The following is a 56572-nucleotide window of genomic DNA, read 5'->3' as shown; positions in this document are numbered from 1 at the left end:
CAAGTCGACCGTGCAGTACCGACCGCCCTTCCGCGCGACGCCGTCCTTCCGTGATCTGACGCCCTCCCAGAGCGTATTCGCGGCAGTTCGCGCACCGGAAGAGCCCCTCGTTTTTGCCTGTCTGTAGCGAACGCCGTCATCGCGCACGCGTGGTGCCGCCCGCTTTGCGGACGTGAGCGCACGTCCCCGTTCCGGGCTGTTCCACGCCCCGCCGACGGCCCTCCGTGAAGGAGCCAGCCATGTCGATGATCCGCGACCTGCGCGCCGCCGTGCGCCCGTCCCTGCGCAAGAGCAGCATCCCGTACAACAGCTACGACACCACCCGTGACCCGACCGTCTCCAGCGCCGTCGTCGACTGCGCGGTCTACCGGGACGGGAGCCGGCTCGCGGCCGACGCCTGCCAGACCCCGCACGAGGCGATGCTGCGCGTGCGCGAGGACGGCGGCTTCGCCTGGATCGGCCTGCACGAGCCGACCGAGGAGGAATTCGCCGGTATCGCAAGGGAGTTCGGCCTCCACCCACTCGCCGTCGAGGACGCCGTCCACGCCCACCAGCGGCCCAAGCTGGAGCGGTACGACGACACGCTGTTCACCGTCTTCAAGACGATCCACTACGTCGAGCACACCGAGCTGACCGCCACCAGCGAGGTGGTGGAGACGGGTGAGGTGATGTGCTTCACCGGACGGGACTTCGTCATCACCGTCCGGCACGGCGGGCAGGGCTCGCTCCGCGCCCTGCGCCACCGGCTCCAGGACGACCCCGAACTGCTCGCCAAGGGGCCCTCCGCCGTACTGCACTCGATCGCCGACCATGTCGTCGACGGCTACATCGCGGTGGCGGCCTCCGTGCAGGACGACATCGACGAGGTGGAGATCGATGTGTTCTCCACCCCGGCGAAGGGCAGTCCGCGCGGTTCGGACGCGGGGCGGATCTACCAGCTGAAGCGCGAGGTGCTGCAGTTCAAGCGCGCCGTCTCACCGCTGCTGCGGCCGATGCAGCTGCTGAGCGAGCGCCCCATGCGGCTGATCGACCCCGACATCCAGAAGTACTTCCGTGATGTGGCCGACCACCTGGCCCGGGTGCACGAAGAGGTCATCGGATTCGACGAGTTGCTGAACTCGATTCTCCAGGCCAACCTGGCGCAGGCGACCGTCACGCAGAACGAGGACATGCGCAAGATCACGTCCTGGGCAGCCATCATCGCCGTGCCGACGATGATCTGCGGCGTCTACGGCATGAACTTCAGGCACATGCCGGAGCTGCGGTGGACCTACGGCTATCCGATGGTGCTGGGCGTCATCGGCGTCGTCTGTTTCTCCATCCACCGCATTCTCAAGCGCAACGGCTGGCTCTAATAGAGTGCGGACATGACTGCTGCTGACGTGTCGCTGGGCCGGGCTCTCGTCGAGGAGGCCACCAAGAAGTCCGGCCTGATCTGGGTGCGGGGCTCCGGCCCGGCGCGGGCGCTGTGGCACGTGTGGCACGAGGGCGCCGCCCTGCTCGTCGGCGACGGCCCCGGGGAGCAGCCGCTGTCCGCCGGGCTGGACGCGGGCGGCACCGCCGAGGTGACGGTGCGCAGCAAGGACAAGGGCGGCCGGCTCGTCGCCTGGACCGCCGCCGTCGCCGTCCTGGAGCCGCACTCCGCGGAGTGGGAGGCCGCCGTCGCCGAGCTCAGGGGCAAGCGGCTGAACGCACCGGACGCCGAGCGGATGACCGAGCGCTGGGCACGTGAGTGCCGGGTCGTACGGCTGACGCCCGGCACGTCCCGTACGGAGCTGCCGGAGACCTCGCTGGCCGCGGCGCCGCTGCCCACCGGGGCGACCACGCGCCGCCCCGCGCCCGCCGCGCTCCCCCGGCTGCTGTGGAAGCGCCGCGGGAAGAAGTGACGGGCTCTTCCGTCAGCCGGAGGACTTGGGCAGCTGGCCGCCGTAGTCGACGGTGTCGTCCTCGGGCGGCGGCTCCAGCGTGAAGGCCTCGCCCCAGTCGGCGAGGGTGACGGTGCCGCCTCCCCCGCCGCGGGCCACCCGCAGAGGGTAGGGCGTGCCCTTCAGGGAGACGTCGAGTGCGCCGCCCTCACCCTTTCCACCCATGATCTGCACGGTGCGGACCCCGCCGATCGTGTCCCGGTCACCCTTGTTGATCTTGCCGTGCAGGGTCAGCATCCCGTCGAGCAGAGTCTTCTTCTCGGTGAAGCCGCGCAGCTGCTTGTAGGTGGGGTCGTCCTCGGGGACCTTCACGTACTTGCCCTGGAGCTTGTCGGCGGCGGCCCGGTCGCTCTCGTCGCCCCCGCCGGCCGTGCCCTCCGCGTCGTCCGCGTCATGGCTCCAGAAGCCCGCGTCGGCCTTGAGGAAGAGCTCGTCACCGATCCGCAGCAGCTCGAACGTGCTCTGCTCCGAGGTGACCGATCCGGTGCCGCCATCGACGCTGAGCTGCATGTTCAGGGTGTACGTGCCGCCCTTGCCGACCAGTTTGCCCGTCAGTCGCACCGCGTCGGAGGCGTCCGCGGCGGCCCGTGCCTTCTTGTCGATCTGCGCCGCGGTCAGCTTGCCGACGCCATTGGTCCCCTTGTCCGGGTCCTCCTCGGCACAGGCCGTGAGCGCGACGGTCAGCCCCGCGCAGAGCACGACGGCGAGAGCGGTCCGGCGACGGGCGCGGACGGCCGGGGCGGAAGAGGTCACGGGCGCACTGCCTCTCGTCTGTGTGTCGGGGGGTGGCAGACGGCAGCGTACCCGTGCCGCGTACGCCTTTCGGCAGAGCACTGTACGGACGGACCGCCGGGGCGGCACGGAGCGGTACGGGCTAGCCTGATCTCGGCGAAGGAGGATGTCCTGGGACAAGGGAGGCGCACGGAATGGCAGCAGGCGCACCCAGGGTCTTCGTCTCACATCTGTCCGGCGTACCGGTGTTCGACCCCAATGGTGACCAGGTCGGCCGGGTCCGCGATTTCGTGGCGATGCTCCGGGTCGGCGGCAAGCCGCCGAGGCTGCTCGGCATGGTCGTCGAGGTGGTCAGCCGGCGACGGATCTTCCTGCCCATGATCAGGGTGACCGGGGTCGAGTCGGGCCAGGTCATCACGACCGGGGTCGTCAACATGCGGCGCTTCGAGCAGCGCCCGACCGAGCGACTCCTCCTGGGCGAGATCCTTGACCGGCGGGTGCGCCTCGTGGAGACCGGCGAGGAGGTCACCGTCCTCGATGTGGCCATCCATCAGCTCCCCGCCCGCCGTGACTGGGAGATCGACAAGTGCTTCGTGCGCAAGGGGCGGGGCGGCGCCCTGCGGCGCAAGGGCGAGACGCTGACGGTGGACTGGTCGGCGGTCAGCGGCTTCTCCCTGGAGGAGCACGGGCAGGGTACCGAGAGCCTGGTCGCCACCTTCGAGCGGCTGCGCCCCACCGATGTCGCCAACGCCCTGCACCATCTGTCGCCCAAGCGCCGGGCCGAGGTGGCCGCGGCGCTGGACGACGACCGGCTCGCGGACGTCCTGGAGGAGCTCCCCGAGGACGATCAGGTGGAGATCATCGGCAAGCTCCAGGAGGACCGTGCGGCGGACGTCCTGGAGGCGATGGACCCGGACGACGCGGCCGACCTGCTGTCGGAGCTGCCGGAAGCGGACAAGGAGCGGCTGCTGGCGCTGATGCGGCCCGACGACGCCGCCGACGTACGGCGCCTGATGTCGTACGAGGAGCGGACCGCGGGCGGGCTGATGACGACCGAACCGATCATCCTGCGGCCGGACGCGACGGTGGCGGACGCGCTGGCCCGCGTCCGTCAGCAGGACCTCTCGCCGGCGCTGGCCGCCCAGGTGTACGTCTGCCGGTCGCCCGACGAGACCCCGACCGGCAGGTACCTGGGCACCGTGCACTTCCAGCGGCTGCTGCGCGATCCCCCGTTCACCCTGGTCAGCTCGCTCGTCGACAGCGATCTCGTACCGCTGACGCCGGACACCCCGCTGCCCGCCGTGACCAGCTACCTGGCCGCGTACAACATGGTCTCGGTGCCCGTGGTGGACGAGAGCGGCTCACTGCTCGGCGCGGTGACCGTCGACGACGTGCTGGACCACCTGCTCCCCGAGGACTGGCGCGAGACCGACTTCCAGGGCGAGGAGGGGATCGACGATGGCCGGTGAGGACCGTACGAAGGCGGCGTCGACCGGCTCCTCGGGCATCGTGCGCCCCCCGCGGCCGCGGCTCGACCAGCCGAAGGACCCCCGGCGCCGGCTGCTGCCGGAGTACGACCCCGAGGCGTTCGGCCGGTTCTCCGAGCGCATCGCCCGGTTCCTGGGCACGGGACGGTTCATCGTCTGGATGACGCTGATCATCATCCTGTGGGTGGTGTGGAACATCTTCGCGCCGGAGGAGTTCCGGTTCGACCAGTACCCCTTCATCTTCCTGACGCTGATGCTGTCCCTCCAGGCCTCGTACGCCGCTCCGCTGATCCTGCTCGCGCAGAACCGCCAGGACGACCGCGACAGGGTCACCCACGAGCAGGACCGCAAGCAGAACGAGCGCTCGATCGCGGACACCGAGTACCTCACCCGGGAGATCGCCGCCCTGCGGATGGGCCTCGGCGAGGTCGCCACCCGGGACTGGATCCGCTCGGAGCTGGAGGCCATGGTCAAGGACATGGAGGAGCGCCAGGTGCTCATCCAGGTCGAGAGTGACGAAGGCGACCGCTGAGGGGCTACCCGCGCGTAGGCACCGGCGCCGTACCATCGTCGGTATGGCTACGGAAGACGCGGTGCGTGAAGCACTGGCGACAGTGAACGACCCGGAGATCCACCGACCGATCACCGAGCTGGGCATGGTGAAATCGGTTGGGATCGATCCTGACGGTGTAGTCGCTGTCACCGTGTACCTCACGGTTTCCGGCTGCCCGATGCGCGAGACGATCACCAAGAACGTGACCGACGCGGTGGCGCGCGTCGAAGGCGTGTCGCGGGTCGAGGTCACCCTCGACGTGATGAGCGACGAGCAGCGCAAGGAGCTCGCCTCCTCGCTCCGCGGCGGCACGGCGGAGCGCGAGGTGCCGTTCGCCAAGCCCGGCTCGCTGACCCGGGTCTACGCGGTCGCGTCCGGCAAGGGCGGCGTCGGCAAGTCCTCGGTGACGGTGAACCTCGCGGCGGCGATGGCGGCCGACGGGCTCAAGGTCGGTGTCGTGGACGCGGACATCTACGGGCACAGCGTGCCCCGGATGCTCGGGGCGGACGGCAAGCCCACCCAGGTCGAGAACATGATCATGCCACCGTCCGCGCACGGTGTGAAGGTGATCTCCATCGGCATGTTCACCCCGGGCAACGCCCCGGTGGTGTGGCGCGGGCCGATGCTGCACCGCGCGCTGCAGCAGTTCCTCGCCGATGTGTACTGGGGCGACCTGGACGTCCTGCTGCTCGACCTGCCGCCCGGCACCGGTGACATCGCGATCTCCGTGGCACAGCTCGTGCCGAATGCCGAGATCCTGGTCGTCACGACCCCTCAGCAGGCCGCGGCCGAGGTGGCCGAGCGGGCCGGTTCCATCGCCGTGCAGACCCACCAGAAGATCGTCGGCGTCGTCGAGAACATGTCGGGCATGCCGTGCCCGCACTGCGACGAGATGGTCGACGTGTTCGGCTCGGGCGGCGGTCGGCGGGTCGCCGAGGGGCTGACGAAGACGGTCGGTGCCGAGGTGCCGGTCCTGGGTTCCATCCCGATCGACGTACGGCTGCGCGAGGGCGGCGACGAGGGCAAGCCCGTCGTCCTGTCCGACCCGGACTCCCCGGCGGGCACGGCCCTGCGGTCCATCGCGGAGCAGCTGGGCGGCCGCCGGCGCGGCCTGTCCGGCATGTCGCTGGGACTCACCCCGCGCAACAAGTTCTGAGTGCTCGCACGCAAGGGGCGGCCTCCGCGGAGGCCGCCCCTTCCTCATGCGTGCTCAGGCCTCGTACGCCCTGATGTCGCCGATCACCGCGAAGCCCAGTCCGTAGGCGCTCATCCCGCGCCCGTACGCGCCGATGTGCACGCCGTCCGGCGCCGACCCCGCGAGGACCCAGCCGAACTCGGACTCGCGGTAGTGGAATTCCACCGGCACGCCGTCCACCGGGAGGGACAGCGTCGACCAGGGAGCCCGGCCGAGGTCGTCGGCCAGCTCGAACGCGGTCTCCGTCTGCTGGTTCAGCCATTCGCCGCGCAGCGTGTGGTCCATCTGCGGAGGCCACGTGTACGCCAGCAGGCCGGAGCCCGCCAGCCAGGCCGCCGAGGAGACCGTGGTGGCGTCCAGGACGCCCGTACCGTCGCCGGTGTGCCGTACCGGGCTGCTGGCCACCGTCACGACCACCGCGAAGCGCGCCTTCTCCGCGCCCGCCTCGGTCCGCACCACGGGTTCCTCACCGTGCCCCGTGGAACCGTGCTGCACCGTGCCGTCGGCGGCTGCGGCCACCTGCATCAGCCAGCGCGGACCCGTGAACGCCTCGTCCAGCCCGTACCAGGGGAACGGTGCCTTGAGATAGCCGTCGACAGTACGCCGGGCCGTCGGCACCCCCTCTGCGGTGCCCTTGCCGGGTGCACCGTCCGCCCCTACCCGACTCGTCGTCTCCATCTGCCCGGCCGCCTCCTCGATCCTTCAGATCCGGAGCGGCCCTCCCCCCTCGGGCATGGGCAACCTCGCAACCGGACAGATGGAGAATAGCCATACCGTCCGGACGAGTCGGGATTGGCGGGTCTCAGGTGGCGTCCGCGTCGAAGGGCGGGCGCTCGTCCTTGGCGGGCTGAGCGGGCTTCTTGAGGAGGTCGGGCGTGCCGGCCGCGGCCGGTGCGGCGGCGGCCGTGCCGGTGGAGGGCGTGGTCTCGCGGCCGTTCACCGCGTCGGTGACCTCCGCCATCTCCTTGCGCAGATCGAAGCTCTCCCGGATGTCCTTGAGCCCCAGGTCGTCGTTGCCGTCCATGAGCTGCTTGCGGACGAACGTCTTGGGGTTGAGGTCCTCGAACTCGAAGTCCTTGAACTGCGGGCCGAGCTCCGAACGGATGTCGTCCTTCGCGCTGTCCGAGAACTCACGGATCTTCCGGATGGTGCGCGTGACGTCCTGAATGACCTTCGGCAGCTTCTCCGGGCCGAATACGAGCACGGCGAGAACCACCAGCGTCACCAGCTCGAGTGCGCCTATGTCATTGAACACCTTGCTGCTCCTCGTGTTCTCCGCGTGTTCTCCGCCACCAGGGCCGTCGGGGCCGGACCGGCTCCACGGTACCCGTCGAAGCTGTCCGGGCGGTACCTGCCGGTGGCCGTCAGGTGCCGCTCGCCGAACCCAGGGTCAACGTCACGGGCAGGTCCTTGCCGTCGCGTGTCACCTGGAGGTCGAGGCGGTCTCCCGGCCGGTGGGCGCGGATCTTGACGATCAGCTCCTCGCCGCTGTGCACCCGCTGGCCGTCGACCTCGGTGATGATGTCGCCCGCTTCGATGCCCGCCTCGTCGGCCGGACCGTCCGCGGTGACCGCGGACCCGCCGCCGGCGCCCTTGCCGCCGACCTTGGCCCCGTCGCCGGTGAACTCCATGTCCAGCGTGACGCCGATCACCGGGTGGGTGGCCTTGCCGGTGCTGATCAGCTCCTCGGCGACCCGCTTGCCCTGGTTGATCGGTATCGCGAAGCCCAGGCCGATGGAGCCGGACTGCCCGCCGTCCGGGCCAGAGCCGCTGCCGGCGGCCCGGATGGCGCTGTTGATACCGATGACCCGGGCCTCGGCGTCGACCAGCGGGCCGCCGGAGTTGCCCGGGTTGATCGGGGCGTCGGTCTGCAGGGCGTCGACGTAGCTGACGTCGGTGCCGTCGCCCTTCTCGCCGCCCGCGGTGATGGGCCGCTGCTTGGCGCTGATGATGCCGGAGGTGACCGTGTTGGACAGGTCGAAGGGGGCGCCGATGGCCACCACCGGGTCGCCGACCTGCACGTTGTCGGAATTGCCGAGCGCCAGGGGCTTGAGGCCCGAGACGCCGGTGACCTTGACGACCGCCAGGTCGTAGCCGCTGTCCTTGCCGACGATCTCGGCGGGCGCGGTCTCGCCGCCGCTGAAGGTGACGGTGATGTCGCCGGTGGAGCCGGCGGGGGCGACCACGTGGTTGTTGGTGAGGATGTGGCCCTTGCCGTCGAGGACGAAGCCGGTGCCGGTGCCGGACTCGGCGGAGCCGCTGACGTGCAGGGTGACCACGCTGGGCAGAGCGCTGGCGGCGATGCCCGCGACGCTGTCGGGGGCGCGGCCGCCGCTGTCCCGGCCGGCCTGGGGCAGCTCGAGCGTGGTCAGGCCGCCGTTGCGCTCGACGTAGGCGCCGACACCGCCGCCGATACCGCCCGCGACGAGGGCGAGCAGTGCGGCTCCGACGAGGACGGATCCCCGGCGGCGCCTGCGCGGCCCCGCGTCGGGCCCGTGGACCGGTCCGGGGTGGCTCAGGGGCTGTTGGGGCGCGCCCCACGGGTCGTAGCGCAGCCACTGCGAGGTCTGCTGCGGGACGAGGGGCGGGCTCCCTGGCTGCGGGTGTGCGCCGTGCTGGTGCGGCACCAGGGGCGGCTGGGGCACAGGCGCGTACGCCTCGGCGGGGGCCGGGGGCTGGGCGGGCGCCGCGACGGCACTCCCGTGGCCGTTCGTCCCCTCGTAGGGCGGGGGCATGGGAGTGCCGTGGGCGGGGGTCGGCTGCGGGCGCTGGACGGGCGGTGCGGGCGCCCACGGCCCCGGGCCGCCGTAGGGCGGGGTGCTGTACTCGTCGGGCGCGTGCAGCGGCCGCGTCCGGGGTACGGGCGTGAACGGCTCGGGCGCCGGGGCCGGTACGCCTTCACCGGGCGTGAACGGCTCTGCCGCCCGGCCCGGTGCGCCTTCGTCGGCGGGCGCTCCGGGCTCCGCCGGCGGCGCCCCGTCGTGGGACACGATGACCTCGGCCCCGGCCGCGACGGGCGTCGAATCCTCCGGCTCGGCAGGGCCGGTACGTCCCGTCGTGGGACGGCTCCACCACTTCGCCTTCGGCCCGCTGCTGGGCTTCCCGTCGTCCATGCTCTCCCCGCTACTGGCCCTTGCACGCCCCCACAGAGGCGTCCCTCCCGGAATTCAACCAGGTTTGCGAATCCGCGCGCAGAGTCCGGGTCGGCGCAGCGGAGAAATCAGCGCAGTGGAGAAAGGGGCATCGCGCGGTCGCGCAGCGTCGGTGAGGCGGACGCCGTCGCCGAAGGCAGGGCCTGCTTCGGCTTCTGCTCGCCCCCCAGCGCGGCCGACAGGAGCGGGCCCGCGTCGGTCGGACGTATCAGCGGCGGAACGGACACGTTCAGCACCGGGAACGCGAACGTGTGCCCGGTGAGTGCCGTGGTGCTGATCAGTGAAGGCGCGGCGGCTACGGCCGGCTGCGCGGACGAGGACGGTACGGCGGTCGGTGCCACGGACGGCGTGCGGGGGCGTCCCTCCACGGAGAGCGCGCCGCCGCCGCCGCGGCTGGCCGCGGCGCCCGCACCGCCGGTCCGTGCCTCGGCATCGAGCGGCGTCCCGCTGCTGCCGGCGCCCTCGGCGCTGAGCGGAGCGTCGGGACCGTACTCCAGGGGCAGTGCGCCGCCGAGCGCGATGGCCGCGAGCGAGACGGCACTGGCCGCGGCGAACGCGAAGCGCCGGGCACGCCAGGGCGAGCGCTCGGCCTCACGGCCCACTCCGTGGATACGGAAGGCGGACGGAGGTCCGCCGGGCAGAACAGCGGCCGGTCCGTGCACGGTGTGCAGATAACCGAAGCCGTCCAGTGGCGACGAACCGGTAGTCGCCTCCGTGCCGCCGGGGGGCGTCAGCGCGGGGAAGAGTCCCTCCCCGAAGCGCCGGCCGCCGGAGCTGTCGCCGTCGCTCCCATGGCCCCCGGGAAGGCCCTGCAGGCGGGCCAGGAACCCCTCGGAGGGCGAGGGAGGGGTGGCGGTGGCGAAGGCGCTCTTCAGGCGCCGCTGGGCGTCGGCCTCGGCCTTGCACCTGGCGCAGGTCGCCAGGTGGGCGAGGACCCGCTCCCGGGCGTCGTGTTTGAGCTCACCGTCGACGAGCGCGGCGAGACGGTCCCCCAGATGGTGTTCCGCGGGGGTCGGACCTGTGCCACTCACGCCGTTCCGCCCTCCCCTGCCAGGACCGCGTCCGCGAGGGAACGCTGCTCGGCGCGGGCCTCGGGCGAACGGTGCTGCAGGGCCTTGCGCAGGTGCGAGCGGCCGCGGTGGATGCGGCTGCGCACGGTACCGAGCTTCACGCCGAGCGTGGCCGCGATCTCCTCGTACGAGAGCCCCTCGATGTCGCAGAGCACGACGGCGGCACGGAATTCGGGCGCAAGGGTGTCCAGCGCCTGCTGCACGTCCGCGTCGAAGTGCGTGTCGTTGAAGACCTGCTGCGGGGACGGCTCACGGCTCGGCAGCCGCTCGGCGGCGTCGTCACCGAGGGAGTCGAAGCGGATCCGCTGCTTGCGGCGGACCATGTCCAGGAAGAGATTCGTCGTGATCCTGTGCAGCCAGCCCTCGAACGTGCCGGGCGTGTAGGTCGACAGCGAGCGGAAGACCCGCACGAAGACTTCCTGCGTGAGGTCCTCGGCGTCGTGCTGATTACCTGTCAGCCGGTAGGCGAGGCGGTACACGCGACCGCTGTGCGTGCTGACGATCTCTTCCCATGAGGGCGGGGTCCACGCCTGAGAATCCGCGTCTGAGGCGAAGGTCGCGGTCGGTGCGGAGTCGTTGGAAGAACGGTCAGCGGTGTCGGTCACGGATTTCGGCTCACCCGCCGACCTGAGAAAGCGCCGCAGCACTCCTCCCCGATCCACAGGCGCAGCCGCACCTCCCCTATCGGCTCTGGTGGTGTCCAGCGGAGCCCCTACCATAGCCACCTCGCCCGTTAGCTCCGGATAAGCCTTTTCCCTGCCTGCCCCGGGTGTCCCCGGGGCAGGGGGCACGTTCCGGGCCCGGTGAGAGGGCCCGATCCATGCGTTTTCCCCTGCCCCCTCCTAACGCCCGGTCCCATCTGCGGGTTCCCGGGTTCAGCGGATACAGTCACCGTTGCGCCAACTACGGGGACAGGAGAGGGTCATTACCGCCAACCGGCAGACGAGCTGGGCGTTCGCCGACGCCTTTGTCGCCGAGGAAGAAGCTCTGCTCTGGGCCCGGGACCGGGCCCACGAGACGGGGCTCCGCTCGGTGTCACCCGGCACCGGCGCCGCGCTGCGCCTGCTCGCTGCCACCGCGGACGCCAAAGCGGTGGCCGAGATCGGCACCGGCACCGGCGTGTCCGGGATCTATCTGCTGCAGGGAATGCGCCCCGACGGCGTACTGACCACCGTGGACCCCGAACCGGAGCGCCAGCAGTTCGCCCGCGAGGCGTTCCGCGCGGCGGGCTTCGCCACCAACCGGTCGCGGTTCATCCCCGGGCGCGCACTCGACGTGCTGCCGCGGCTCGCGGACGGCGGATACGACCTCGTCTTCTGCGACGGCGACCGGCTCGAGAGCATGGACTGCCTCGCTGAATCGTTGCGCCTGCTGCGGCCCGGCGGCCTCGTCTGCTTCGAGGGCGTCTTCGCGGACGGCCGCACGATCGACTCCGCGGCCCAGCCGGCCGAGGTGCTGCGTCTGCGTGAGCTGCTCCGGGCCGCGCGGGAGAGCCAGGAGCTCATGGCGACGCTGCTGCCCGTGGGCGACGGGCTGCTGTGCGCCGTGCGGCGCGGCTGACCCCGGTCCCCGACGCACGACTGCCCCGGCACGGAGTCCGTGCCGGGGCAGTCGTGAAGTGTGGGCGCCTCCGCCTCAGCCGACGACCTTCTTCAGCGCGTCGCCGAGTGCATCGGCCTCGTCCGGAGTCAGCTCGACGACAAGCCGACCGCCGCCTTCGAGCGGAACGCGCATGACGATGCCCCGCCCCTCCTTTGTCACCTCGAGCGGGCCGTCGCCCGTCCGCGGCTTCATGGCCGCCATGCTCGTTCCCCTTCCTGAAACCAGCTCATCGCAACCGGCGGCTCCATGACAGGCGCTGCCTCACCGGCGTCGAACACAATGCTTCCTGGTCATTATCCCGCATGGGAGACCCCGATGACCAACATCGCTCGGCATCGCTTGCGCAACGCGCTCTCTCAAAACTACCCAATTCGGCGATCCGGCTGCGATACTGCGCCGCCATCGGCCCTCGGCCGAGAGCCAATTGTTAGACGCAGGTCACATATCCGCCCCGCCCGAAGTCGGCCATGCTTGCCTGGACAGGCACAATGCCGGAGCCGTAAGGAGACCCTGCGATGGCCGACACGGCCGACACCATGGCTGACACCGTGCTCACGGATGTGAGCGACGGGCTCGCGACGATCACGATCAACCGCCCCGACGCGATGAACGCCATGAACACCGCGGCCAAGGTCGCGCTCCGCGACGCGCTGCGGGCCGTAGCGGACGACACCGCCGTACGGGCGGTTCTGCTCACCGCGACCGGGCGCGCCTTCTGCGTGGGCCAGGACCTCAAGGAGCACGTCGCCAAACTCGCCGAGGCCCGCGACACGGACGGCGGCAACGCGCTGAGCACCGTGCGGGAGCACTACAACCCGATCGTGCGGGCGCTCACCGAGATGGAGAAGCCCGTGGTCGCGGGGGTCAACGGGGTCGCCGCGGGGGCCGGCTTCGGTTTCGCGCTCGCCGCCGACTACCGGGTGGTCGCCGACACGGCCGCCTTCAACACGTCCTTCGCGGGCGTGGCGCTGACCGCGGATTCGGGCGTCTCCTGGACCCTGCCCCGGCTCATCGGTGCGAGCCGCGCCGCCGACCTGCTGTTCTTCCCGCGTTCGATCTCCGCCCAGGAGGCGTACGAGCTGGGCATCGCGAACAAGGTGGTGCCCGCCGCGGACCTGGCGAAGGAGGCCCTCGCCGTGGCCCGCGCCCTGGCGGACGGTCCGACCGTGGCGTACGCGGCGCTGAAGGCGTCCATGGCGTACGGCGCGGGGCACACGCTGGCCCAGTCGCTGGAGAAGGAGGACGAACTCCAGACGAGGGCGGGCGCGTCGCAGGACCACACGATCGCGGTGGAGGCGTTCCTCGCCAAGCAGCGGCCGAAGTACCTGGGCCGCTGAGGACCGGCCCGCGGCCGCTACCGGCCGCGGGCCACGCAGTCGGCCAGGTGGTCGTCGACCAGGCCGCAGGCCTGCATCAGGGCGTAGGCGGTCGTGGGACCGACGAAGCGGATCGACCGCTTCTTGAGGTCCTTGGCCAGCGCCATGGAATCCGGGGTGACGGCCGGTACGTCCCCGAGCGTGCGCGGGGCGGGCCGGGTGGCCGGATCGGGGGCGTACGACCAGATGAGCGCGTCCAGCTCCCCGGCACCCCAGCCGGCCAGCACCTTGGCGTTGGCCAGCGTCGCGTCGATCTTCGCGCGGTTGCGGATGATGCCGGCGTCGGCGAGGAGGCGCTCCCTGTCGGTGTCGGTGAACTCCGCGACGGCGGAGATGCTGAACCCGGCGAAGGCGCTGCGGAAGCCCTCACGGCGGCGCAGGATCGTCAGCCACGAGAGGCCGGACTGGAACGCCTCCAGGCAGAGCCGCTCGAAGAGGGCGTCGTCGCCGTGGACGGGCCTGCCCCACTCCGTGTCGTGGTAGGCGAGGTAGTCCTCCGTGGACAGGCCCCAGGGGCAGCGCAGACCACCGTCCGCGGCGGGCTGGGCGCCGCTCATCGCGTGTCCTCGCCCGACGGCCGGCCGTCCTCCCCGGTCAGGGGTTCTCCCGGCCGCTTGAACAGGTCGGGGCCGGTCACCGCGGTCGCCTGGGCCCCGGCGAGCGCGGACTCCAGCTCGGCGATGCGGGCGTCCCGCTCGGCGAGCTCGGCGCCGAGGCGGCCCAGCGCCTCGTCCACGTCCGCCATGCGGTAGCCCCGCACGGCCATGGGCAGCCGCAGGGCCTCGACGTCGGCACGGCCGACCGGGCGGTTCGCCGGCAGCGGGTCGGTGAGCCGCTCGGGCTCCACGTCCTGCAGCACCGCACTTCCGCCTCCGCCTACCACCGCCATCGTGACCGCGGCCACCACCACGGCCATCGTGAGCAGCAAGAACCAGAACACGCGCATCTCCCCGGGAGCGGAAACCTGTCCGGGTCAGATCGTGCCACGCGCCACTGACAGTTAGGGTCGCAGGCGACCTACCGAGGAGGAGCACAGGGATGCGAAGCGATGCGCTCAGGCTGGGGCGGCGGGAATTCGGACCGCACGAACCGGTGATCATGGCGATCGTGAACCGGACCCCCGATTCCTTCTACGACCAGGGGGCGACGTTCCGCGACGAACCCGCGCTCTCCCGGGTCGAACAGGCCGTGTCGGAGGGCGCCGCGATCATCGACATCGGCGGGGTGAAGGCCGGACCCGGCGAGGAGGTGACGGCGGAGGAGGAGGCGCGCCGCACGGTCGGCTTCGTCGCCGAGGTGCGCCGCCGCCACCCGGACGTGGTGATCAGCGTGGACACCTGGCGGCACGATGTGGGCGAGGCGGTCTGCGAGGCCGGGGCGGACGTGTTGAACGACGCGTGGGGCGGCGTCGACCCGAAGCTCGCCCAGGTCGCCGCACGCTACGGGGCGGGGCTCGTGTGCACCCACGCGGGCGGCGCGGAGCCGCGGACCCGGCCGCACCGGATCGCGTACGACGACGTGATGGCGGACATCCTGCGGGTGACGGTCGGCCTTGCCGAGCGGGCCGTGGAACTCGGGGTCCGGCCGGACGGGATCATGATCGACCCGGGTCACGACTTCGGGAAGAACACCCGGCACTCGCTGGAGGCGACGCGCAGGCTCGGTGAGATGGCCGCCACCGGGTGGCCGGTGCTGGTCTCGCTGTCCAACAAGGACTTCGTCGGGGAGACGCTCGACAAGCCGGTCAAGGAGCGGGTGCTGGGCACGCTCGCGACGACGGCGGTGTCGGCGTGGCTGGGGGCGCGGGTGTACCGGGTGCACGAGGTGGCGGAGACGCGGCAGGTTCTGGACATGGTGGCGTCCATCGCGGGCCACCGTGCGCCCGCGGTGGCCCGGCGCGGGCTGGCGTAGGGCCTCTCGTGTGGATCGTGCCGGGCTCACGGGGTCCGGCCAGATCCGGACGTCCCTGGGCCCGGACCCCGCTGCCCGGTCGCCGGAGGGACGTGAGGAGCGGGGCTCGATTTCGCGCCCCGCTCCGCCCGGTCACCGAAGAGGGCTCGATTCGCCGGGACCCCTGGCGCCGACCTCCTTCGTCACGAGCCGGACCGCCTCCTCGACGTCGTCCGTGACGTGGAACAGCATCAGGTCGTGCTGGGACGCCTTGCCCTGGGCCACCACCGTGTCCCGCAGCCAGTCCACCAGGCCGCTCCAGTACGCCGAGCCGAACAGCACGATGGGGAAGCGCGTCACCTTGCCCGTCTGCACCAGCGTCAGCGCTTCGAAGAGCTCGTCCAGCGTGCCCAGGCCGCCGGGCAGGACGACGAAGCCCTGGGCGTACTTCACGAACATCGTCTTGCGGACGAAGAAGTAGCGGAAGTTGACGCCGATGTCGACATGTGGATTCAGGCCGGACTCGAACGGCAGCTCGATGCCGAGCCCGACGGAGACCCCCTTCGCCTCCCGGGCACCCTTGTTCGCCGCCTCCATCGCCCCCGGGCCGCCGCCCGTGATGACAGCGAACCCCGCCTCGACCAGCGCCCGGCCGATCCGCACGCCCGCCTCGTAGTCCGGCCCTCCGGCCGGGGTGCGGGCCGAGCCGAAGACGCTGATGGCGCTCGGCAGTTCCGCGAGCGCTCCGAAGCCCTCCACGAACTCCGACTGGATCCGCATCACCCGCCAGGGGTCGGTGTGCACCCACTCGGAGTCGCCCTCGGAGTCCAGCAGCCGCTGGTCGGTCGTGCCCGGCTGCACCTGCTCCCTGCGGCGCAGCACCGGGCCCAGCCGCTGCTCCTCGGGCTTCACCGCACCCTCAGGAACCTGCGCGCCCTCGGGGATCCCTGCGTCCTGCGGGTTGCCCATGACCTGCTCCCTCCGCCGACATGCGTTGTACGTGTCACGCTTCAGCGTAGATCGGCGGAGGTTACGGGCAGGGGAATGCCGTGAGTCAGCTGGTGAGCCAGGAGCGGAGGCGCTCCTCGCAGTGCGTGATCCGGTCGACCGCCACGTGCTCGTCCCGCTTGTGGGCGAACAGCGCGTCCCCGGGCCCGTAGTTCACCGCGGGGATGCCGAGGGCGCCGAAGCGGGACACGTCCGTCCAGCCGAACTTGGGCTGGGCCGTGCCGCCGACCGCTTCCATGAACGCCTCGGCCGCCGGGTGCGAGAGTCCGGGCATCGCCGCTCCGGAGTGGTCGTCGATCGTGAAGCCGGCGACGCCGCAGTCCGCGAAGACCTCGCGGACGTGCGCCTCGGCCTCCTCGGCCGAGCGGTCGGGGGCGTACCGGTAGTTGACCACCACCGTGCAGGCGTCGGGGATGACGTTGGTGGCGACGCCGCCCTCGATGCCGACGGCGTTGAGGCCCTCGTGGTATTCGAGCCCGTCGATGACCGGCCGGCGCGGTTCGTACGCGGCCAGCCTGGCCAGCACCGGGGCGGCGGCGTGGATCGCGTTGGATCCCATCCAGCTGCGCGCGGAGTGCGCCCGCTCGCCGTCCAGCCGCAGGTGGACCCGGAGCGTGCCCTGGCAGCCGCCCTCGACCTGGGCGTCGGAGGGCTCCAGGAGCACCGCGAAGTCCCCGTCCAGCCAGTCGGGGTGCGCTTCGGCCACCTGCCCGAGTCCGTTGAGGTGGGCGGCGACCTCCTCGTTGTCGTAGAAGAGGAACGTGAGGTCGCGGTTGGGCTCCGGCACCGTCGCCGCGATCCGCAGCTGAACGGCGACCCCCGACTTCATGTCGGAGGTTCCGCACCCCCAGAGCACGCCGTTCCCGTCGAGGCGGGAGGGCACGTTGTCCGCGATCGGCACGGTGTCGATGTGTCCGGCCAGCACGACGCGCTCGGCACGGCCCAGCCGCGTCCTGGCCACGATGTTGTTGCCGTACCGCTCCACGGTCAGGTGCGGCAGCGGGCGCAGGGCCGCCTCGATCGCGTCGGCGAGGTCCTTCTCCTGCCCGCTGACCGACGGAAGGTCGACGAGCCGAGCCGTGAGTTCCGGTCCGTCCAGGGCGAGGTCAAGCGTGTGTCCGTCCATGGCCACGACCCTAAGGGACTTCGGTCTCGGTCCCGCTCGTACCCTCCAGTACGGTGGGCCCCGTGCCCCGGACCGCCGCTTCCTCCCGTCGCAGCCGCCTCTCCCGATTCGCGGCCGCCTTCGTCGTGCTCGTCGCCCTGGCCGGCTATGTGGCCGTGCAGTACGTCTCCGGTCACCAGGGGGCGCCGCGCTGCACCGTGCGCGCCGCGGACGGGGGCGAGGGGCGTTCGTACGAGATGAGCCCCGAGATGGCCGCGAACGCCGCGACGATCTCCGCCGTGGGCACCACCCGCGGGATGCCGGAGCGCGCGGTGACCATCGCGCTGGCGACCGCGCTGCAGGAGTCCTCGCTGCGCAACATCGACCACGGCGACCGGGACTCGCTCGGGCTCTTCCAGCAGCGTCCCTCGCAGGGCTGGGGGACGCCGGAGCAGATCCTGGATCCGGTCTACGCCTCCGGGGAGTTCTACGAGCACCTGGCCGAGGTGCCGGGCTACTCGCGGCTGCCGCTCACCGAGGCGGCGCAGCGGGTGCAGAAGAGCGGGTTCCCGCAGGCGTACGCCAAGCACGAGCCGGACGCCGCACTGCTGTCGGCCGCGCTGACCGGCCGCGCTCCCGCCTCGCTGACCTGCTCGCTGCCGGCGGAGACCGTCTCCGGCCCGGGTGACGCGGCCGAGGTGCGGGCCGATCTGGTGCGCGCCTTCGGGAAGGACGTCCTGCCGGCCGCCGGTTCGGCGGGCCCCTCCGCGGCGGGCTCCGTGGCGGTACCCGTGGGGCCGGACGCGAAGGCCGACGGCGAGGCGCCCCGGCGTGGCTGGGAACTGGCCCACTGGGCGGTCGCCCGGGCCGGCACCCTGCGGATCGACGAGGTGTCGTACGCCGGCCGGATCTGGACCGCCGATACGGGCTGGCGGACGGAACGTAAGGAATCGGGCATGACAGCGGTCAGAATGCGACTCGCTCAGTAGTACGGGCAGTCATCCGTACGGGCCGTCCGGCCTCCCCGGGATCCTCACCCGCACCGCCGCTTCCCCGCCGCTGCGTGGCACCCTGATTTCCGTACTAGCAAAGGGAAGTGACGGTTCATCAGGTGACTGCCGACGGCCTCGTCCAACCGGGTTCCTCCATTGCGGATCATATGACGCATTACCCAGTCTTTACCTCGGTGCCCCGCAACCTTCCCCGCCCCCGGACCGGTTGTTCAGTGCGTCCGATCACCGGACAGGCAGTGTCCGCCTCTGCCGAGAACCGCTGAAGTCCCGTCGAAGGAGCATCATGTCCCTCCCCCTGACCCGTCGGATCGCCCGTGCCGCGCTGCTGATCGCCGCAGGTGCGGCACCCGTGGTCGGCGCGGCCGGTGCCGCAGGTGCCGCGGGGCTCCCGCAGACCCCGGCCCTCGGCGGCCTGACCTCGCTCGACGGCGCCGGCACCACGCTCGACGGCGCCGCGAAGCAGGGTGCCGCGGCCGCGAACGAGACCGGGGGCAAGATCGTCGGCACGACCCTCCCGGTCGCCGGTGAGACCGTCGAGAAGGCCGGGACGGTCGCGGACGGCGAGCTGGCGGCCGACACCCTGTCGACCGGCGGGCTGCCCACCGAGGGCCTCCCCACCGGCGGCCTGCCGATCGGCTGATTCACCTGCACACGCGCGAAGGGGCCTCGGGAGTGCGCACTCCCGAGGCCCCTCGGCGCATCGCCACCGGGCCTGGCTAGGACAGCCGCTCGACCGCCGCGTCCACCCGCTCGTCCGTCGCCGTCAGCGCGACCCGTACGAAGTGCGCACCGGCAGGTCCGTAGAAGTCGCCCGGCGCCACGAGGATGCCGAGCTCCGCCAGGTACGCCACGGTCTCCCAGCACGGCTCCTCGCGCGTGGCCCACAGGTACAGGCTCGCCTCGCTGTGCTCGATCCGGAAGCCGTGGGCCTCCAGCGCCGCCCGCAGCACCCTTCGCCGCCGCTCGTAGCGCGCCCGCTGCTCCGCCACGTGTGCGTCGTCGCCCAGCGCCGCGACCGTCGCCGCCTGGACCGGGGCCGGCGTCATCATCCCGCCGTGCTTGCGGATCAGGAGCAGTTCGCCCAGCACGGCCGCGTCGCCCGCGACGAAGGCCGCGCGGTAGCCGGCGAGGTTGGAACGCTTGGAGAGCGAGTGGACGGCGACGACGCCCTCGTACGCGCCACCGCAGACGTCCGCGTGCAGCACGGAGACGGGTTCGGCCTCCCAGCCCAGCTCCAGGTAGCACTCGTCACTGAAGACCAGCACCTCGTGCTCGCGCGCCCAGGCGACGATCCGGGCCAGCTCCTCCTTCGGCAGGACGCGGCCCGTCGGGTTGGACGGGGAGTTGAGCCAGAGCAGCTTCAGGCCCTCCGGGTCCAGCTCGGTCGGGTCGTCGTAGACGACGGGTTCGGCACCGCAGAGCCGCGCGCCGACCTCGTACGTCGGGTAGGCGAGCCGCGGGTAGGCCACCCGGTCGCCCGCGCCGAGGCCCAGCTGGGTCGGCAGCCAGGCCACCAGCTCCTTGGAGCCGACGACCGGCAGGACGTTCTCGTGGGCCACGCCGACCGCGCCGAGCCTGCGCTCCACCCAGCCGGTCAGGGCGTCGCGCAGGGCCACGGTCCCCCACACCGTCGGATAGCCGGGGCTGTCGGCGGCGGCGATCAGTGCCCGCTGGATCAGCTCGGGCACCGGGTCGACGGGCGTCCCGACCGACAGGTCCACGATGCCGTCCGGGTGGGCAGCGGCCGTCGACGTGTAGGGCGCGAGCTTGTCCCAGGGGAAGACCGGGAGGCGGGAGGAGACGGGGGCTGCTGCGGACACGGAACTCTGCTTTCTCGTACGGGCTTTCGCGTACGGCGTACGGGGCTTTCACGTACGTGGACGTGACTGCCGGGAAACACCTCGGTCCCGCACGGTGACGAGCCGTACGGGACCGGGCGGCGCTCGCGGAGCCGCTGCTACTGGTTCTGCGGCGGAAGCGCGGCGATGAACGCGTGGTCGCGCTCGATGAGACCCAGCTTGGAGGCGCCGCCCGGCGAACCGAGATCGTCGAAGAACTCGACGTTGGCCTTGTAGTAGTCCTTCCACTCCTCCGGGGTGTCGTCCTCGTAGAAGATGGCCTCGACCGGACAGACCGGCTCACAGGCTCCGCAGTCGACGCACTCGTCCGGATGGATGTACAAGGACCGGGAGCCCTCGTAGATACAGTCGACGGGGCACTCTTCGATGCAGGCCTTGTCCTTCACGTCGACACAAGGCTGCGCGATGACGTAGGTCACGCTGTCGTTCCTCCTCGGTAGGGCGTTGGCTCTCGCGCGGGAGCGCGGCGTCGTCGATGCCCGCACCTAGTATCTCCGTTCCGGGGCACGATCCGAACAGGAGGGGCACACAGAGCTGTGGAATTCACCATCGGCGGACGACTCGAGGTTCGCATGACACCCGCTGACGTGGGTAAACGCGTATCGGTGCGGCGCGTCGCCGATGCCCCTGGCGAGGGGGCGAAGTTCACCGACACGGTAGGGGTTCTCACATCGTGGGACGACGGCGTGCTGTCGATCACGCCGAAGAGCGGGGACGGCGTCCGCATCGCGGAATCCTCGTTGGTGGCGGGCAAGGTCGTACCCCCCGCCCCGCCCCGCCGCCGCGGCCCCTCTGCCTCCTTCGAGGAACTCACCCGGGTCGCCGCGCGGGCCTGGCAGCCGGTGGAGAGCGAGCCGTTGGGCGAGTGGCGGCTGCGCGCCGCCGGGGGGTTCACCCGCCGCGCCAACTCCGCACTCCCGCTCGGCGATCCGGGGCTGCCGCTCGGCGCGGCCCTGGAGCGCGTCCAGCAGTGGTACGGGGAGCGGGGCCTGCCCGCGTACGTGCAGACCGGCACCGGCGCCGAGGGCACGCAGGAGCGGCTCTGCGCGGACCTGGAGGAGCACGGGTGGCGGCGCGAGGTGTCGGCCGAGATGCGGATCGCGGCGCTGGCCCCGGTCGGTGACCTGGACGCGGACGTCCCGGCGGTGCGCCTGGCCCGTGCGACGGACGAGGCCTGGCTCTCCCGCTACCAGCGCTTCGACACACCGGGCCCCCATGTGCTGCGGGTGCTGGGCAGCGGCCCGTCGGTCTGGTTCGCCTCCGTGCCCGGCGACGCCGGCGGCGAGGACGCGGGCGGCGGGGTGCCCGCCGCGATCGGGCGCTGCGTGGTGGACGGCCGCTGGGCGGGGTTCATGGCCGTCGAGGTGGGCCCCGGGTACCGGCGCCGCGGCCTCGCCACGGCCGTGATGACGGCGCTGGCCCGCAAGGCCCTGGACGAGGGCGCGTCGGCTGCCTGGCTCCAGGTGGAGGCGGACAATGAAGGAGCACGTGCGCTGTACGACGGCATGGGCTTCGCCACTCACCACCGGTACCACCACTTCCGCTCCGCGTAGCGGGAACAGCAGCAGAGGGTATGTGTCGCAGATGAGCGTTCCAGATTCCGGCACGGCCGAACGCCGGCGGCGGTTCGCCGACGAGGCGCGCGCCGAGCGGCCGGATCTCGCGCTCCTCTGCCTGCTGGTGGGCGCGGAGGCGGGGGAGGCCGCGCCCGGCCCGGCCGCCGACCCGTACGGGATCGACGCGGCGGAGATCGAGCTCGACCGGCTGGCCGGACTTCTCCCGTACGGGACCCGCAGCGGCCGCGCCTGGGCTTCCGCGCTCGCGGAACTGCTCGGTGAACGCTGCGGTTTCGCGGGTTCCTCCGCCGACTACCAACGACTGGACGCCTCCCTGCTCCAGCAGGTGCTCCGGCGCCGCCGGGGGCTGCCGATCCTGCTCTCCGTGGTGTGGATCGAGGTCGCACGGCGGGCGGGCGCCCCCGTGTACGGGCTGGCCCTGCCCGGTCACTACGTGGTCGGCTTCGGCGATCCGGCGGAGCGGGTGCTGGCCGACCCGTTCGCCGGGGGTTCCCCGCTGAGCGGCGAGGAAGCGGAGCTGATGGTGGTGACGGCGACCGGGGCACGACTGGAGCCGTCCATGACGGTGCCCGCCAGACCGCTGGAGACGGTGCTGCGGATCCTGAACAACATCAGGGCCTGGGCGGCGGCCCGGCCCGAGCGCACGGACGTGGCGCTGTGGGCGCTCGAACTCTCGCTGCTGCTCCCCTCGCACCCGGCCAGGCTCCGCTACGAGCGGGCCCAGCTCCTCGTCCAGCGCGGGGAGTTCCTGCGCGGCGCGGCGGAGATGGAGGAGTACGCGGAGGTCGTCGACGGCATCGAGCCGACGGCGGCCGAGGCCATCCGCCACCGCGCCCGGGCCGCCCGGGCGCTGCTCAACTGAGAGCGGGGCAGCCCGGTCATCGACCGTGCGCGTGCCAACCAGCCCTTGCACCGGAGCGATCGGGCCCTGCGGGGCGGTTCGGGTCGCTCATGACCTCCCGCAGTGACCGCCGCGTGCGGGGCACGACGCCGCCGCCCCCGTCCGAGGTCCGGACGGGGGCGGTCGTACGGTCACGGAGCGGCCGGTCAGCCCTCGCCGCCCAGGTCGATCGCGACGGTCCGCTCGGCGGGGGTCTTGCCGAGCAGCGCGGTCTGCATCGCGTGGGCGACGTCATCGGCGCTGACCTGGTGCTGCGTGCCGTCGCCCTTGGTGATCATGATGCCGTCGAAGACGCCGTCGAGCAGGGTGTCGATCGCCTTCTTGTCATAGACCTCGACCAGCCTGCCGTCGACCGGCTTCATGGACAGGATCTGCGGCAGTGACCTCGCCGGGCCGAAGTCGATCTCCTTGGGCCCGGCCTTGATCGTGATCAGCCCGGACATCGCCGGCTCGGCGAACTCCTTCATCGCCCGGTCCAGTTCGGCCTGGTCGATGGTGGGCTCGGTCTCGGCGACGGGCAGTTCGACCACGGCCGGCTCGCCCGTCTGGACCTGCGCACGGTAGGCGTCGCGTACGGAGATGATCGACCGGTTGACGTCCAGCGCCTTGCCGGTCTTGCCGGGCACGGGCACCGCCTTGTCGGGCTCGAACCTGATCGTGCCGTCGTCGGCGGATCCGGAGATGCCCGCCAGGTCGGTCAGGGCGACGCCGAGCTTCTCCTCGTCGACCGGGATCACCGGGTCGGCGGGGCGGGCCCCGCCGAACAGGGAGCCGATCACGGAGACCGGGTTGTAGTCGCTGCCCGCGGCACCGCGGACGGTCTCCTGGCTGTCCAGGGTCAGACCGGCCTTGTCCGGGGAGAGCTTCTCCTCCTTGCCGTCCACGGACAGCCGCAGGGGTGCCTGGGCGCGCTTGCCGAGGGCGGCCTCCAGCTTGCCGACGGCCTCCTCCTTCGTGCCGCCGCCGATGTCGACGCCGAGGACGGTGGTGCCCTTGGGGACCTCGGAGTGGTTCATCAGGAGTCCGGCGCCGTAGGCGATGCCGAGCAGCACGAAGACACCGGCGCTCAGGAGGACCAGCTTGGAGCGGCCCTTCTTGGCGGGCGGTGCGGGCTTCGGCGCCGACCGCGTGGCGGGGGCGGACGCCGGGCCCGCCGGTCCGCTGCCCATCGGGCCGTCGAGCGGGCCCGCCCCCAGGTCGGCGCGCGGGCCGCCGGGGGCACCGGGGCCGCCGGGGAACGGCGAGCGGGACTCCGGCGGGATGACGGGGATGCCGCTGGTGAGGGTGTCGCCGGAGACATTGCCGCCGGGGCCCGGTGCGGGGGCCCCGGACTGCGGCGTCAGGATCGCCGTGTCGTCGGACAGCCGCGGCGGTACGCCCAGGGGGCCCGCGGGACCGCCGGGCCGGGGGCCGGACGACGGCCCACCGGGTGCGGAGGGACCGCCCAGGCCGTCGAGGTCCGGCGTCAGGGGCGAACTCCCGGGGACCGGGCCCGTGGTGGGCCCGGAAGGGCCGGGCGTACGGACGCCGAGGTTCGGCGTGCTGCGCGGACCTCCGGGACCGTCCGCCCCGAACTCGTCGAGGGCGCTCCGGTCGCCGGACTGCTGCGGGCCGTCGGCGAAGTACGGCAGGTCCGCGCGGGGCGGTGCCGGCGCGGGGCCCGGACCGCCGCCCGGACCACCGCCCGTGGCGGGCGGACCGGAAGGGGTGGCCGCACCCGCGGCACCGGCCGGCGGGCTCTTGCGCGGCGCGAACCAGTCGCTGCCGCTCTTCTCCCTGGCCGGCCTGTCGCCGGAGGCCTCGGCCGCCGGGCCGCCGTCCCGCGCGTCCGGACGGGATCCGCCGCGCTCACCGGCACCGGGCGCTCGGCCGGAGGACGGCGCGGGCGCGCCGGGCCTCGGGGTACTTCCGGTGCGTTCGGCGTCCGGACGGCCGCCGGGTGCGTCGGTGTCACTCATCGGCGTACGCATGACGACAGGCGGGATCGGACGCGAACCCGGGATGTTGATCCGGATGCGCGTCGTCAGCGTCGTCTCGGTTCTGGGCTCCTCGGGCTGAGGCGGACCCGCAGGCTCCGGAGTCCCCTCCTGCCCGTCCTGAGACGGGTGCGGCGACGGATACTGGCGTGATCCGTACGGCGGCGTACCCGATGGGTACGCGGCTCCGCCGCGCCCCTGGGGCCCGGAGGACGAACTGTCAGTTTCACGACTCAAAGCAGGTTCTCCCGATTGGCTCCGCCGCCCGTACTTCCCCCATGCCGCAGGCCAGGGGACGGCTCGGCGCGCGCACCACCATACTTGCCGCCGCCGCGCGACTCTGCGCGCCCGCGGGGAACAAGGATGCACCCATCCCTCCCCAGGAGGGCAATCCGGGAGCGGACATAGCACATCATGTGCCCGGTCGGCCGCGGTCCATGGCCGGATAAGACAGCCGCGACATGGTGGCACACATCACAGCGACGATCATCCCTCCGAGCATGAAGAGGGTGAGACCGATCTCGTCGCCGAAGACGTAATCACCCTCGGGCCGCCCGCCGAGCAGCACGATGACGGCGATGAACCAGCCCAACGCCGGTGCGAGCGCGCCCAGCTGGGTCCCGGTGAGCACCCGGCCCCCGAGGAACAGCCCGGCCGACGCGGCGAGCGCGAGCAGCAACCCGCCCGGGAACAGGGCCCCTTGGACCAGCGTGCCCGCGATCCCGACGGCCGCTCCCAGCACGGCGAGGCCGATGTGCCCGGCGATACGACGGGCGTTCGGCGGCGCGGCGGGACCGGTGGGTGACGGGCTCCTGGGAGGGGCGTTGGTGCGCGGGGCCCGCGACGAGGCCCGCTGTCTCTGCCTGCCGCTCACGCCTGTGCTCCCGGTGCGTCCGGTACGCCCGCGAAGAGGTCGTGCTCCCGGCGTCCGCCGTCCCCGCCCGCGGACCCCTGCGCCAATTCGTAGTACTCCGTGGTGAGAACGGGCTGCCCCAGGTCGTTCGAAAGAGCGAAGAACGAGCCGTCCACGGCGATCTGGGTGGCGTGCGCCCGCATCGCGGCGGTCTTCGCCGCCGCGTACGCCGAACCGTCGATCTCCGCGGTGATCCGGGCGTCGTCCACGACACCGGGCACGTCGTCGACGGCGGCGATGCCCGGAAAGACGTCCCTGGCCGTGTCCCGCAGGCGGTCGAAGGCCCGTTCGATCACGGAGCGGGGCACCCGGTTCCAGTAGATCTTCGCGACCGCGTGCGGGTCACCCGAGCCGTCGCCGTACGCGGGATCGGCGGCCAGCACGGCCGCACGCATCGCGACGCGGTGCGCCTGGATGTGGTCGGGGTGACCGTAGCCGCCGTCGGGGTCGTACGTGACCAGGACCTGGGGGCGCACCGACCGGATCACCTCGACGAGGTGGCCGGCCGCCTCGTCCAGGTCGGCGTCCCAGAAGGCACCGGGCCGGTGGTTCTGCCCGGTGCCCATCATCCCGGAGTCGCGGTACCGGCCGGGGCCGCCCAGGAAGCGGTGGTCGGTGACCCCGAGCTCCCGCATCGCGGCGGCGAGTTCGCCGACGCGATGGGCGCCCAGGGTGTCGTCCCGGTCCGCGGCGAGGTGCGCCAGGTCCGGTGGGATGACCTCGCCCTCTTCGCCGAGTGTGCACGTCACCAGGGTGACGTGGGCGCCCTCGGCCGCGTACCTGGCCATGGTGGCGCCGTTGTTGATCGACTCGTCGTCGGGGTGCGCGTGCACCAGCAGCAGACGGCGGGCGGGAAGGTCCTTCATGGGACCAGCCTACGAGCCGCGCACCGCGCGGACCGACCGCCCCACGGAAGGGGCGGCGTCCGGGCACCCCGAGCGCGTCCTGGTGCGCCCCGCGCGTGCCCGGGCGCCCGGCCCGCGGGTCAGAACTTGATGCCCCCGATCATGCCTGCCACGTTCGACGTCACCTCCGAGATGGTCGGGGCGATCGACGAGCTCGCGAGATAGAACCCGAGCAACATGCAGACCACCGCGTGTCCGCCCTTCAGTCCGGATTTCCGGATCAGCAGGAAGACGACGATCGCCAGCAGCACCACCGCCGAAATCGAGAGTGCCACGGCGGTTCACCTCCATCAGTACGGTCGGGACGGGCAGCACACATGGAGCCAGCAGGTTCATACCCACCGAGCGCTACGGATCATAACTATCCGTGCCAACGCATTGATCGGGGCACAGCAGCACGAGGGGCGCACGCACCGGGGTCCGAAGGCTAGGTTCAGTGCCATGACCTCGCAGAAGCTGTCTTTCCCGCGCCAGCACGCCCGGACCCAGCGGTTCACTCTCGGCGCACCCCGTGCCTTCGTCGTCTCACCGGATGGGACGCGGGTGGTCTTCCTCCGGTCGGACTCCGGCACGGACCGGACGAACCGGCTACGGGTGCTGGACACACGGACCGGTGAGGAGCGGGTGGCCGCCGATCCCGAGACCCTGCTGGGCGGTTCGGCGGAGAAACTGTCGCCGCAGGAGCGGGCCCGGCGCGAGCGGGTCCGGGACGGTTCGGCCGGCATCGTGGGCTACGCGGTGGACGACGCCGTGGAGTTCGCCGCGTTCGCGCTGTCCGGCAAGGCGTACGTGGCCGAGTTGATGGCCGGCACCGCGCGGGCCCTGCCCGTGCCGGGCCCGGTGATCGACCCGCGCCCCTCCCCCGACGGGCGGCACGTCGCCTACGTCACACGGGGCGCCCTGCGGGTCGTGGGGGCGGAGGGCGACGGGGACCGCCCGGTCGCCGAGCCGGAGGACCCGCACACCTCGTACGGTCTGGCCGAGTTCGTCGCGGCGGAGGAGATGAGCCGCTACCGCGGTTTCTGGTGGTCGCCCGAGTCGGACCGCCTGCTGGTCGCCCGCGTCGACGACAGCGCCGTACAGCGGTGGTGGATCGCCGATCCCGCCCACCCGGGCAGCCGCCCCGCCGAGGTGGGCTACCCGGCCGCGGGAACGGCCAACGCCGAGGTGCGGCTCTTCGTGACGGACCTGGACGGCGGCCGTACCGAGGTCGTCTGGGACCGGACCCGCTTCCCGTATCTGGCCCGGGTGCACTGGTCCTCGCACGGCGCCCCGCTGATTCTGGTGCAGGCCCGCGACCAGCGCAGCCAGCTGCATCTCGCCGTCGACACGGAGAGCGGCGCGACCCGCACGGTGCATGTCGACGAGGACGAGACCTGGCTCGATCTTTTCGCCGGAGTGCCCGCGTGGGCGCCGGACGGGCGGCTGGTGCGGATCGCCGACGAGGGCGGCGCACGGGTGCTCTCGGTCGGCGACCGGCCTCTGACCGGCGCCCAGTTGCACATCCAGTCGGTCCTGGACATCGGGGAGTCGGACATCCTGGTGTCCGCCACGGCGGGCGAGAAGGCGACGGACCCGGAGACCGGTGAGAGCCATGTGTACCGGGTCAACGAGCTGGGCGTGGAGCGGGTCTCCGAAGGCGCGGGCGTGCACTCCGCGGTACGCGCGGGCAGCGTGAGCGTGCTGGTCTCGGCCACCTTGGAGCATCCCGGAACGGTCGCGCGGGTGCTGCGGGACGGCAAGCGGATCGCCACCGTCGCGAACCTCGCCCAGGAACCGGTCCTGACGGCACGGGTGCGGCTGACCGAGGGGGGCGCACGGAGAATTCCGTGCGCCGTGCTGCTCCCCGCGGGCTATATGGAATCAGATGGTCCGCTTCCGGTCCTGATGGATCCGTACGGTGGCCCGCACGGCCGCCGGGTCGTCGCCGCCCACAATCCGCATCTGACCTCCCAGTGGTTCGCCGACCAGGGGTTCGCCGTGGTCGTCGCGGACGGCCGGGGCGCGCCCGGGCGTTCCCCCGGCTGGGAGAAGGCGATCAGGGACGATTTCGCCCTGACCCTCGACGACCAGGTGGACGCCCTGCACGCACTGGCCGAGCGCTTCCCGCTGGATCTCACGAAGGTGGCGATGCGCGGCTGGTCGTACGGCGGCTACCTCTCGGCGCTCGCGGTGCTGCGGCGCCCCGATGTCTTCCACGCGGCCGTCGTGGGCGCCCCGGTGGCCGACTGGCGGCTGTACGACACCCACTACACGGAGCGCTATCTCGGCGACCCCGCGGCGCAGCCCGAGGTGTACGCGTACAACGCCCTGGTGACGGACGAGGGGTTGTCCCAGCCGGCCGACGAGGTGCGGCCCATGATGATCGTCCACGGCCTCGCCGACGACAACGTGGTCGTCGCCCACGCGCTGCGGCTGTCGTCGGCACTGCTGTCGGCGGGGCGGCCGCACGAGGTGCTGCCGCTGAGCGGGGTGACGCACATGACCCCGCAGGAGCAGGTCGCGGAGAATCTGCTGCTGCTCCAGGTGGACTTCCTCAGGCGCTCGCTGGGGCTGCCGCGGGCGTAGGCGCCGTCACCAGCCCGGCGGCGGGGAGGAGGGCGGCGGCGGGCCGGACCGCCCGGGCGGGTACCCGTACCCGGGCGTGGGGGCCGGCGGGTGGCCGTGACCGCCGGTCTGCGGGTAGCCGTACCCCTGGCCCTGCCCGTCGTCGTCCTCCACGCCGTTGCGGGACAGCGCGAGGAGCCCGGCCGCCCCGGCGAAGGCCAGGAAGAACGAGCTGAGCACGAGGAGCTGGTACTCGGCCTCCGGGCCGCCGAAGTCCTCGAGCATGTGGTGGTGGACGGCACGGGCGATTCCGAGGCCCCCCGAGACCAGCACGAATCCGGCCGCGATCACGCCGAACGGCCGGGCGTGGACGGCGTGGAAGAGCGCGGTGAACGCCACCACCAGGCACAGCACCGCGACCGCCACGCTGCTCCAGCCCGGCGGCGGATCGGTCAGCCCCGACCGGACGGCTCCCCCGCCGGTGAACCAGTCGGGGTAGAAGACGGCGGGGAGCGTGACGAACTGGCGGATCTCCCAGGCGATCAGGACGGCCCCCGAGGCGCCGAGCACCAGGAAGGCGACGACCGCGGCACCCCGGCCGGGCCGGGTGGGCCGCGGTTCGTGGGGGCCCACGGGCTGTCTGCGCCCCGCCCCGCCGGTGATGATCAGCGCGAGTGCGGCGGCCAGGGTCACGAAGGCGCCGATCAGTGCGCGGGTGCGCAGCTCGTCGGTGTACTGGCCGTCCCGCCAGGAGGCGCTGATCGTCCAGAGGCCGGGCAGCCGGAGGACGAGCGTGACCACCCCGGCGGCCACCAGCGACGACGCGGCGACCGGGGAACGCAGCGCGGCGAAGAACGTGAGGACGTAGACGGCGAGCAGCACGGGGTCGCCCTGCGAGGTCGCGGGCAGCGCGTCCGGCCGCGCGTCGCTGTAGCCGGCCCAGAAGCGCAGCAGCTCCAGCGGCTCGCCGACCGCCCGGACGTCGCGCACGATCCAGCCCGCGACAACGGCCCCGAGCACGGCGCACAGCACCGCTCCGGTGATTCCGGCTCCCCGTGTGAGTATCACCCGAGCGATACTCCACCGCCCGGTGCCGATGGACAAGAGGCCCTGGGGCCCAGGGCAACGGGAAACCGGCCGGGGCGACGTGATGGACGCCCCGGCCGGTTCACGGCACCCGCACGGCCGTACGCTCATCATGGTGGCGCGTTCGTATATCGGAGCGACGACGGTCAAGTTGCCTGCGCGTTAACGAGGGTGATGCTCTTTCATCCCTCTTTCTCCCCCGAATCGCTCTTCTGTGGGGACGGTGGGGTGTCCTGGGGAGGCGGAGCGTCCGGCGACCGCGGCACGTCCTGCGGCTCGGAGGTCTCCAGCAGTCCCTCGGGCGGCACCACCCGCTTCTCCTCGGCGAAGTGACACGCCGAGTCGTGCCTGGCAGGGGTGTCCGTGTCCCGGAAGACCGCGGGTACGGCCAGGAGCGGCACCTCCAGCTCGCACCGCTCCTGCGCCTTCCAGCAGCGGGTGCGGAAGCGGCAGCCGGACGGGACCGCGGCGGGGGACGGCACGTCGCCGTGCAGGATGATCCGCTCGCGGTACTCACGGGCCGTCGGGTCCGGCACCGGGACGGCGGACAGGAGTGCCTGGGTGTACGGGTGCGTGGGATGGTCGTAGATCTCCTCGTCCGTGCCGATCTCGACGATCCGGCCGAGGTACATCACGCCGACCCGGTCGGAGATGTGCCGGACGATCGACAGGTCGTGCGCGATGAACAGGAAGCTCAGGCTGAATTCGGCCTGCAGCCGGTCCAGCAGGTTGACCACCTGCGCCTGCACCGACACGTCGAGCGCGGAGACCGGTTCGTCCGCCACGATGATCTCGGGATTGAGCGCGAGGCCGCGGGCGATGCCGATGCGCTGGCGCTGACCGCCGGAGAACTGGTGCGGGTACCGGTTGATGTACTCCGGGTTCAGGCCGACGACGTCGAGCAGGTCCTGCACCCTCTGGCGGCGGCTCCCCTTCGGCGCCACCTCGGGGTGGATCTCGTACGGCTCCCCGATGATGTCACCGACCGTCATGCGCGGGTTCAGCGAGGTGTACGGGTCCTGGAACACCATCTGGATGTTGCGGCGCACGGCCTTCAGCGCGCGCCCGGACAGCTTGGTGACGTCCTCGCCCTTGTAGCGGATCGCGCCCCCGGTCGGCGGCTCAAGGTGCACCAGCATCTTCGCGACGGTCGATTTGCCGCAGCCGGACTCCCCCACGATGCCGAGCGTCTCGCCCGCCGCGAGGTCGAAGTCGACGCCGTCGACGGCCTTGACCGCGCCGATCTGCTTCTTGAAGAGGATGCCCCGGGTCAGCGGGTAGTGCTTGACCAGGCCGCGCACCTCCAGGATCGGGTCGCCCTCCGCGTACGGGCGCGCGGGGCCGCTCCCGCGCGCCTCGGAGACGAGGGTGGAGCCCCCGGTGGTGACGTCCTGACGGCTCGGGTCCTCAGTGGGCATCGAGCGTCTCCTTCCAGAAGTGGCAGGCGCTCCGGCGGTTCTCGTCCACGGTGTACAGCGGCGGCACGTCCGTACGGCACACGGCCTGGGCCATCGGGCAGCGGGGGTGGAAGGCGCAGCCGGGCGGGATGTGCAGCAGGTTGGGCGGCAGGCCCTTGATCGCGTAGAGGTCCTGGCCCTTCTGGTCCAGGCGCGGGATCGAGCGGAGGAGTCCCTTGGTGTACGGGTGGGCGGGGGCCCGGTAGATGTCGTGGACGGGTGAGGTCTCGACGATCCGGCCCGCGTACATCACGGCGATCCTGTCGGCCACGTCGGCCACCACGCCGAGGTCGTGCGTGATCAGGATCAGACCCATGTTGAGCTCGCGCTGCAGCTCCGCGAGCAGCTCCATCACCTGGGCCTGGACCGTCACGTCGAGGGCGGTGGTCGGTTCGTCGGCGATGATCAGCGACGGCTCCAGCGCCATCGCCATGGCGATCATGATGCGCTGGCGCATACCGCCGGAGAACTGGTGCGGGAAGTTCCCGACCCGCTCCTTGGCTGCCGGGATGCGCACCCGGTCCATCAGCTCGATGGACCGGGTCCTGGCGTCCTTGCGGGACATCCCCCGGTGCACGACGAACATCTCGCCCAGTTGCTGCCCCACGCTCAGCACCGGGTTCAGCGAGGACAGCGCGTCCTGGAAGATCATGGCCATCTCCTGGCCGCGGATCCTGCGCCGTTCCTCGGTCCTGAGCGTGAGCAGGTCGCGGTCCTTGAAGAGGATCTCGCCCCCGCTGATCTTCCCGGGCGGCATGTCGAGGATGCCCATGATCGCCTGGGCGGTGACCGACTTGCCCGAGCCGGACTCTCCGAGGACGGCGAGCGTCTCCCCCTCGGCGACCGAGTAGTCGACCCCGTTGACGGCCTTGGCCACCCCGTCCCGGGTGTGGAACTCCACATGCAGATCGCGCACTTCGAGCAACATGGCAGCGGGCTCCTCAGCGCAGTTTGGGATCGAGGGCGTCGCGCACCGCGTCGCCGAGCATGATGAAGGCGAGCACCGTGACCGCCAGCGCCCCGGCGGGCCAGAGCAGCATGTGCGGTGCGTTGCGGACGTACTGGGAGGCGGCGGAGATGTCGATGCCCCAGGAGACCGCCGGCGGTTTCAGACCGACGCCGAGGTACGAGAGGGTCGCTTCCAGCGAGATGTACGTACCGAGGGCGATGGTCGCGACGACGATCACGGGGGCGACGGCGTTCGGCGTGATGTGCCGCAGCATCATCCGGGTGTTGGAGGCGCCGAGCGCCCGGGCCGCCTGGACGTAGTCGTTCTGTTTGACGGTGATGACGGAGCCCCGGGCGATGCGGGCGATCTGGGGCCAGCCGAGAAGCACGATGAAGCCGATCACCGGCCAGACGGTGGAGCTGGTGACCACGGACAGGAAGACCAGGCCGCCGAGGACCACCGGGATGCCGAAGAAGACGTCCGTGATGCGGGAGAGCACGGCGTCCCACCTGCCCCCGAAGAAGCCGGCGAGGCCGCCCAGCACGCCGCCGAGCAGGGAGACGCCGAGCGTGGAGCAGACGCCGACGGTGACCGAGGTCCGCGCCCCGTAGACGGTACGGGTGTAGACGTCGCAGCCCTGTCCGTCGAAGCCGAAGGGATGGCCGGGCTGGGAGCCCTCCTGGGCTTTGGCCAGGTCGCAGTCGAGCGGATCCAGGTCCGTGATCAGCGACGGCCAGATCGAGATGACCACGAGGAAGAGGATGATCAGCCCGGAGATGATGAAGACCGGGTTGCCGCGCAGGTCGCGCCAGGCGTCGGACCACAGGCTGCGCGGCTTGCCGGCGGGCCCGGTGCCCTCCGGGCCGCCGGGTGTCTTCTCCAGGGTGGTGCCCTCGTCCACGGCGAGGTCCATGGCACCGCCCGCCCCCGCCCCCGAGATCGCCCCGCCTCCGGTCGCTTCGTCCCACGGCTGCTGCTCAGGCATAGCGGATCCTCGGGTCGAGTACGGCGTACAGGAGGTCGACGATCAGGTTCGCCGCCAGGAAGACGAGGACCAGGACCGTGACGAACCCGACGACGGTCTGGGAGTTCTGCCGCAGGATGCCCTGGTAGAGCTGGTAGCCGACGCCGTGGATGTTGAAGATGCGCTCGGTGACGATCGCCCCGCCCATCAGGGCGCCCACGTCCGTACCGATGAAGGTGATGACGGGGATGAGGGAGTTGCGCAGCAGGTGGCGTACGACCACCCGGCGCCTGGGAAGCCCTTTGGCCACGGCGGTACGGACGTAGTCGGCGCGGGCGTTCTCGGCGATCGAGGTCCGGGTGAGCCGGGTGACGTAGGCCAGTGACACGGAGGCCAGCACGAGTCCGGGGACGATGAGCTCGTCGACCGGCGCCTCCGGTGAGACGGACGGCTTGATGACGCCCCACTCCACGCCGAGGAGGAGCTGGAGGAGCAGGCCGGTGACGAACGTCGGTACGGAGATCACGACCAGGGTCAGGATGAGCACGGTGGTGTCGACGGGCCGGCCGCGGCGCAGGCCGGTGAGGACGCCGAGCGTGATGCCGATGACGATCTCGAACACGATCGCGATGATGGTGAGCCTGATGGTGATGGGGAAGGCGGTGGCCATCAGCTCGGTGACCTCCTGCCCGTTGAACGCGGTGCCGAAGTCGCCGGTGAAGACGTTGCCCATGTAGGTCAGGTACTGCTGCCAGACGGGCTTGTCGAGGCCGAATTCGGCACGCAGCTGGGCGGCGGTCGCGGGGTCGCACTGGCGGTCGCCGCAGAGGCCCGCGATGGGGTCACCCATCACGTTCACCATGAGGAAGATCAGCAGCGTGGTGCCGAAGAAGACGGGGATCATCTGCAGCAGCCGCCGGATCACATAACGTCCCATGAAGGGCTCCGGGGGTCGGGGCGAACGGGCGAACGGCGTGGGTCCCCGTCCGGGGACCGGAAAGCCGGGTGGCCGGTGCGGGTACGTCGCACCTGCCACCCGGCCTCAGTGGGTCACTTGACCTTGATCTGGTCGTACACGGGGACGCTGAACACGTTCAACGCGACGTTCTCGACCCGGTCCGAGAACCCGGCACTGCCGTTCTGGTACCAGAGCGGGATGACCGGCATCTGCGCGGCGAGGACCTTCTCCGCGTCCTGGAAGGTGCTGACGGCTTTGGCCTTGTCCGTTTCGGCGTTGGCCTCGTTCACCAGGGCGTCGAACTCCTTGTTGCTCCACTTGCCGTCGTTGGAAGGGGCGTTGGTGTAGTACAGCGGCTGCAGGAAGTTCTGGATCAGCGGGTAGTCCATCTGCCATCCCGCACGCCAGGCGCCGGTCAGCTTCTGCGTGGAGACCTGGTTGCGGAAGTCGGCGAAGGTGCCGACCGGGCTTCCGACGCAGGCGTTGTTGTCGCCCATGACGCTGTTGATGCTGTTGCAGACGGCGTCGACCCACTCCTTGTGGGAGCCGGTGTCCGCGTTGTACGAGATCTTGAGCTGGCCGCCGGGAATGCCGCCGCCCTCGTCGATCAGCTTCTTGGCCTGCGCCTTGTCGTACTCGCACGAGGAGCCGCAGAGGCCCTCCTTGAAGCCGCCCTCCGCACCGAGGACCGGGGAGGTCCAGTCGGAGGCGGGGGTACGGGTCTTCTGGAAGATCTGATCGGTGATCTGCTCGCGGTTGATCGCCATCGACAGCCCTTGGCGGACCTTGACCGCGTCAGGGGTGTCCCATGCCTTCACGAAGAACGGGAAGGCAAGCGTCTGGATGATGCCGGCGGGGGTGTTGATGTACCGGTCGCCCAGGTCGCCCTCGACGTTCTTGAGCTGGGAGGCGGGCACGTCGTCGACCAGGTCGAGGTTGCCGGCGGTCAGGTCGGTGTAGGCGGTGTTGTTGTCGGTGTAGACCTTGAGGTCGATGCCGCCGTTCTGTGCCTTGTCCGCGCCGGGGTAGTCGTCCCACCTGCGCAGGTTCATCGAGGAGCCCTTGGCGTACGCGTCGATCGTGTACGGGCCGTTTCCGACCGGCTTGGCGAGCCACGCGTCGTGGTCCGAGTAGAAGGTCTCGGGCAGCGGCACGAAGGCCGCGTAGCCGAGGGTGTCGGGCCAGAGCGAGAACTTCTGCGACAGCTTCACCGTGAAGGTCGTGGCGTTGACCACCTTCAGGCCCGAGAGGGTGTCCGCGGTGGCCTTGCCCGTTTCGGGGTGGGCCTTGTCGTAGCCGTCGATGTAGGCGAAGAAATACGCGTTCTTCTGGTTGTTCTTCAGCGCCGCGCCGTAGTTCCAGGCGTCCACGAACGATTTCGCGGTGACCTTCTCGCCGTTGCTGAAGGTCCAGTTGTCCTTGATGGTGATGGTGAAGTTCTGCGAGTCCTCCGATTCGATCTTCTCGGCGATCTCGTTCTTGGCCTCACCGGTCTTGGGGTCGTAGCGCACGAGCCCGCGGAAGACCATGTCCAGCACCTTGCCGCCCTGCACCTCATTGGTGTTCGCGGGCTCCAGCGGGTTCTGCGGGTCGCCCCAGGAGGAGCTCACGATCCCGTCGGCGCCACCACTGTCGCCGCCGCTGTCCCCGCCGCCGCAGGCCGTCGCGGTCAGAGCGACGGCCACGGCGCATGCGGCCCACCTGGCCTGTGTGGCTCCGCGCATGGAGTGCCTCCTTGGGTTCTTGAGTAGCTCAATGCCTCATATCACCTCATATGACACTTCGTCGCATGTTCATGTCCGCCGTACGGGGCGGCCGGAACGCACGAGGACGCCCGGCCCCTCGATGGGGCCGGGCGTCCTCGTCGGGCGGTGTGGCGGTCCTAGACCGCGTGCACGACGTCCTTCTCCTCGGCGAAGTGGCAGGCCGACTCGTGCGCGGCCGGCGTGTCCGAGGCCTTGAAGCGCTCGGGGATCGCCAGCAGCGGCACCTCGGTGGCGCACTTGTCCTGGGCCTTCCAGCACCGCGTCCGGAAGCGGCAGCCCGACGGCGGGTTGGCCGGCGACGGGACGTCGCCGGAGAGGATGATCCGCTCGCGTCCGTCACGGGCGTCCGGGTCGGGGACCGGGACCGCCGACAGCAGCGCCTGGGTGTAGGGGTGCGTCGGGTGGTCGTAGATCTGCGTGTCCGTACCGATCTCGGCCATCTTGCCGAGGTACATGACGCCGACCCGGTCGGAGATGTGCCGGACGATCGACAGGTCGTGCGCGATGAAGAGGTAGGAGAGGTTGAACTCGTCCTGGAGCTTCTCCATCAGGTTGATGACCTGGGCCTGCACGGACACGTCGAGCGCGGAGACCGGCTCGTCGCAGATGATGATCTCCGGGTTGAGCGCGAGGCCGCGGGCGATGCCGATGCGCTGGCGCTGACCGCCGGAGAACTGGTGCGGATACCGGTTGATGTACTCCGGGTTCAGACCCACGACGTCCAGGAGGTCCTGGACCTTGCGGCGCCGCTCACCCTTCGGGGCCACCTCGGGGTGGATCTCGAAGGTCTCCCCGATGATGTCGCCGACCGTCATGCGCGGGTTCAGCGAGGTGTACGGGTCCTGGAACACCATCTGGATGTTGCGGCGCACGGCCTTCAGCGCACGCCCGGACAGCTTGGTGATGTCCTGGCCCTTGTAGAAGACCTCACCGGCGGTGGCCCGCTCCAGCGTCATCAGGAGCTTGGCGACCGTGGACTTGCCACAGCCGGACTCCCCCACGATGCCGAGCGTCTCGCCCTGGTAGAGATCGAACGAGATCCCGTCCACGGCCTTGACCGCGCCGACCTGCTTCTTGAACAGGATGCCCTGGGTCAGCGGGAAGTGCTTGACCAGGTTGCGCACCTGGAGGATCGGCTCCCCCTGCGGGACCGGCGCCTCGATGGCCGCGACGGCCTCGGTCTCGGTGCTCGCGTTGACCGTCGCCACTTCGGTGACGTTCGGGGTGGCGTCCACGGACTCCTTCTCGAGGTCAGCCATGGATCGTCTCCTTCCAGAAGTGGCAGGCGCTGCCGCGGCCGACCAGCTCGGTACCGTCCTGCTCGGTGACCGGGCGAAGCGCCGGGATCTCCGTACGGCAGATGTCCTGCGCCAGCGTGCAGCGCGGGTTGAACGCGCAGCCGGAGGGCACGTGCAGCAGGTTGGGCGGCAGACCCTTGATCGCGTAGAGCTCCTGGCCCTTCTGGTCCAGGCGCGGGATCGACTCCAGCAGACCCTTGGTGTAGGGGTGCGCCGGGCGCTTGTAGATCTCGTGGACCGGGGCGGTCTCGACGATCCGGCCCGCGTACATCACGGCGATCTTGTCGGCCACGTCGGCGACGACACCGAGGTCGTGCGTGATCAGGATCAGGCCCATGTTGAAGTCGCGCTGGAGCTCCGCGAGCAGGTCCATGACCTGCGCCTGGACCGTCACGTCGAGCGCCGTGGTGGGCTCGTCCGCGATGATCAGGTCGGGCTCCAGGGCGAGCGCCATCGCGATCATGATGCGCTGGCGCATACCGCCGGAGAACTGGTGCGGATAGTCGTTGATCCGCTCCTTCGCCGCCGGGATGCGCACGCGGTCCATCAGCGCGATGGCCTTGGCCTTGGCGTCCTTCTTGGAGAGCCCCTGGTGCACCCGGAACATCTCGCCGAGCTGGTAGCCCACGGAGAGCACCGGGTTCAGCGAGGAGAGCGCGTCCTGGAAGATCATGGCGATCTTCTGGCCGCGGATCTGCCGGCGCTCCTCGTTGGACATCTTGAGCATGTCCTGGCCGCGGAAGAGGATCTCGCCCTTCGGGATGCGGCCCGGGGGCATGTCGAGGATGCCCATGATCGCCTGGGCGGTCACGGACTTGCCGGAGCCGGACTCGCCGAGCACGGCGAGGGTCTCGCCCGCGCTGACGCTGTAGTTGACCCCGTTGACGGCCTTGGCGACACCGTCCCGGGTGTGGAACTCCACGTGCAGGTCACGGACTTCGAGCAGCGGACCGCTCGAGTCGTTCGAACCACGCGGAGCAGGAACATCCGCCGTCTTGTCGATGATGGTCATGTACGCCTCCCTCAGCGCAGCTTGGGATCGAGGGCGTTGCGTACCGCATCGCCGAGCATGATGAACGCCAGAACGGTGATCGACACCATGACCGACGGGATGATCAGTACGAAAGCGGCGTTCCGCAGCTGCTCCTGGCCGGAGGAGATGTCGACACCCCACGACACGGTCGGCTCGGCGAGACCGATGCCCAGGAAGGACAGCGTGGCCTCGGCCGAGATGTAGCCGCCGAGCGCGATGGTCGCGACGACGATCACCGGGGCGATCGCGTTGGGCAGGATGTGACGGAGCAGGATGCGGCTGGTCGAGGCGCCGAGCGCCTTGGCAGCCATCACGTAGTCGGCCTGCTTGATCGTCAGGACGGAGCCGCGTGCGACACGGGCGATCGAGGTCCAGCCGAGGAAGGCCAGCGCCAGGATGACGACCCAGATGTGACGCTCCTCGAACGAGGTCAGGACGACCATCGCGCCGAGGATGAAGGGGACGCCGAAGAAGATGTCGGTGACCCGGGAGAGCAGCGTGTCGATCCAGCCGCCGAAGTAACCGGCGAGCATCCCGACCACGGTGCCCAGGATGGTGACCAGGGCGGTGACGACGACGGCGACGGTGATCGAGGCGCGGGCGCCGTAGACGACTCGCGCATAGATCGAGCGGCCCTGGATGTCGTACCCGAACCAGTCCTCCTGGAAGAAGTTCCCCCACTTGGGCTTCTGCAGGTAGTGGTGGGCCAGGTCCGCGTAGCGCGGGTCGGCGCCGGTGAACAGGCCGGGGAAGATCGCCATCACGATGAGGAAGATGATCAGAATCCCGGAGACGACGAACAGCGGGCTGCGCCGCAGGTCGTGCCAGGCGTCCGACCAGAGGCTGCGCGGCTTGCCCACGGGTGCGGCAGCGGCCGGTGCGGCCGTCGCCTCGGCGGGCTGGTCCGCGGCTGTTTTCTTGAGCGTCTCAGGCATAACGGATCCTCGGGTCCAGGACCGCGTAGAGCAGGTCGACGATCAGGCTGGCGGCGAGATACACGATGACGATCAGCGTCACGATGCCGACGACGGTGGCGCCTTCACGGTGCCGGAGCGCGTCGAAGACGGCGGAGCCGACACCCTTGACGTTGAAGATGCCTTCGGTCACGACGGCGCCGCCGAGCAGGGCTCCGAGGTCGGTGCCGAGGAAGGTGACCACGGGGATCATCGAGTTGCGCATCAGGTGGACGCCGATGATGCGGCGTCGGGGGAGCCCCTTGGCCACGGCGGTGCGCATGTAGTCGGAGCGCAGGTTCTCGGCGACCGAGGTGCGGGTCAGTCGTGCGACGTACGCGAGCGAGAGCGACCCGAGGACGACAGCGGGCAGGAACAGTTCGCTCCAGTTCGCCTCGGCGCTCACGTTGGGATCGACCCAGCCGAGCTGGAAGGCGAAGAAGTACTGGCCGAGGAAGCCGAGCACGAACGACGGGACCGAGATGAGCAGGAGCGTCAGGACGAGCAGTCCGCGGTCGCGGAAGGTGTCCGCCTTCAGACCGGCGAAGATACCCATGGAGATACCGACGACGACCGTGAAGATGAAGGCAAACAGGGCCAGCCGGATCGTGATCGGGAACGACTCCGCGATGATGTCGGCCACCGGTCGCTCACTCGCGATCTGGTTGCCGAAGTCGCCCTGGAACAGGTTGACGAGGTAGTTCCAGTACTGGTGCCAGAGCGGCAGGTCGAGACCCAGCTTTTCCTTCATGTTCGCGATCTGCACCGGGTCGACGGTCTGCTCGCCAGCGAGCGCACGCACGGGATCGCCGGGCAGTGCGTACATCATGGAGAAGACCAGCAAGGTTGATCCGAGGAAGACCGGGATCATCTGGAGCAGTCGCCGCGCGACATAACGCCCCATGTTTGCCTCCGATAGGGATAATGCAGCCCAGGGGCCGCTCTCCGGATTCGAAGAGCGGCCCCCGGGACCTACTGCCTGTGTGGGCGGCTGATGGCCTGGTGGGGGCCCTCAGGCGTTACTACTTGTTGACGGTGACTTCGGTGATGTTGTAGTCACCGTGGAAGTCGACGGTCACGTTGTCGACCGACTTCGAGTAGCCGCCGTTGGTCTTGTACTCCCAGAGCGGGATCGCCGGCATCTTCGTGAGGACGAGCTTCTCGGCCTCCTGGTAAGCCTTGATCGACTCGTCCAGGGTCTTGGCGTTGTCGCCCTTCTTGAAGGCCGCGTCGACCTCCTTGTCGGAGAACCGACCGTTGTTGGCCTCGGCGGTGGTGCCGTACAGCTCCCGCATGAAGTTGACGTTCAGCGGGTAGTCGGCGACCCAGCCACCACGGTACATGGCCTTGACCTGGTCGTTGTCACGCGCTTCCAGGTCGGTCTGGAAGTCCGGCTTGGCGTCCGGGATGCAGTCGACCCCGGTCGAGTTGCGGATGGACTCGCAGACCGCGGTCACCCACTCCTTGTGGCCGCCGTCGGCGTTGTACTGGATCCAGATCTTGTTGTCCGGAACGCCGCCACCGTCGGTGACGAGCTTCTTCGCCTTGGCCGGGTCGAACTTGAACACGTCGGTGCCCAGGTCCTGGTTACCGGCGACGCCCGGAGGCGTGAAGCTGGTGGCGGGCTTGCGGGTGCCGTTGAGCACGGTCTTGGTGATCGTGTCACGGTCGATCGCCATCGACAGACCCTGGAGGACCTTCGGGTCGATGTCCTTGAAGGTCTTCGAGTAGAAGGTCGGGACGAGCGACTGGATCGCCGCGTACGGCTGGTCGATCGCGCGGTCGCCGAGGTCCTGCTTGTACTTCGGCAGGTCCTTCGGGCCGACCTGGCGGATCATGTCCAGGTTGCCGGACAGGAGGTCCTGGTACGCGGCCTCGACGGTCGCGTAGTTCTTGAAGAGGACACCCTTGTTCTTGGCCTTGTTCGGGCCCTGGTAGTCAGGGTTGGCCTTGACCTGGATGAGCTTCTTGTGGTCCCACTTCTCGAAGATGTAGGGACCGTTGCCGACCGGCGCCTGGCCGAAGGCCTTGGTGTCCTTGTAGAACACCTCCGGCAGCGGGGCGAAGGTCGCGTAGCCGAGCTTGTACTCGAAGTACGGGACGGCGCTGTTGAGCTCGATCGTGAAGGTGGTGTCGTCCACCAGCTTCAGACCGGACATCTCCTCGGACTTGGGGTCACCCTTCTCGGGGTGGACGTCCGCGTAGCCCTTGATGTCCTCGAACCAGAAGGCGTTCTGCTGGTTGTTCTTGACGTTGGCGTACCAGTTCCACGCCTTGATGTACGACTCGGCGGTGACAGGGGTGCCGTCGTGGAACTTCCAGCCGGCCTTGAGCTTGACCGTCCACGTCTTGGAGTCGGTGGTCTTCACCGACTCGGCGTTCGTGTAGACGATGTTGCCCTCGGCGTCGAAGTCCAGCAGCTGCGTGAACAGCGACTGGATGACGTAGCTGCCGAGCGACTCGTTGGTGTCGGCCGGGATCAGCGGCTTCTGCGGCTCACCGACGTCGATGGACACGTAGCCCGCGGGCTTGCCCTTCTCCTTCGAAGCCGAGTCGCTGCCGTTGTCACTGTCGCCGCCGCCACAGGCAGTCGCGGCCAGGGCGATGATTGCCGCTCCCGCGACCCACTTGGCGCTCTTGGCACCGCGCATGGGTTTCCTCCTCATGAGTCCACTTTTGACTACAAGAGGGGCACTGAAGAGATCCACCGACACCCCTGACGGCGATCGTTTGCAGTGCCCCGAGTGTGCTCGTGAGTCGGCACTCCCCACAGTGCGCTGACCCATTGACCCGAGCTCAATGGAGCCAACTATTAAGTAACACCGGGCTGTAAACCACACTTAAAGGGTCTCGGTTTGACAACATCAGGAACCCATGGTTGCCCGAAATCCGGACAAAGTGATCCCAGACAGACACGCCCGAAACGGACCGTTAACACATGTTCCGGAGAGCGACCCCCGATATCCGGACAGCTCGGTCAGAGAAATCGGTTGACGAAAGGCCCGGACCCCCACAGTGTCTGCGGGGGTCCGGGCCTCATGTCAACCGCTCGCGCTGACGGGTCGTCGGCCGCGGCCGACGCCCGGTCAGCCGTTCTTCGCGCGCGAGGCCGTACGGCCACGCTGCTTCGCGTCCAGGACGACCTTGCGGATACGGACCGTCTCCGGGGTCACCTCGATGCACTCGTCGTCGCGGCAGAACTCCAGGGACTGCTCCAGCGAGAGCTTGCGGGCCGGCACCACGTTCTCCGTGGTGTCGGCGGAAGCCGCACGCATGTTGGTGAGCTTCTTCTCCTTGGTGATGTTCACGTCCATGTCGTCGGCGCGCGAGTTCTCGCCGATGATCATGCCCTCGTAGACCTCGGTGCCGGCCTCGGTGAAGATGACACCGCGTTCCTGGAGGTTGACCATCGCGAACGGCGTGACCGAGCCCGAACGGTCGGCGACCAGCGAGCCGTTGTGGCGGGTGCGCAGCTCGCCGAACCACGGCTCGTGGCCCTCGAAGATGGAGTGCGCGATGCCCGTACCGCGGGTCTGGGTGAGGAACTCCGTGCGGAAGCCGATGAGGCCGCGGGAGGGCACGATCCACTCCATGCGGACCCAGCCCGAACCGTGGTTCGTCATCGTCTCCATGCGGCCCTTGCGGGTCGCCATCAGCTGCGTGATGGCACCGAGGTGCTCCTCGGGCGAGTCGATGGTCATGCGCTCGATCGGCTCGTGCGTCTTGCCGTCGACCTGCTTGGTGACGACCTCCGGCTTGCCGACCGTCAGCTCGAAGCCCTCGCGGCGCATCTGCTCGACGAGGATCGCCAGCGCGAGCTCACCGCGGCCCTGGACCTCCCAGGCGTCCGGGCGCTCGGTGTCCAGGACGCGGAGCGAGACGTTACCGATCAGCTCGCGGTCCAGGCGGTCCTTCACCTGACGGGCGGTGACCTTGTGGCCCTTGCCGCCCTTGCCGACGAGCGGCGAGGTGTTCGTGCCGATGGTCATCGAGATGGCCGGCTCGTCGACCGTGATCAGCGGGAGCGCGATCGGGTTCTCGGGGTCGGCCAGGGTCTCGCCGATCATGATGTCCGGGATACCGGCGATGGCGCAGATGTCACCCGGGCCCGCCTTCTCGGCCGGCTGGCGGGTGAGCGCCTCGGTCATCAGCAGCTCGGTGATGCGCACGTTGGACATCGTGCCGTCGCGCTTGATCCACGTGACGGTCTGGCCCTTGCGCAGCTCGCCCTGCTCGACGCGGCACAGCGCGATACGGCCGAGGAAGTTGTCGGCGTCCAGGTTCGTGACGTGGGCCTGCAGCGGGGCGGACTCGTCGTACTCCGGGGCCGGGACCGTGGAGAGGATGGTCGTGAAGAAGGGCTCCAGGCTGTCGCTGTCCGGCGGGACGGTGCCGTCCTCGGGCTTGGTCAGCGAGGCGACGCCGTCACGGGCGCAGGCGTAGACGATCGGGAACTCGATCTGGTCCTCGTCGGCGTCCAGGTCCAGGAAGAGGTCGTAGGTCTCGTCGATGACCTCGGCGATCCGGGAGTCCGGACGGTCCGTCTTGTTGATGCAGAGGATGACCGGCAGCTTGGCGTCGAGCGCCTTGCGCAGCACGAACCGGGTCTGCGGGAGCGGGCCCTCGGAGGCGTCGACCAGGAGGACGACCGCGTCCACCATCGACAGACCGCGCTCGACCTCGCCGCCGAAGTCGGCGTGGCCGGGGGTGTCGATGATGTTGATCGTGATCGGGTCCCCGCCGTCCTTGGGGTGATACTTCACCGCCGTGTTCTTGGCGAGGATCGTGATGCCCTTCTCACGCTCCAGGTCGTTCGAGTCCATCATGCGTTCGTCGAGGTTCTCGGCGGCGTGCGCGGCGAAGGCGCCCGCCTGCTTGAGCATGGCGTCGACCAGCGTGGTCTTGCCGTGGTCGACGTGGGCGACGATGGCTACGTTACGGATGTCGTGGCGCGTGGGCATGGGTGGCTTGCGCTTCTCTCGGTTCGGGGATCAGGCGTCTCAGTCGGTCTCATGTCCTCGTACGCCCCGCCGGGCGGACACGCCACGGCTAGTCCCATGGTACGGGCCCGACGCGCCGGGGGCTTCCCGGCCCGATCCGCGAGACCGGTCTCCAGTCACTGTTCAGCCGTTATTCAGGAGGTATTACGCCATCGTCCGGCCGCCGCCCGGCCGGACGAGGGGGTGTGGGGTGGGGGGATCAGCCCGGGTCTGGGCAGACACGAGCTTGCCCGCCGGGGCTGTCGGCGGGCAAGGGAATTGAGCTGATCCTGAGCTTGAAGTACGCCCTTGACCTGCTACTTCTTGCGATTCACGGGTGGCCCTGCCGCCTGCCGTCCGGTGAAGCCGATGTCCTCGTAGCGGGGTGTGGCGAAGCCGAAGGCTCCGACGTTGGCGAGCTTCTTGTCGACGGCGACCAGCTGTGGCCTCTGATACAGCGGAATCGATCCGGCAGCGGCCCAGATCCGTGCGTCGGCCTGCTTCAGCAGGTCCCTGGAGGCGTTCGCGTCGAGCTCGGAGACCGCCCGGTCGAAGAGCTGGTCGATGTGGTCCGAGCCGACCCGGGTGTAGTTCTGCTCGACGAGCAGCGAACCGTCGGTGGCGGGCTCCGGCTTGGCGAAGATCGGACGGCCGTCGGTCGCCGGGTAGGCGGTGGCGGGCCAGGAGTACAGCGCCAGGTCGTAGTCGCCGGAGGCCACGTGGTCCTTGAAGTAGCTGTCGTCGGCGACCTTGGTGACCACCGTGCCGACGCCGATCGCGTCCAGCATCTCGACGATCTTGTCGCCGACGCTGCGCAGGGACTGCGAGCCGGGCCCCGACGGCAGGACGAAGCGCAGGGTGAGCGGCTTGCCGTCCTTGCCCAGGCGGCCCTTGACCGAGGCGGGTGCCGGGGCCGCGGTGCCCGCGGGGGCGTAGGCGCCGGCGGCTCCGCCGGGCCGCTCGTCCTGGGCGGTGACCTTGTCCGCGTCGGCGCCGGTGCGGGCGGCGGGACGGTCGCCCGGCTTCTCGTCGCCGACGACGTACATCCCCTCGTCGCGGGACGCCTTGTCGTTCTCCTCCGCCTCCTTCTTCTTGTCCTCGACCGTCTCCGCCCCCTCCTTCTCCTTCTTCTTGTCCTCGGTGGCCTTGTCCGTCTTCTCGGCCCCGGCCTTCTTCTTCTCGGCCCCGGCCTTGTCGGCCTCGCTGCCCGCCTTGGTGTCCTTCGGCTTCTGGACGGCCCCGCCGAGGGTCCAGCCCGCGTCGGCCAGGAGTGCCTGCGCCTCCTTGGTGTCCTGCTCGCCCAGCGCGCCGCTGCCGTCCTTGTACGCGGGCTGCCCGGCCAGGGCCAGGTGGCTGCCGGGCGGCCTCGCGGGCAGGCCCAGCGGCTTCAGCACCGTGTCGGCGAGCTCCTGGCGGTCCAGGGCGCGGGCGACCGCGCGGCGGACCCGGTCGTCGGAGAGGGGCCCGGACTCGCCGTTCAGCGCGAGCTGCGTGTAAGCGGGCTCCAGGGACTTGCGTACGGCGAAGCCGTCCAGCGACTTCTGCTCGGCGGCGTACGCCGCGACGGCTTTCCTGGTCCTGGCGCGGGCGGCCTGCGCCGTCTCGGCGGCCTCCTCGTCCGATCCGTTGGCCAGCGCCCAGGAGCGCAGGGCGGCCGCGGGGGTGATGCCGGCTCCGGGACCGTGGGCGGGCGGCTGCCCGTTGCCGCCCCCGTAGCGGGCCGCGCGGGCGATGCGGTCCGCCGTGGCCGGGTCGATGTCGGCGACGTGCACCGTGCCCCCGGTCAGTGCCTCGGCCCGGTCCTCGGGCTTCACGGCCCGGAAGACGAGGGATTCGAGCTTGGCCTCGTCACCCCACCAGCGCGGGTTCCGGTCCAGCGTGACCGTCCCCTTGTCCTTGCTCACACCGCGCAGCCGAAACGGTCCTGCCGTGTTCTTGAGCGTGGCCCTCGCACCGTCGTTGAACGTGCCGGGGGAACCGGTGACCTCCTTCGGGTAAAGCGGTGAGAAGAGGGCGCGCCAGTCGGCGTACGGCTTGGAGAACGTGACCCTGACCTGCAGGTCGTCCTTCCCCCGCTCGATCTTCTCGATGCGCTCGTAGCCCGCGTTGCGAGCGGTCCAGAACGCGGAGTCCTTGCCGCTGAGGGCGCGCCACTGTGCGACGAAGTCGGGGGCCCCGATCTCCCGTCCGTCGCTCCACACGGCCTGCTGGTTGAGCTTGTAGAGGACGATCTGCTTCGGCTCCCGCTCGATGACCTTCGCCGACTCCAGATAGTCCGGGTCGAGCTGGGGCTCGCCCCGCGCGTTCATCGGGAAGAGGGAGGGCAGCAGCGCGCCGGTGATCCGCGTGGTCGCGCTGTCGGCATCGGCCTGGAAGGCGTTGAGCGTGGCAGGCATCGCGTCGATCGCCCAGGTGAGCGTGGAGCCCTCGGTGACCCGGTCCCGGGGGGCCGGGGCGATGTCCTGCGGGACGGCCACCGCGACGGGGCCCCCGCCGCCCGAACTGCACCCCGCCAGTACCGGGATCGTGAGCACGCCCGTCGCCAGGAGTGCGACCGAGCGGCGCTTTCGGGCTGTCCCGCGCGGGACGCCGACGTGGGCCATGGCTGATACCTCCGGGGCCGGCCCGGACCACCCCGTACCGGAATGGACCGGAATATGCGTGTTGGTGGCATTTGCAGTTGATCACACTGGTTCGCTGATCCACTGAACTCACCTCCACGCGCGAGGGCGCGCAGACACGGCCGTCAGGGCTACCGATGTCACCCGTGCGGCCCCGCGGGAGGGGGCGAGCGGGACGCCCGGACGGCCGGTGGAGGACCTCAAGGCCCTGGGCCGGGGCTTCGGCGCGCACCACGCGGGCTACGGCTCCCGTGACTCCGTCCATGTCGGCACGGGCAGGCCGGTGGCTCCGGCTCGCGCCCGGCCGGGGAGCGATCGCATCGGCACCGGCGCGGGGGATCCGGCCCGGTCTGCCGCGGCGGCCGTTCCGGACGGGTGGCTTCGGGTGGGTGGCTTCGGGTGGGGTGCCGCCACCGCCCGCCCAGGAGAGCTTCGGCATCCGACCGGTCGCGCACGCGGAACCCCGCCGCCTGCCTCCCGGTGGCGGGTGGCATGGGACGCACATAGCCTCCCCCTGTGATGCCGCTCGCGTGCCGTACCCGGACCTTCCGGCCTTCGACACCCGGCAGGGCACTCCTCGCCGCGCTGGCCGTGCTGTGCTGGATCGCCCTTCCGGCGGCGCCGGACGCGCGGGCCGAGGACCCGGTCGTCCTGTCCCGCGACGGGCAGATCACCGACAAGGTGGGGGCGCTGGGCGACCGCGAACCGCAGACCGAAGCCGCACTCGACCGCCTGTTCGAGGAACGTCGGGTTCAGCTGTTCGTCGCGTACGTACGCGACTTCTCCGGCCGCGACGCGCAGACCTGGACCGACGAGACCGCGAACCGCAACGGACTCGGGCAGGAGGACGTGCTGCTGGCCGTGGCCACGCACGACCGGCAGTACGCCTATGCGGTCGACCGGGGCTCGCGGCTGACCGACGCACAACTCCAGGAGGTGGCGGACACCGCGATCGAGCCGGCCCTCAGGGAGAACGACTGGGCGGGCGCCGCGATCGGCGCCGCCGACGGCTACACCGCGGTCCTGGGCGGCGGACCCGTACCGACCCCCGCGATCACGCCGGGCGCCGCCGATCCCGGGACGGGCCGCGACTCCGACGGCGGTGGTGCCGGCAACCTCCTCGTACCCGTGGCCGTGGTCGCCGCCGCGGGCGCCGTCGCGGCCTTCACCTACACCCGCCGCAGGCGGCGCACGGCGACCCGGACGACCCCGGCGGCGTCCGGCTGGGGGGCCGGCGCGGCAGCGGCGCAGCCGCTCACCCCGCTGCCCGATCTCGATGCCCGGGCCGAGGCGGATCTCGTGGACACGGACGACGCCGTGCGCACCAGCGAGGAGGAGCTCGGCTTCGCCACCGCGCAGTTCGGCGAGGAGGCCGCCGCCCCGTTCGCCCGGGCCGTCGAGCACGCCGAGGCGGAGCTGACCGCTGCCTTCCGGCTGCGGCAACAACTGGACGACGCCTTCCCGGAGGACGACGCGGCGCGGCGCCGCATGCTCGACGAGATCGTCCGGCGCTGCGCGGACGCCAACGAGCGGCTGGACGCCGTGTCCGAGGACTTCGACCGGCTGCGCGCTCTCGAACGTACGGCGCCCGAGGCCGTGGCCATCGCCGAGACCACGTTCCGCGAGCTCACCGCGGGCCTTGCCACGGCGGAGGCGACCCTCGCGGGGATACGGAGCCGGTACGCGGAGTCGGCCGCGGCGACCATGGCCGGCGACATCGGACAGGCCAGGGACCGGATGGTCTTCGCGACCACCGGCCTCGACAAGGCGCGTCAGGCCGTGGACAGCGGGAACCACGCCGAGGCCGCGGTGTACGTGCGCGCTGTCGAGGGGGCGATCGGCCAGGCGTCCACCCTCGTCGGCGCCGTGGACCGGCGGGCCGTGGAGCTGGCCGAGGCGGCCGGGAGGCTGCCGGGCGCGCTCACCGAGACCGAGACGGATCTGGCCGATGCCGGAGGGCTGCTCGAAGGGACGGCCGAGGGAGTGCCGACCGCCGATCTGCAGGGCAGGATCGCGCGCGCCGAATCGGTGCTCCGCGATGTGAGCAGTGATCTGCGGGGAGGCCCGTACGACCCCATCGACGCGCTGCGCAGGGTGGAGGAGGCCGACGCGGCACTGGACGAGGCCCTGGCCGGGGCCCGCGAGCAGGAGCACGGCAACCGGCGGGCACGCTCGCTCCTCGATCAGTCGATGCTCACCGCGCGCTCGGGCATCGGCGCCGCCACGGACTACATCACCACCCACCGCGGCGCGGTCGGCACCGGGGCCCGTACCCGGCTGGCGGAGGCCCGGCGCCGCTGGGAGCGGGCCGGTGAGCTGTCGGATGCGAACGATCCCCAGGGCGCCCTGGCCGAGGCGCGGCAGGCGGACGTGCTGGCCGCGCAGGCGCGGAGCCTGGCCGAGCGGGACGTGCGGGAGTACCGCAGCCGGCAGGGCCCGGGCGGACCGCAGGGAGGGGGTGGCGGGATGGGAGGAGCCGTGCTGGGCGGCATCATCCTCGGCGGACTCTTCGGCGGGGGCGGCCGGGGCGGGGGCATGGGCGGCGGGTTCGGCGGCGGATTCGGCGGGCCCGGCAGTTTCGGCGGCGGAGGCACCCGCGGCCGTAGAGGTGGCGGCGGCCGCTTCTGACACCTGGCCACCCTGGTCCGCAGGTTCCGCCCCGCGCCGGATGCCGCGCGCCGTGCCGTGTGCCCCACGGCCTGTGCCCACGCCCTATGTCCCACGTCGCACAAGGAGAGGTGCCATGACCAAGCAGACCGTCCTCGGCCGCGTCACTCAGCTGGCGCGTGCCAACATCAATGCCCTGCTCGACCAGGCCGAGGACCCGCAGAAGATGCTGGACCAGCTGATCCGGGAGTACACCGGCAACATCGCGGAGGCCGAGCAGGCGGTGGCCGCCACCATCGGCAGCCTCCGGCTGGTGGAGCAGGACCACCGCGAGGATGTCGACGCGGCCCGGGAATGGGGTCAGAAGGCACTGGCGGCCAGCAGGAAGGCGGATGAGCTGCGCGCCGCGGGATCGTCGGCGGACGCCGACAGGTTCGACAACCTCGCCAAGGTGGCCCTGGGCCGGCAGCTCCGGTCGGAGCAGGAGGCGAGGACGGCCGAGCCGTCCATCGCCTCGCAGACGGTGGTGGTCGACAAATTGAAGACGGGTCTGGAGCAGATGAGGGCCAGGCTGACCCAGCTGAAGTCCAAGCGCGACGAACTGGTCGCGCGCGCCAGGTCGGCCCAGGCGCAGAACCGGATGATGGACGCCGTCAAGAGCATCGACGTCATGGACCCGGCCGGCGAGCTCGGCCGGTTCGAGGACAAGGTGCGGCGCGAGGAGGCGAGGGCGGTGGGCAAGGAGGAGCTCGCCGCGTCGTCCCTCGACGCGCAGTTCGAGCAGCTGGACAGCCTCGGGGACAGCGCGGAGATCGAGGCCCGGCTCTCCGCCCTGAAGTCGGGCACCTGACCCGGGGCGGGACCCGTCGGCGCCGGTGTATCCGTCCCCCGGTCGGTGCACCTCCGTCCGGCTGCCCGGCACCGACGTACCGGGGCTGTGCACCGTCCCGGTACGTCCGGGGCCGGCGCGCCGCCCCGCTCAGTACATGCTCAACAGCTGCTCGACCGACAGCTCGGGGGCGGGCTCCCCGTCGGGCAGCGCCAGCTCGAACCACACCGTCTTGCCGCGCGGCGTGCGCCGCGACCCCCAGGCCGCGCTCAACAGCCCGACCAGTTGCAGTCCGCGCCCGCCCTCGTCGGTGTCGCGCGCGCGTCGCCGACGCGGCTGGACGAGTCCGGCGTCCCACACCTCGCAGACGAGCGTGCGGTCGCGCAGCAGCCTGAGCCGGATCTCCCCCTCGCCGTAGCGCAGGGCGTTGGTGACGAGTTCGCTGACGAGGAGTTCCGTCGTGTCCACCAGGTCGTCCAGGCCCCACGCGGTGAGCTGGATGCGGGCCAGCTCGCGGGCCCGGCCGACGGACCGGAGCTCGCGGGGCAGCCGCCAGTCGCCCACCGCGTCCACCGGGAGCCCCTGGATACGGGCCATCAGCAGGGCGATGTCGTCCTCGCCGTGCCGGGTGTCGAGGGTCGTCAGCACGTGGTCGCAGACGTCCTCCAGCGGCTCGCCGGGGGCGGTGAGCGCCTGCCGGAAGGCTTCGAGGCCCTCGTCGAGCGGATGGTCACGGGACTCGACCAGCCCGTCGGTGTAGAGGGCGAGGAGGGCGCCCTCCTTGAGCTCCACCTCGACCTCCTCGAACGGTTCGCCGCCGACGCCGAGCGGCATGCCCGGCGGTACGTCGAGCAGCAGGGCGGCTTCGCCCGGCTCGACCACCACGGGAGGGAGATGGCCGGCGTTGGCGAAGGTGCACCGCCGGGTGACGGGGTCGTACACCGCGTAGACGCAGGTCGCCAGGTAGACCTCGGAGAGATCCGCCTCGCGTGACTTGTGGGCGGCCCGGGAGGGCCACTGCGCGCCGCCGCCCCCGCCGAACCCGTTGCTCCGCTCGCCGCCGCCCGGGGTGCCGAGCCCTCGGGCGACCTCGTCGAGGGCGGAGAGGACCTCGGCGGGTTCCAGGTCCAGGAGGGCCAGGGTCCGCACGGCGGTGCGCAGTTCACCCATGGCGACGGCGGCCCGCAGTCCGCGGCCCATGACGTCACCGACGACCAGGGCCGTGCGGTGACCGGGGAGTTCGATCACGTCGAACCAGTCGCCGCCGACCTCCGTGGCCGTGTTGCCCGGGAGGTAGCGGCAGGCGATGTCGAGGCCGGCGGCCTCGGGGTCACCCGGTGGGAGGAGGCTGCGCTGGAGTATCAGCGCCCGCTCGTGCTCCCGGCGGTAGAGGCGGGCGTTGTCGATGCAGACGGCGGCGCGTGCGGCGAGTTCCGTGGCCAGCGCCCGGTCCCGCTCCCCGAACGGCTCGCTGCCCTTCGTACGGGAGAACTGCACGAGACCGACGACGATGTCGTGCGCCACCATCGGCACGGCGAGGGTCGAGTGGATCAGGCCGCGTTCGTCGCCGGGTACGTCCGCGACGCGGCTGGTGCGCAGGGCGACGGCACAGGGGGAGCGGAACGGGTAGCGGTGGACCGAGCCGAGCGCGGGCGGGCCCGTGTCCCCGTCGGTCTCCGTGCCGCCGCTTCGCGCCGCTCCGCGCAGGGCTCCGGGTACGGCATCGGACACGGCGCTGGCCTGGGCGACCCGGCGCAGCTCCGCCGAACCGCTGCCGGACTCCTGGTGGTGCCGGCCCCAGCTGCCGGGCGAGGCCTCCTCACCGGTCAGGAGTCCCTGGTAGAGATCGACGGAGGCGAGGTCGCAGAAGCCGGGCACGGCGACGTCGAGCAGTTCCCGGGCGGTGGTCTCCAGGTCCAGGGAGTTGCCGATGCGGGCGCTGGCCTCGTTGAGCAGGGCGAGGTTGCGGCGGGCGCTGGCGGCCTCACGGGCGGCGATGTGCCGTTGGGTGACGTCGGTGGCGAGTCCGGCGATGCCGACGGGCCGCCCGGACCCGCTGTGCACCCGGTAGAGGTTCATGGACCAGTGGCGCCGGTCGCTGGAGCCGGGTGCCGTGCCGACGAGCTCGAGGTCGGTGACGGCATCGCCCGTCTTCAGGACGTGCTTGAGCGTGAGGGAGAGCCGGTCGGCCTCCGGGCGGGCCAGGTAGTCGTGCACCGTGCGTCCGCGGTGGTCCTCGGCCTCACCGCCGAAGACGGTGGCGAACCGCTGGTTGGCCCGTACGACCGCGAAGTCCGTGCCGAAGAGCACGAAACCGAAGGGAGATTGGCCGAAAATGGCCTGCGAAGCCGCCAGGTCGGTTTCGATGCGCCGCAAGGCCCGGACATCGACGACGATGCAGAGCGCGCCCCGCTCACCGCTCTCCGTCTCGCTCGGCATGACATAGATCTCGGCGAGGCCCCGGAGGCCGTTCTCGCCCGGCATGCGGAACGGGACGAGGCCCGTCCACTCCTTGCCGTCGAGGATCTCACCGACCCGCCGGCGGGCGCCGGGACGCAGCTCGTCGGGCATGAACGCCTTGACCGGATCCTTGCCCACCGCCTCGTGGGAGGCCATGCCGAAGAGACCGGCGGCCCGCCGGCTCCACTGCTCGATCAGTCCGTCAGGCCCGATCGAGAAGGAGGCGACCCTGATGTAGTCATAGATCGAGCCAGGCGGGCTGCTCTGCCACACGACGTCGCCCGCTGTCCCAGGTATTTCGCTCACGCGACCGTCCCCTCCAGCTCACACACCGGACCGGTCCTGCCCGCAGTATTCAGCACTACGGGCCATCCAGGCACGGCGTTCACGATCACAGCACGGTCTCAGTCCCTTTCAGTCAGGTTCTGCCCGACCTCTGTGATCGTTGTGCGTCCCCCCACTCCTAACCAGGGAGAGCGAGCTCGAACCACACCGTCTTGCCGCCTTTTCCGCGCCGGGTCCCCCAACGGCGCGCAGAACAAGCCACGAGCTGCAGTCCCCGCCCACCCTCGTCCTCGGGTCCGGCGGTACGCGCGGTGGGCGGATCCGGAAGCGGATCGGAGATTTCCACCAGCAGCCCCTGCCCCGCCGGGCCCGCATCGGTCCCGGCACCCCCGGGGCACTGCCGCACCAGCCGGACGCCGATGGGGCCGGACGCGTAGCAGAGGGAATTGGTCACCAGCTCACTGACGAGCAGCACGGCGACATCGCCTACGGCCGCATCGAGCCCCCAGAAGTGCAGTGCGTCACGGACCGCGTGCCGGGCGCTGCGCACGGAGCCCGGCACGGCCGGGAAGCTCCACTCGGCACAGTCACCTTCGGTATCGGTCACGCCGATCACTTCCCAGGGCCGACAGCGGGTCTCAGCCCCGTCCCGAGGGGCTAATCAGCACATACCCGATATTCGGGGCAGCTATCGCCTGAAGTCCCGGGCGGGGCGTACGGGTGGCGGAGCCCCGGCTCAGCGCAGTTCGCCCGATGCCTTGAGATCGTCGAAGAGCAACTGGTCGACCGGAGGGACGAGGGGGCGGTCCGCGAAGGAGAACCAGGCCATCTCGTCGATCTCGCCGCTGACCGCCAGCCTGCCGCGGTAGTCGCCGTAGTAGCAGCTCATGCGCACCACCACTCCGTCCGGATGGCCGTGCGCCTGCGCCTCGTAGGTGCCCGCGTGCCGGACGCTCGACGGGATGACGGCGACCGTCAGCTCCTCCTCGACCTCGCGCAGCAGTGTCTGCAGATCGGTCTCACCCGTCTCCCGTTTACCCCCGGGGATGTAGAACACGTCCTTCCCTCTCGGCCGTGCGCAGAGAATCCTGCCGTTCTCCACCCGGACCCAGGCCACCGTGTCGATCAGTACCGGCATCGTCGCGTCCTCACCCATCGGTCGTCGCCGCCCCGGACGCGGTGGCATACGGCTACGCCACCGGTTCCTCGGTTCAGCGGATCGTTCGTACATCCGGGAGGCCGTGGTCCGGCGGAGCATCAGGTGCAGGCACCCCACCTGGCGGTCCGTCGATTCCGGCTCGGCCCCGGTCCCCATCTTCAGGGGTTCGGGTTCGGCACCTCGCCCCGGAGCAGCACCCGGCTCGGAGCCCCGACCGGCACCGGGCAGCGCGGGTTCCACGCCCAGGACCCGCCGAAGCGGCCCTTCCCTCGTCCGGCGAAGCGGACACGTCGCGGTGCCGCCCCGAGGGCGGGCGGTGGCCCGGGCCGTGCACGGTGGCGGACGGCCGCGGCCACCGCCCGGAGCCGCCGGGACCGCACCGGGTCCCGTACGGGGCACGGCGGGGGGTGGCCAGCGCGGCCCCGAATCCCGCAGGCGTCAGGGGCGTGCGCTCTGACTCGCGCGCTCCACCCAGTAGAGCTGCTCGTGTCCGTGACGGTGCAGGCCGTCCGCGATCCTCTGCGCCTCGTCCTGCGTCGCATAGCGGCCGACGCGGTACCGGTTGCCGTTGTCGTCCTGCCTGATCACCAGCCAGGGGAGCACAGCGCCGCTGTCGGTCATCGTGTTCCTCCCCGGCATGACGCCCCTCTCCCTGCTGCCGTGCACGTCTCTAAGGATCCCCAGGAAACCGCAGTACGCATATGCCCGAGCGTACGCCCGACCTTCACTCAGCGGATGCGTGTTTACACAAAGAGATACGCATCCGGCCATACCAATGGGGGCGCACCCACCGGATGCGCCCCCTACGCCAAGGACCGGGCCGATTCCGGGCCCCCTGCCGCAGCCGTTTCTCCACGGCCCCCACGACCGGTGAACCGCACCGCGTCCAACACCCCGTCCAGGCGCGATCCACCAACCGACAGGCGATCGCCCTGTCCGCCAGGGGACCTGACGGAGCGCCGGCCCCGCCTCACCGACGGCGGCGGGGCCACCTTCGGTGACGCTGACCACAGCCGGGGGGCGTGCGCCTCATCTGACCGGCAGGTGATAGGCGATCCGGTAACGGTCGGCGGGGACGACCACATCGGCCGTTTCCACGGCCCGCCCCGAGGCGTAGTACGTCCGCCCGATCACGATCACCACATGGCCGGGCACGCCGCCGAGCGCCAGGAGCTCCTCCGCAAGCCCCGGGCGGGCGCCGACCTCCTCCGCCACGTTGTCCACGACGACACCGATGGCGGCCATCCGGTCGACCACCCCGCAGCCGCCCAGCGGGCCCTCCTCGGGCAGCATCACCGGCGTGCGCCCCGTGACGGCCAAGGGCTCCCAGGACGTGGAGAGCATCATCGGCTCGCCCGCCTCCCGGAAGAGGTACCTCGTGCGCATCACCCGGTCGCCCGGCTCGACACCGAGTCGCTCGGCGACCTCCGGACTCGCACCCTCCTGCTCGCTGTGGGACTCCCAGGTCCCCCGCGCCCCGTCCGCCGTCTGCTCCTGGCGGAACGGACTGGCTCCCGCACCCGGCCGGTAGCCGGAGCGCGCGATCCGGCGCGGGACCGGCCGCTCCCTCACGTACGTACCCGAGCCCGACCGGCCCTCGACGAGCCCCTCGGCCATCAGCACCTTGCGCGCCTCCAGCGCGACCGTGTCCGAGACCCCGTACTGCTCTCGGATGCGGGCCTGCGACGGCAGGCGGGTGTGCGGCGGCAGCGCGCCGTTGACGATCTTCTCCCTGAGATCGCTCGCCACGCGCAAGTAGGCGGGCTGCTCACCGAAAGGCACAGGCCACTCCCAACAGGTTGACAGACAGCAACAGCGTCGCAACCGTGGGTTGATTCCCGCAAGTACGGGCCAAAGTTTCACTCGAAGTGATGATTCCTTGCCTACCAGCGCATACGTGCGGGCACGGAAGAACCCTTGGCCATTCCTGGTCCAGACCAATAACCTCCTGTGCGCAGTGCGGCTCCAGCCGTCCCTTGAGCCGCGGAACACGGACAGGCACGAACGTCATGCGCCGAAGGACCCTGCCAGGAACGACCGTTGCTCCTGCGCCACAAGCTGGTGGTGGGGATGCCGTTCCACGGTCAGCGCCGGACCGGGGTCACCGGGGGCGGGGGCGGTGGCGGTGGCGGTGGCGGTCCCGGCCAACTGGCCGGCTCCGGGCGGTTCACGGCGCGCCGGGACCCCGGGAACCGCCGCGCCCGGCTGTTCGGCGGCGCCACCCCCTGGACGTACGACGATCCTCGGGCGCTGGGTGCCACCTCGTACATCCGGACCGAGGCCACATGACCGTGTGACGCCGACCATCCGGTACGTCTCCGTCGAGGGACCCGTCGTCGCGACGCTTCCCGCCACCCGCGAACAATTGGTGGAGATCTCAGG

General features: G+C 70.9%; 51 protein-coding genes. 16 read left to right on the top strand and 35 right to left on the bottom strand.

What is annotated here, in order from left to right:
- Positions 1-239: 239 nt before the first annotated feature.
- Together AB0F38_RS05245 and AB0F38_RS05240 are read left to right on the top strand one after the other, a co-directional pair.
- The gene (locus AB0F38_RS05245) at positions 240-1355 is read left to right on the top strand and encodes a magnesium and cobalt transport protein CorA (protein WP_361886940.1); all 1116 of its coding nucleotides are present in this window, start codon (positions 240-242) and stop codon (positions 1353-1355) included.
- 12 nt (positions 1356-1367) lie between these two features.
- Positions 1368-1886 (top strand): hypothetical protein, encoded by a 519-nt coding sequence (locus AB0F38_RS05240; protein ID WP_361886937.1) that lies wholly within the window; start codon positions 1368-1370, stop codon positions 1884-1886.
- A 12-nt stretch (positions 1887-1898) separates the two neighbouring features.
- On the opposite strand, the gene AB0F38_RS05235 is transcribed toward AB0F38_RS05240, so the two are convergent.
- Positions 1899-2678, bottom strand: a complete 780-nt coding sequence (locus AB0F38_RS05235) for a hypothetical protein (protein WP_361886934.1) — start codon at positions 2676-2678, stop codon at positions 1899-1901.
- Positions 2679-2851: 173 nt separating this feature from the next.
- Here AB0F38_RS05235 and AB0F38_RS05230 point away from each other — a divergent pair, with 173 nt between their 5' ends.
- Genes AB0F38_RS05230 through AB0F38_RS05220 form a run of 3 tightly spaced genes read left to right on the top strand, consistent with a single transcriptional unit; the run spans position 2852 to position 5853 of the window.
- Positions 2852-4126: a CBS domain-containing protein gene (locus AB0F38_RS05230; RefSeq protein ID WP_361886931.1), complete on the top strand. Its 1275-nt coding sequence runs from the start codon at positions 2852-2854 to the stop codon at positions 4124-4126.
- Positions 4116-4676: a DUF1003 domain-containing protein gene (locus tag AB0F38_RS05225; protein ID WP_361886928.1), complete on the top strand. Its 561-nt coding sequence runs from the start codon at positions 4116-4118 to the stop codon at positions 4674-4676. Before AB0F38_RS05230 ends, AB0F38_RS05225 begins: the two co-directional genes overlap by 11 nt.
- 43 nt (positions 4677-4719) lie before the next feature.
- Positions 4720-5853 (top strand): Mrp/NBP35 family ATP-binding protein, encoded by a 1134-nt coding sequence (locus AB0F38_RS05220; RefSeq protein WP_361886925.1) that lies wholly within the window; start codon positions 4720-4722, stop codon positions 5851-5853.
- A gap of 54 nt (positions 5854-5907) precedes the next feature.
- Here the strand turns inward: AB0F38_RS05220 and AB0F38_RS05215 are convergent, their stop codons facing one another.
- From AB0F38_RS05215 to sigE, 5 genes are all read right to left on the bottom strand, one after another.
- Positions 5908-6570 carry a hypothetical protein gene (locus AB0F38_RS05215; protein ID WP_361886922.1) on the bottom strand — a complete coding sequence of 221 codons (663 nt, stop codon included), beginning with the start codon at positions 6568-6570 and terminating at the stop codon, positions 5908-5910.
- A 124-nt stretch (positions 6571-6694) separates the two neighbouring features.
- A complete protein-coding gene (locus AB0F38_RS05210) occupies positions 6695-7147 on the bottom strand; it encodes a sec-independent translocase (RefSeq protein ID WP_361886919.1) in 453 nt (150 codons plus the stop codon).
- A gap of 109 nt (positions 7148-7256) precedes the next feature.
- Complete coding sequence (locus AB0F38_RS05205; protein WP_361886916.1) at positions 7257-9005, bottom strand: trypsin-like peptidase domain-containing protein; 1749 nt, start codon at positions 9003-9005, stop codon at positions 7257-7259.
- A 107-nt stretch (positions 9006-9112) separates the two neighbouring features.
- Positions 9113-10075 (bottom strand): zf-HC2 domain-containing protein, encoded by a 963-nt coding sequence (locus AB0F38_RS05200; protein WP_361886913.1) that lies wholly within the window; start codon positions 10073-10075, stop codon positions 9113-9115.
- Positions 10072-10833: an RNA polymerase sigma factor SigE gene (sigE, locus tag AB0F38_RS05195; protein ID WP_361886910.1), complete on the bottom strand. Its 762-nt coding sequence runs from the start codon at positions 10831-10833 to the stop codon at positions 10072-10074. The genes AB0F38_RS05200 and sigE overlap by 4 nt, the downstream gene beginning before the upstream one ends.
- Before the next feature lie 175 nt (positions 10834-11008).
- Between sigE and AB0F38_RS05190 the strand changes: the two genes are divergently transcribed.
- The gene (locus AB0F38_RS05190) at positions 11009-11674 is read left to right on the top strand and encodes an O-methyltransferase (protein ID WP_361886908.1); all 666 of its coding nucleotides are present in this window, start codon (positions 11009-11011) and stop codon (positions 11672-11674) included.
- Between the two features lie 75 nt (positions 11675-11749).
- Here AB0F38_RS05190 and AB0F38_RS05185 read toward each other — a convergent pair whose 3' ends face one another.
- The gene (locus tag AB0F38_RS05185) at positions 11750-11917 is read right to left on the bottom strand and encodes a DUF3117 domain-containing protein (protein ID WP_003966491.1); all 168 of its coding nucleotides are present in this window, start codon (positions 11915-11917) and stop codon (positions 11750-11752) included.
- Positions 11918-12252: 335 nt separating this feature from the next.
- Here AB0F38_RS05185 and AB0F38_RS05180 point away from each other — a divergent pair, with 335 nt between their 5' ends.
- Positions 12253-13053 (top strand): enoyl-CoA hydratase-related protein, encoded by an 801-nt coding sequence (locus AB0F38_RS05180; RefSeq protein WP_361887882.1) that lies wholly within the window; start codon positions 12253-12255, stop codon positions 13051-13053.
- Between the two features lie 17 nt (positions 13054-13070).
- Here AB0F38_RS05180 and AB0F38_RS05175 read toward each other — a convergent pair whose 3' ends face one another.
- Positions 13071-13649: a DNA-3-methyladenine glycosylase I gene (locus AB0F38_RS05175; RefSeq protein ID WP_361886905.1), complete on the bottom strand. Its 579-nt coding sequence runs from the start codon at positions 13647-13649 to the stop codon at positions 13071-13073.
- Entirely contained in the window at positions 13646-14038 is a 393-nt protein-coding gene (locus AB0F38_RS05170; RefSeq protein ID WP_361886902.1) for a DivIVA domain-containing protein, read from the bottom strand. The genes AB0F38_RS05175 and AB0F38_RS05170 overlap by 4 nt, the downstream gene beginning before the upstream one ends.
- Before the next feature lie 92 nt (positions 14039-14130).
- Here AB0F38_RS05170 and folP point away from each other — a divergent pair, with 92 nt between their 5' ends.
- Positions 14131-15003 (top strand): dihydropteroate synthase, encoded by an 873-nt coding sequence (gene folP, locus AB0F38_RS05165; RefSeq protein WP_361886899.1) that lies wholly within the window; start codon positions 14131-14133, stop codon positions 15001-15003.
- 132 nt (positions 15004-15135) lie between these two features.
- On the opposite strand, the gene AB0F38_RS05160 is transcribed toward folP, so the two are convergent.
- A complete protein-coding gene (locus AB0F38_RS05160; RefSeq protein WP_361886896.1) occupies positions 15136-15951 on the bottom strand; it encodes a TIGR00730 family Rossman fold protein in 816 nt (271 codons plus the stop codon).
- 85 nt (positions 15952-16036) lie between these two features.
- The gene (dapE, locus tag AB0F38_RS05155) at positions 16037-17116 is read right to left on the bottom strand and encodes a succinyl-diaminopimelate desuccinylase (protein ID WP_361886893.1); all 1080 of its coding nucleotides are present in this window, start codon (positions 17114-17116) and stop codon (positions 16037-16039) included.
- A gap of 62 nt (positions 17117-17178) precedes the next feature.
- Between dapE and AB0F38_RS05150 the strand changes: the two genes are divergently transcribed.
- Together AB0F38_RS05150 and AB0F38_RS05145 are read left to right on the top strand one after the other, a co-directional pair.
- Complete coding sequence (locus AB0F38_RS05150; RefSeq protein ID WP_361886890.1) at positions 17179-18084, top strand: hypothetical protein; 906 nt, start codon at positions 17179-17181, stop codon at positions 18082-18084.
- Between the two features lie 307 nt (positions 18085-18391).
- A complete protein-coding gene (locus AB0F38_RS05145) occupies positions 18392-18748 on the top strand; it encodes an ATP-binding protein (RefSeq protein WP_361886887.1) in 357 nt (118 codons plus the stop codon).
- Between the two features lie 76 nt (positions 18749-18824).
- On the opposite strand, the gene dapC is transcribed toward AB0F38_RS05145, so the two are convergent.
- Both dapC and fdxA read right to left on the bottom strand, forming a co-directional pair.
- The gene (dapC, locus tag AB0F38_RS05140; RefSeq protein WP_361886884.1) at positions 18825-19928 is read right to left on the bottom strand and encodes a succinyldiaminopimelate transaminase; all 1104 of its coding nucleotides are present in this window, start codon (positions 19926-19928) and stop codon (positions 18825-18827) included.
- 137 nt (positions 19929-20065) lie between these two features.
- Entirely contained in the window at positions 20066-20386 is a 321-nt protein-coding gene (gene fdxA, locus AB0F38_RS05135) for a ferredoxin (protein WP_014154250.1), read from the bottom strand.
- A gap of 117 nt (positions 20387-20503) precedes the next feature.
- On the opposite strand from fdxA, the gene AB0F38_RS05130 reads away from it, so the two are divergent.
- Both AB0F38_RS05130 and AB0F38_RS05125 read left to right on the top strand, forming a co-directional pair.
- Positions 20504-21520 carry a GNAT family N-acetyltransferase gene (locus AB0F38_RS05130; RefSeq protein ID WP_361886880.1) on the top strand — a complete coding sequence of 339 codons (1017 nt, stop codon included), beginning with the start codon at positions 20504-20506 and terminating at the stop codon, positions 21518-21520.
- 31 nt (positions 21521-21551) lie between these two features.
- Positions 21552-22406 (top strand): transglutaminase-like domain-containing protein, encoded by an 855-nt coding sequence (locus tag AB0F38_RS05125; protein WP_361886877.1) that lies wholly within the window; start codon positions 21552-21554, stop codon positions 22404-22406.
- 185 nt (positions 22407-22591) lie between these two features.
- On the opposite strand, the gene AB0F38_RS05120 is transcribed toward AB0F38_RS05125, so the two are convergent.
- From AB0F38_RS05120 to AB0F38_RS05105, 4 genes are all read right to left on the bottom strand, one after another.
- Positions 22592-24403, bottom strand: a complete 1812-nt coding sequence (locus AB0F38_RS05120; protein WP_361886874.1) for a hypothetical protein — start codon at positions 24401-24403, stop codon at positions 22592-22594.
- Between the two features lie 430 nt (positions 24404-24833).
- Positions 24834-25295, bottom strand: a complete 462-nt coding sequence (locus AB0F38_RS05115) for a DUF6113 family protein (protein WP_361886871.1) — start codon at positions 25293-25295, stop codon at positions 24834-24836.
- The gene (gene mshB, locus AB0F38_RS05110) at positions 25292-26200 is read right to left on the bottom strand and encodes an N-acetyl-1-D-myo-inositol-2-amino-2-deoxy-alpha-D-glucopyranoside deacetylase (RefSeq protein ID WP_361886868.1); all 909 of its coding nucleotides are present in this window, start codon (positions 26198-26200) and stop codon (positions 25292-25294) included. The genes AB0F38_RS05115 and mshB overlap by 4 nt, the downstream gene beginning before the upstream one ends.
- Before the next feature lie 119 nt (positions 26201-26319).
- Complete coding sequence (locus AB0F38_RS05105; RefSeq protein WP_014154257.1) at positions 26320-26514, bottom strand: hypothetical protein; 195 nt, start codon at positions 26512-26514, stop codon at positions 26320-26322.
- 166 nt (positions 26515-26680) lie between these two features.
- Between AB0F38_RS05105 and AB0F38_RS05100 the strand changes: the two genes are divergently transcribed.
- Positions 26681-28807, top strand: coding sequence for an alpha/beta fold hydrolase (locus AB0F38_RS05100; RefSeq protein WP_361886865.1), 2127 nt, complete (start codon positions 26681-26683; stop codon positions 28805-28807).
- 6 nt (positions 28808-28813) lie between these two features.
- On the opposite strand, the gene AB0F38_RS05095 is transcribed toward AB0F38_RS05100, so the two are convergent.
- The 13 genes from AB0F38_RS05095 to AB0F38_RS05035 form a co-directional block, all read right to left on the bottom strand.
- Positions 28814-29854 carry a hypothetical protein gene (locus AB0F38_RS05095; RefSeq protein WP_361886863.1) on the bottom strand — a complete coding sequence of 347 codons (1041 nt, stop codon included), beginning with the start codon at positions 29852-29854 and terminating at the stop codon, positions 28814-28816.
- Between the two features lie 200 nt (positions 29855-30054).
- The gene (locus AB0F38_RS05090; RefSeq protein WP_361886860.1) at positions 30055-31290 is read right to left on the bottom strand and encodes a dipeptide ABC transporter ATP-binding protein; all 1236 of its coding nucleotides are present in this window, start codon (positions 31288-31290) and stop codon (positions 30055-30057) included.
- Entirely contained in the window at positions 31280-32257 is a 978-nt protein-coding gene (locus tag AB0F38_RS05085; RefSeq protein WP_361886857.1) for an ABC transporter ATP-binding protein, read from the bottom strand. The genes AB0F38_RS05090 and AB0F38_RS05085 overlap by 11 nt, the downstream gene beginning before the upstream one ends.
- A 13-nt stretch (positions 32258-32270) precedes the next feature.
- Positions 32271-33263 carry an ABC transporter permease gene (locus AB0F38_RS05080; RefSeq protein WP_361886854.1) on the bottom strand — a complete coding sequence of 331 codons (993 nt, stop codon included), beginning with the start codon at positions 33261-33263 and terminating at the stop codon, positions 32271-32273.
- Entirely contained in the window at positions 33256-34179 is a 924-nt protein-coding gene (locus AB0F38_RS05075; RefSeq protein ID WP_361886851.1) for an ABC transporter permease, read from the bottom strand. Before AB0F38_RS05075 ends, AB0F38_RS05080 begins: the two co-directional genes overlap by 8 nt.
- A gap of 113 nt (positions 34180-34292) precedes the next feature.
- Positions 34293-35924, bottom strand: coding sequence for an ABC transporter substrate-binding protein (locus AB0F38_RS05070; RefSeq protein ID WP_361886848.1), 1632 nt, complete (start codon positions 35922-35924; stop codon positions 34293-34295).
- Positions 35925-36082: 158 nt separating this feature from the next.
- Positions 36083-37225 carry a dipeptide ABC transporter ATP-binding protein gene (locus AB0F38_RS05065; protein WP_361886845.1) on the bottom strand — a complete coding sequence of 381 codons (1143 nt, stop codon included), beginning with the start codon at positions 37223-37225 and terminating at the stop codon, positions 36083-36085.
- Positions 37218-38276 carry an ABC transporter ATP-binding protein gene (locus AB0F38_RS05060; protein WP_361886842.1) on the bottom strand — a complete coding sequence of 353 codons (1059 nt, stop codon included), beginning with the start codon at positions 38274-38276 and terminating at the stop codon, positions 37218-37220. The genes AB0F38_RS05065 and AB0F38_RS05060 overlap by 8 nt, the downstream gene beginning before the upstream one ends.
- An 11-nt stretch (positions 38277-38287) precedes the next feature.
- The gene (locus AB0F38_RS05055; protein ID WP_361886839.1) at positions 38288-39232 is read right to left on the bottom strand and encodes an ABC transporter permease; all 945 of its coding nucleotides are present in this window, start codon (positions 39230-39232) and stop codon (positions 38288-38290) included.
- On the bottom strand, positions 39225-40154 hold the full coding sequence (locus tag AB0F38_RS05050) for an ABC transporter permease (RefSeq protein ID WP_361886836.1): 930 nt from the start codon (positions 40152-40154) through the stop codon (positions 39225-39227). The genes AB0F38_RS05055 and AB0F38_RS05050 overlap by 8 nt, the downstream gene beginning before the upstream one ends.
- Positions 40155-40272: 118 nt before the next feature.
- Positions 40273-41901: an ABC transporter substrate-binding protein gene (locus AB0F38_RS05045; RefSeq protein WP_361886833.1), complete on the bottom strand. Its 1629-nt coding sequence runs from the start codon at positions 41899-41901 to the stop codon at positions 40273-40275.
- A 435-nt stretch (positions 41902-42336) separates the two neighbouring features.
- Positions 42337-44211 carry a translational GTPase TypA gene (gene typA, locus AB0F38_RS05040; RefSeq protein WP_361886830.1) on the bottom strand — a complete coding sequence of 625 codons (1875 nt, stop codon included), beginning with the start codon at positions 44209-44211 and terminating at the stop codon, positions 42337-42339.
- Positions 44212-44546: 335 nt separating this feature from the next.
- Positions 44547-46832, bottom strand: coding sequence for an ABC transporter substrate-binding protein (locus tag AB0F38_RS05035; protein WP_361886827.1), 2286 nt, complete (start codon positions 46830-46832; stop codon positions 44547-44549).
- Between the two features lie 537 nt (positions 46833-47369).
- On the opposite strand from AB0F38_RS05035, the gene AB0F38_RS05030 reads away from it, so the two are divergent.
- On the top strand, positions 47370-49478 hold the full coding sequence (locus tag AB0F38_RS05030) for a TPM domain-containing protein (protein WP_361887879.1): 2109 nt from the start codon (positions 47370-47372) through the stop codon (positions 49476-49478).
- 115 nt (positions 49479-49593) lie between these two features.
- Positions 49594-50307 (top strand): PspA/IM30 family protein, encoded by a 714-nt coding sequence (locus AB0F38_RS05025; protein ID WP_361886824.1) that lies wholly within the window; start codon positions 49594-49596, stop codon positions 50305-50307.
- Positions 50308-50436: 129 nt separating this feature from the next.
- Here AB0F38_RS05025 and AB0F38_RS05020 read toward each other — a convergent pair whose 3' ends face one another.
- The 5 genes from AB0F38_RS05020 to AB0F38_RS05000 form a co-directional block, all read right to left on the bottom strand.
- The gene (locus AB0F38_RS05020) at positions 50437-53019 is read right to left on the bottom strand and encodes a SpoIIE family protein phosphatase (protein WP_361887876.1); all 2583 of its coding nucleotides are present in this window, start codon (positions 53017-53019) and stop codon (positions 50437-50439) included.
- Positions 53020-53209: 190 nt separating this feature from the next.
- Positions 53210-53647, bottom strand: coding sequence for an ATP-binding protein (locus AB0F38_RS05015; protein ID WP_361886821.1), 438 nt, complete (start codon positions 53645-53647; stop codon positions 53210-53212).
- Between the two features lie 120 nt (positions 53648-53767).
- Positions 53768-54169 (bottom strand): NUDIX domain-containing protein, encoded by a 402-nt coding sequence (locus tag AB0F38_RS05010; protein WP_361886818.1) that lies wholly within the window; start codon positions 54167-54169, stop codon positions 53768-53770.
- Between the two features lie 459 nt (positions 54170-54628).
- Entirely contained in the window at positions 54629-54811 is a 183-nt protein-coding gene (locus AB0F38_RS05005) for an SPOR domain-containing protein (RefSeq protein WP_361886815.1), read from the bottom strand.
- 408 nt (positions 54812-55219) lie between these two features.
- Positions 55220-55972 (bottom strand): GntR family transcriptional regulator, encoded by a 753-nt coding sequence (locus AB0F38_RS05000; RefSeq protein ID WP_361886812.1) that lies wholly within the window; start codon positions 55970-55972, stop codon positions 55220-55222.
- A 258-nt stretch (positions 55973-56230) separates the two neighbouring features.
- On the opposite strand from AB0F38_RS05000, the gene AB0F38_RS04995 reads away from it, so the two are divergent.
- The gene (locus tag AB0F38_RS04995; protein ID WP_361886809.1) at positions 56231-56479 is read left to right on the top strand and encodes a hypothetical protein; all 249 of its coding nucleotides are present in this window, start codon (positions 56231-56233) and stop codon (positions 56477-56479) included.
- Positions 56480-56572 lie beyond the last annotated feature (93 nt).

The sequence above is a fragment of the Streptomyces sp. NPDC025273 genome, from assembly GCF_040638585.1.
Taxonomy (GTDB): domain Bacteria; phylum Actinomycetota; class Actinomycetes; order Streptomycetales; family Streptomycetaceae; genus Streptomyces; species Streptomyces cinereorectus.
The sequence above is the reverse complement of the archived record's forward strand: the minus strand, read 5'-3'. Positions and strand labels throughout refer to the sequence as shown.

Coding starts and splice junctions, on each gene's coding strand:
- AB0F38_RS05010 (WP_361886818.1), bottom strand. CDS start 54,169: ATGCCGGTACTGATCGACACGGTGGCCTGGGTCCGGGTGGAGAACGGC.
- AB0F38_RS05175 (WP_361886905.1), bottom strand. CDS start 13,649: ATGAGCGGCGCCCAGCCCGCCGCGGACGGTGGTCTGCGCTGCCCCTGG.
- sigE (WP_361886910.1), bottom strand. CDS start 10,833: ATGGTAGGGGCTCCGCTGGACACCACCAGAGCCGATAGGGGAGGTGCG.
- AB0F38_RS05050 (WP_361886836.1), bottom strand. CDS start 40,154: ATGGGGCGTTATGTCGCGCGGCGACTGCTCCAGATGATCCCGGTCTTC.
- AB0F38_RS05090 (WP_361886860.1), bottom strand. CDS start 31,290: ATGCCCACTGAGGACCCGAGCCGTCAGGACGTCACCACCGGGGGCTCC.
- AB0F38_RS05245 (WP_361886940.1), top strand. CDS start 240: ATGTCGATGATCCGCGACCTGCGCGCCGCCGTGCGCCCGTCCCTGCGC.
- AB0F38_RS05045 (WP_361886833.1), bottom strand. CDS start 41,901: ATGCGCGGTGCCAAGAGCGCCAAGTGGGTCGCGGGAGCGGCAATCATC.
- dapE (WP_361886893.1), bottom strand. CDS start 17,116: ATGGACGGACACACGCTTGACCTCGCCCTGGACGGACCGGAACTCACG.
- AB0F38_RS05160 (WP_361886896.1), bottom strand. CDS start 15,951: ATGGGCAACCCGCAGGACGCAGGGATCCCCGAGGGCGCGCAGGTTCCT.
- AB0F38_RS05220 (WP_361886925.1), top strand. CDS start 4,720: ATGGCTACGGAAGACGCGGTGCGTGAAGCACTGGCGACAGTGAACGAC.
- AB0F38_RS05005 (WP_361886815.1), bottom strand. CDS start 54,811: ATGACCGACAGCGGCGCTGTGCTCCCCTGGCTGGTGATCAGGCAGGAC.
- AB0F38_RS05120 (WP_361886874.1), bottom strand. CDS start 24,403: ATGAGTGACACCGACGCACCCGGCGGCCGTCCGGACGCCGAACGCACC.
- AB0F38_RS05055 (WP_361886839.1), bottom strand. CDS start 39,232: ATGCCTGAGACGCTCAAGAAAACAGCCGCGGACCAGCCCGCCGAGGCG.
- AB0F38_RS05060 (WP_361886842.1), bottom strand. CDS start 38,276: ATGACCATCATCGACAAGACGGCGGATGTTCCTGCTCCGCGTGGTTCG.
- mshB (WP_361886868.1), bottom strand. CDS start 26,200: ATGAAGGACCTTCCCGCCCGCCGTCTGCTGCTGGTGCACGCGCACCCC.
- AB0F38_RS05075 (WP_361886851.1), bottom strand. CDS start 34,179: ATGGGACGTTATGTGATCCGGCGGCTGCTGCAGATGATCCCCGTCTTC.
- AB0F38_RS05240 (WP_361886937.1), top strand. CDS start 1,368: ATGACTGCTGCTGACGTGTCGCTGGGCCGGGCTCTCGTCGAGGAGGCC.
- AB0F38_RS05025 (WP_361886824.1), top strand. CDS start 49,594: ATGACCAAGCAGACCGTCCTCGGCCGCGTCACTCAGCTGGCGCGTGCC.
- AB0F38_RS05100 (WP_361886865.1), top strand. CDS start 26,681: ATGACCTCGCAGAAGCTGTCTTTCCCGCGCCAGCACGCCCGGACCCAG.
- AB0F38_RS05185 (WP_003966491.1), bottom strand. CDS start 11,917: ATGGCGGCCATGAAGCCGCGGACGGGCGACGGCCCGCTCGAGGTGACA.
- AB0F38_RS05230 (WP_361886931.1), top strand. CDS start 2,852: ATGGCAGCAGGCGCACCCAGGGTCTTCGTCTCACATCTGTCCGGCGTA.
- AB0F38_RS05225 (WP_361886928.1), top strand. CDS start 4,116: ATGGCCGGTGAGGACCGTACGAAGGCGGCGTCGACCGGCTCCTCGGGC.
- AB0F38_RS05125 (WP_361886877.1), top strand. CDS start 21,552: ATGAGCGTTCCAGATTCCGGCACGGCCGAACGCCGGCGGCGGTTCGCC.
- AB0F38_RS05145 (WP_361886887.1), top strand. CDS start 18,392: ATGTCCCTCCCCCTGACCCGTCGGATCGCCCGTGCCGCGCTGCTGATC.
- AB0F38_RS05030 (WP_361887879.1), top strand. CDS start 47,370: ATGCCGCTCGCGTGCCGTACCCGGACCTTCCGGCCTTCGACACCCGGC.
- AB0F38_RS05080 (WP_361886854.1), bottom strand. CDS start 33,263: ATGCCTGAGCAGCAGCCGTGGGACGAAGCGACCGGAGGCGGGGCGATC.
- AB0F38_RS05170 (WP_361886902.1), bottom strand. CDS start 14,038: ATGCGCGTGTTCTGGTTCTTGCTGCTCACGATGGCCGTGGTGGTGGCC.
- AB0F38_RS05180 (WP_361887882.1), top strand. CDS start 12,253: ATGGCTGACACCGTGCTCACGGATGTGAGCGACGGGCTCGCGACGATC.
- typA (WP_361886830.1), bottom strand. CDS start 44,211: ATGCCCACGCGCCACGACATCCGTAACGTAGCCATCGTCGCCCACGTC.
- folP (WP_361886899.1), top strand. CDS start 14,131: ATGCGAAGCGATGCGCTCAGGCTGGGGCGGCGGGAATTCGGACCGCAC.
- AB0F38_RS05070 (WP_361886848.1), bottom strand. CDS start 35,924: ATGCGCGGAGCCACACAGGCCAGGTGGGCCGCATGCGCCGTGGCCGTC.
- AB0F38_RS05035 (WP_361886827.1), bottom strand. CDS start 46,832: ATGGCCCACGTCGGCGTCCCGCGCGGGACAGCCCGAAAGCGCCGCTCG.
- AB0F38_RS05205 (WP_361886916.1), bottom strand. CDS start 9,005: ATGGACGACGGGAAGCCCAGCAGCGGGCCGAAGGCGAAGTGGTGGAGC.
- AB0F38_RS05085 (WP_361886857.1), bottom strand. CDS start 32,257: ATGTTGCTCGAAGTGCGCGATCTGCATGTGGAGTTCCACACCCGGGAC.
- AB0F38_RS05215 (WP_361886922.1), bottom strand. CDS start 6,570: ATGGAGACGACGAGTCGGGTAGGGGCGGACGGTGCACCCGGCAAGGGC.
- AB0F38_RS05065 (WP_361886845.1), bottom strand. CDS start 37,225: ATGGCTGACCTCGAGAAGGAGTCCGTGGACGCCACCCCGAACGTCACC.